Below are 57,671 nucleotides of genomic sequence, written 5' to 3' on the forward strand. Positions count from 1 at the left end.
TTTGAAACTTTTTTGTAACACGCTGATTGACAAGGATGTTGTAGAACATAAATTTTACTGCAGGGAGAACCCATGTAGAATGACTACACATTATTATATTCACACGCGAGAGGAAGGGAAGGGAATGAGACTGTAGAAAAGAAATAAGTACTGTAAGCAAATTTATTCGGTTTCTCAAAAAACAATGCTGATACATAAAGTTGATAATAACCGATTCTGGCATTCACCTACCACCTCCCCCTACGGGGACTCCTCCTTCCAGAAGGAGGAGAATAGAGGATACTATCGACTATAAACTAGCAAATCATTATTTTACAGATTCAACTTACAAACAAATTGGAAGAAAAACTGATTCATCAAATTCATTTCTCATATTCTCATACTTTCGGAATAACGCGTTTATTATCAGATAAATGATGTATGAGAAATAAAATAACAGACAGCCATTTCTCATAGTATTCGGGATTATTTCTCATAGAATTCGTTGTGTTCTCATATAGCTTCATAAATCAAATTTCAATATACGACACATTTGAACTAATATTAAATTGTAGAATATAGACTGTTAAATAAATGGTAAATACCTTATAGTTAGAGACTCTTCACCTATTTATAACAGATAATCGATAAGACATATAATTCGTTCCACTACAGTGAATAGTTCTGCGCACTCTAGTAGCAAGAACCGGCTACTAGAGTGAAAAAGCCTGTGCACTGAAGTGGAACAAAAGAGATGATAGTAGAAATTCACAAGGATAAAGGCATAATATAACAAGGGCATTAGGATAGAATATGGTATGTAAAGGGAAGACTTCAGAAAAAGAAGCATATATCAGGAGAACAATATGGAGTAGTGAGAAAAAGAACGGGGGGCTATGAGAAATAAAGAAGAAAGAGTATGAGAAATGACTGAATTATGAGGGAAAACAACAGAAAAACTATGAGAAATACCTCTGTGTTATTTTATTTCTCATACATCATTTATCTGATAATAAACAAGTTATCCCGAAAGTATGAGAATATGAGAAATGAATTTGATAAATTCGGTTCTTCTTCAAATTTGGTGGTAATTTAACCAGTCGTGGTATCTCTATTCCCCTCCTTCGGGGAGTGGCTGAAAGCCGGGGTGGTAAGTAGATACACAATGCTGATAATAACAGACTTACGCATTCACCTACCACCTCCCCCTACGGGGACTCCTCCTTCCCGAAGGAGGAGAATGGAGAATACTATCGTTTGCCACCAAATCTGAAAAAGAACCTTTACTACATGAATCAGACGAGAAACCAAAGAATTATTCTTTCTGTTAAAACCTCCACAAGCGATAAACAAAAATATCCCCCGGCTGTTACATAGGCAACTTAAACATATTAACCTAAACATAAAAATTATGGCTAGAGAAAGTGTAAAAATCCTACAAGGGAAATTGGATGTAGAAAGTTTGATTTCACAGTTGAACGCAGCATTAGCTGAGGAATGGTTAGCATACTACCAGTATTGGGTAGGTGCATTAGTAGTGGAAGGCGCTATGCGTGCCGATGTACAAAGTGAGTTCGAGGAACATGCCGAGGAGGAACGCCGCCATGCACAACTACTCGCCAACCGTATCATCGAGTTAGAAGGAGTTCCGGTACTGGACCCTCAAAAATGGTTCGAACTAGCCAGATGCAAATATGATGCTCCGCAAGAGTTTGATTCAGTAAGTTTATTGAAAGACAATGTGGCTTCCGAACGTTGTGCAATCATTCGTTACCAAGAAATCGCCGACTTTACTAACGGGAAAGATTTTACCACCTGTGACATCGCAAAACATATTCTTGCTGAAGAAGAAGAACATGAACAGGATTTGCAGGATTATCTGACGGATATTGTCAGAATGAAGAAATCATTTCTCGAAAAGTAAATTCTAATTTAATAATGATTAGGTAAGAGAGGGGCATCCATTTACAGGATATACCCTCTTTTATGTATATAGTACGATAAAAACAAAACTATTTTAGAGTAAATCAAGAAGAAATCTTTCTTTTTTCGTATTTTTGTCCCAATATGCACGTTTAATCCAAATAGGTAACGAACATTTGCGAAGAGAATGAAAGTAATTGATTTAATAAATAACAGCAAAAAAACAGCCTTTTCTTTCGAAATCCTCCCTCCACTGAAGGGTACGGGGATTGAAAAGTTATATCAAACAGTCGATACGCTCCGGGAATTTGACCCGAAATATATCAATATCACCACGCATCGCAGCGAATACGTATATAAAGACCTCGGCAACGGCCTGTTTCAACGGAACCGTTTGAGAAGACGTCCGGGAACTGTCGCTGTGGCTGCTGCCATTCAGAACAAATATAATATCACCGTAGTTCCGCATATTCTGTGCAGTGGTTTCACACGCGAAGAAACTGAATATGTACTGCTTGATCTCCAGTTTCTGAATATCACCGACTTGTTGGTGCTGCGCGGAGACAAGGCGAAGCATGAGTCTGTATTTACTCCGGAAGGCGACGGATACCACCACGCCATTGAATTGCAGGAGCAAATCAACAACTTCAATAAGGGAATCTTTGTAGACGGTTCGGAGATGAAAGTCACCGCCAGTCCGTTCTCTTATGGCGTAGCTTGTTATCCGGAGAAGCATGAAGAAGCTCCCAATATAGAATCCGACCTCTATTGGCTGAAAAAGAAAGTGGAAGCAGGTGCAGAATATGCCGTGACGCAACTATTTTATGATAATAAGAAATATTTCGAATTTGTGGAACAGGCAAAGGCGGCGGGTATCAACATCCCTATCATTCCGGGAATCAAACCTTTCAAAAAACTATCCCAATTAAGCATGATTCCTAAGACATTTAAAGTGGACTTGCCGGAAGATTTAGTAAAGGAGGCCTTAAAATGCAAAAACGATGCTGAAGCCGAACGGGTCGGTATCGAATGGTGCGTGACACAATGCAAGGAATTGATGTCCCACGGAGTCCCAAGTATTCATTTCTACTCTATCGGAGCAGTAGACAGTATCAAAGAAGTAGCCAAAATCATTTATTGATATGTTTTTTAGAGACGTAATCGGACAAGAAGAAATCAAGCGACGGCTCATTCAGGAAGTGAGAGAGGGACGGATTCCGCACGCCCAGCTCATCTGCGGCCCGGAAGGAGTCGGAAAAATGCCGTTAGCTATTGCTTACGCACGTTATATCAGCTGCACCAACCGGGGCGAGACTGATGCTTGCGGCGTCTGTCCGTCCTGCGTAAAATTCAATAAGCTGGTACATCCGGACGTACATTTTGTTTTCCCTATCGTCAAAAGTGCGAAGGGGAAAAAGGAGGTATGCGATGATTATATCGCCGACTGGCGGCCGTTTGTTATCAACAATCCCTATTTCAATCTCAATCACTGGCTGAACGAAATGGACGCCGAAAACTCGCAAGCATTGATTTATGCCAAAGAGAGTGACGAGATATTGAAGAAGCTCAGTCTGAAATCCAGTGAAGGCGGATTTAAGATTACGATTGTATGGCTACCGGAAAAAATGCACCCGGTATGTGCCAATAAATTGCTGAAATTACTGGAAGAACCACCCGAGAAGACGGTTTTCCTGCTTGTATCGGAAGCGCCGGATATGATTCTGCCGACTATTCTGAGCCGTACACAGCGTATGAATGTTCGGAAGATTGACGAAGCCAGTATCGACCGGATATTACAGTCAAAATATAGCATTCAGCCTGCCGACAGTCTTTCCATTGCCCACCTGGCAAACGGTAATTTTATAAAAGCGCTTGAAACAATTCATCTGAACGAGGAGAACCAACAGTTCTTTGATTTATTCGTCAGCCTGATGCGGTTGTCTTATCAACGGAAAATCAGGGAGATGAAGATGTGGAGCGAGCAAGTGGCAGGTATGGGACGCGAACGGCAGAAGAACTTTCTGGAATATTGCCAGCGCATGATCCGGGAGAACTTTATCTTCAACCTGCATCAACGCGACCTTACTTATATGACTATCAACGAACAGAATTTTGCAATCCGCTTTGCTCCTTTCGTCAACGAACGTAACGTCATGGGTATCATGGACGAGCTAAGCGAAGCACAACTGCATATTGAACAGAATGTAAATGCTAAAATGGTATTTTTCGACTTCTCATTGAAGATGATCGTACTGTTGAAGCAATAATAAATATATAAACTATGGAATATAAACTTCATAATGGGAGCGGCAGCCTTTGTTGCAAAGGATGCTCCCGCCAAGATAAAAAGCTGAACACCTACGATTGGCTGGCAGACATACCGGGCAATGCGGAAGAAAGTGATATGGTAGAGGTACAATTCAAAAATACCCGCAAAGGGTATTATCGCAACAGCAATAAAATCAAACTGGAAAAGGGAGACATTGTTGCCGTTGAAGCTGCCCCCGGACATGACATTGGCGTAGTAACCCTTACCGGCAGACTTGTCCCCCTGCAAATGAAGAAAGCCAACTTCAAAGCGGATGCGGAAATCAAACGAATCTACCGGAAAGCCAAACCGGTGGACATGGAGAAGTTCAACGAAGCAAAAGATAAAGAACACGCTACCATGATCCGTGCACGCCAGATTGCATTGAACTTGAATCTGAACATGAAAATCGGAGATGTGGAATATCAAGGAGACGGTAACAAGGCTATCTTCTATTACATCGCCGACGAACGGGTAGACTTCCGCCAACTGATTAAGGTATTAGCCGAAGCTTTCCGAGTACGTATCGAGATGAAGCAGATCGGTGCCCGTCAGGAAGCCGGACGTATCGGTGGAATCGGTCCTTGCGGACGTGAACTTTGTTGTGCTACCTGGATGACGAGTTTTGTTTCCGTATCTACCAGCGCCGCACGTTTCCAGGATATCTCACTCAACCCCCAGAAACTTGCCGGACAGTGTGCAAAACTGAAATGCTGCCTGAACTACGAAGTAGACTGTTACGTAGAAGCACAGAAACGTCTGCCTTCTAAAGAGATTGAGCTGGAAACCAAGGATGGTACTTTCTATTTCTTCAAGGCCGACATCCTCAGCAACCAAGTTTCTTATTCTACAGATAAGAACTTCCCTGCCAACTTAGTCACTATTAGCGGGAAACGTGCTTTTGAAGTGATCGGCATGAATAAGAAGGGTATGAAACCGGACAGCCTGCTTGAAGAAGAAAGGAAAGCGGAGCCGAAGAAACCGATAGACTTGTTGGAACAGGAAAGTGTAACCCGTTTCGACCGTAGCCGTAATAACAGTAAGGAAGGAAATAACGCCAACCGAAACAAGAAAAAGAAAAAAGGAACTCCCAACAACAACCGACCGCAACAACAAGTAGAAGGGACTAATCGTCCGCAGCAACCGCAACGGGAAAACGAGGGTCGTCCACAACCTGCGGAAAACGGAAACAGAGGAGATCGGGAAAACAGACCAAGAAATAATAATAACAACCGGAACAGAGGACAAAACCAGGGACGGAATAATGAGAACAGACGTCCGGAGAGAAGACAGGAACGGCCACAAAACCAGGAACGCCCGCAAGGTCAGGAACGTGAACGCCCTGCAAGACCAGAACCCAGACCGGAAAGATACCCAAATCAAGCGAAACCGCAAAATAATGAAAAGCCTTCTCAGGAATAGTTTATTCTGTCTGCTCGGTATTTGCCTAATGGCTGCCTGCAATGAGAATACCGTGTATCACTCCTATCAGTCCCTTCCCGACGAAGGGTGGGGAAAGAGTGATACACTCTCTTTTCTGATTCCTGTCACCGACAGTATTCCGCCTACACTCAGATTATTCGCGGAGGTTCGCAACAGAACAGATTACCCTTATCATAACCTGCATCTATTTATCAGTCAAAACCTGCAAGACTCTACGGTATGGCGGACGGATACTATTACTATAAACCTGGCTGATTCCACGGGAAGGTGGATCGGAAATGGTTGGGGAAGTATCTATCAATCAGCGGTCTTTATCAAATCCGTACGTCCTTTGTATCCTGCTAATTACACCTTCAAAATTATGAACGGGATGAAAGATGAGAAGTTGTCCGGAATCAATGACATTGGTATCCGAATTGAAAGACAGGAGAATTAGAAAATAAACGAACTAGAGTCTCCTGCCGCGCCCTGCATCTATCCGCAGGAAAATAAACAGCAATATCGTAAATCCCCATAAAGAAGAACCTCCGTAACTAAAGAAGGGTAATGGGATACCAATTACAGGAGTCAGCCCTAACACCATCCCTATATTGATAAATAGGTGAAAGAGGAAAATACTCACGACCGAATACCCATATACGCGACCGAAAGCAGACGGTTGCCTTTCGGAAAGGAATATCAATCTCAATATCAAAATAAGAAAAGCCAGCAAGACCGCGGCCGAACCTACAAACCCTTGTTCCTCTCCCACCGTACAGAAAATGAAGTCGGTATCCTGCTCAGGGACGTATTTCAATTTGGTTTGCGTTCCGTTCAAAAAGCCTTTCCCTGTCAATCCGCCGGAACCGATAGCAATCTTGGACTGGTTTACATTGTAGCCGGCACCGGTTAAATCTTCTTCCAAACCCAATACTACTTTAATACGGATTTGCTGATGCGACTCTAATATATTATCGAAGACATAGTTACTGGAATATAAGAATCCAATGGAGCCGATTGAGAATAAAGCAATCAGGAAATAAGAGCGCTGACGCTCGCTCAATGCCAAGTAAATCAAATAACCTACCACAACGACACAAAGCCCCCACTGCACCCAGACCAGACTGAAATGGATCCAATATTCGGATATCAGATAAGCGATAAGCAAGACAATCAAACTTCCTCCGATAATATTCCGGGCAGGTTCCCACCGCTTGCGGTATACCCACACCATACCACCGGCAAATAATAAGATCAGCAGCAACACAATAAACTCTCCCAACGGAGTCGGTGTATCGGCTATGAATACTTCATCGAAGCGGATGCCTACCACAAAATAGATGACCGCACATACCCCCGAAAAAAGTACCACACCCGGCATTCCCTCCCGGTAAAGCACCAAGAAGAAAGCAAGATAGACCAAGGCAGAACCTGTCTCCCGCTGACCGATAATCAACAACATCGGAAGGAGGATAATAAAACCCAGTACCAGAGCACATTTCTCTTTCTTTATGCTGAATGAATAGGAGTTTATATATTTGGCCAATGCCAATGCGGTAGCAAACTTGGCAAATTCGGCTGGCTGCAGGCTGACAGGCCCCATTACCAACCAAGAACGGGAGCCTTTGGTATCCGGCGCGATAAAAATAGTAACGATAAGCAAAATTATCATTCCTATATATATAATGTACGCGAACATATCATACATCCGGTCTTCCAACATCAACAACACGAAACCGAGACCGAAGGAACAGATAATCCAGACAAATTGCTTGCCTGCACGGGTAGAGAAGTCGAGGAAGTCACGATCACCATAGTCATAGCTGGCTCCACAGACACTGAACCACCCGCCGACAATCAGAAGCAGGTAAATGCAAATCGTTACCCAATCCAGTGATTTCCACAAACTATCGTTCCTCGTTACCATACAATATCACTCTGTTACTAAATTCTTCTGCTCTCAATTCATTCTCGGGAGATAGTTTGCCTTTCAAGTACTGCTCCATAAGCAATGCCCCGAAAGGTACTCCGTATGTAGCTCCCCAACCTCCATTCTCCACATACACGGCAATGGCTATCTTCGGCTTGTTCATCGGCGCAAAGCCCATAAATACAGAATGGTCATGTCCGCGGTTCTGCGCCGTACCTGTCTTTCCACAAGCTTCCAAGTCCGGAACCATTACCGACAACATACGGCAAGTTCCGCCTGTAGCAGCTCCGCGCATCCCTTCCACCACCGATTCATAATGCCGTTTCTCAATTGTAGTATAACGTGGCGTACGATAAATACTATCCAACTGATTATCTTGAATCTCCTTCACAATATGCGGTGTGATAAAATATCCGCGATTGGCAATCGTTGCACCCAGATTGGCTATCTGGAGAGGAGTAGCCAGAATTTCTCCCTGCCCGATCGAAATACTGATTACCGTCAGTCCATTCCAATGGCCGCGATAAGCCTTATCATAGAACTGTGCATTCGGAATCAAACCACGTTTCTCTCCGGGCAAATCAACACCTAACTTATAACCGAAGCCTTGGGAAACCATGTGATCTTTCCAGACTGTAATTGCGTTTTGCGGTGAACCGTATTTACGGTCGCCGAACATACGGAACAGTCCCCAACAAAAATAAGAGTTGCACGATGTAGCAATAGCAGGAATAAGTGGTATCGGTGCTCCGTGGGCATGACATCCCACCGTCAGCCTGCCGTAATGGAAACCGCGCGAACAAGGGAAAGAAGGAGCCTGCTCAGTCACAATGCCTTCCTGCAAAAAAGTTAATCCCTGTGCCGTCTTAAAAGTAGAACCCGGAGGATATACTCCCATCAATGCACGATTCAGAAGCGGTTTCATCTTATCACGCTGCAACATCAGATGGTTCTTTCCACGCTGACGGCCAATCATCAAATGCGGGTCGTAATTCGGCGAAGATACCAGACAAAGAATCTCTCCTGTCTCCGGCTCAATAGCAACAATACTTCCGATCTTATTTTTCAGTAACCGTTCACCCAACATCTGCAAGTCAATATCCAAACTGAGTGTCAAGTTCTTTCCGGGTACGGAAGGACGGTCATATTCTCCGTCCATATAATGCCCCTGAATACGTCCGTGCGCATCACGAAGCAGAATTTCAATGCCTTTCTCTCCACGCAGATACTTCTCATACGATTTCTCTACACCCAACTTGCCGACATAATCGCCACGAATGTAGTAGCCTTCTTCATCGGCTTCCATTTCTTTTGCCGAGACTTCTCCAATATCACCCAAGGCGTGCGCGGCAGCATCATAAGAGTATTGGCGAATCGTACGCCGCTGGATATAGAAGCCACGGAATTTAAACAACTTCTCCTGAAAGACGCCACATTCTTCCGCCGAAAGTTGCGACATAAACAATTGATTAGTGTATCTGGAATATCCCGGATTCCGGCGACGGTCTTTCATGTCGCTCATGATTTTCAGGAATTGAGCACGAGTAATATTCAACGACTGGCACAGGTCGAGTGTATCCAAGTTCTCTACTTCTTTCGGGACAATCGTTATATCATAAGCAGGCTGGTTAAAAACCAGCAACTTACCTGTACGGTCATAGATAGCTCCGCGCGAAGGATATTGAATTTTATTCAGGAACGCATTGCTATCGGCGTTCTTCTTATAATCATCGGTAGTAATCTGCAATACAAAAAGACGGATCAGATAAATCAGCACAATAGACAGTGCAATTCCCCCGATAACAAATTTCCGTTTCTCCAGTCTATAATCTTTTGCCATCGCTATCTCCTTATGCCTTCCACAGCTACAATACAAGTTACAGTCAGAACGGTACACAATGCCACCCGCAGCAGCAACAGCCAAATACCGGAAAACGAGAAGAACTCAATAGAGAGTAAAGCCAGACTATGTATAAAAACACTTGCAGTAGTATATTTCAGAAAAGGAGTGATTCCCATACTCTTGAAAGAAGGTACGAGATTGTCCTGATTATCGCGGGGAGTGAACAAACGCAATAAAGAAGGACGAAGAAAAGCAAGCAACACGGTTGCTGCTGCATTCATTCCCGGAGTATCGGAAAACACGTCAATGGTAAGCCCGAAAAAGAAGGCCCACAACATCAGTTCATTCCGGGAAGTGCCGGAATTGAACTTCAAAATAAAATAAATATAGAGAAAAGGCGTAGCATATCCGGCTATATGCACATTATTCAGAATTAGCACCTGAAGAAGCACCAACCCGATAAACCAACCGATTCTATGTATATAGGTAATAATCATTGTTTCGTTGTCTTGTTTTCGAGTTCTTTCTGCTCCTGCTGACCGTTCCGCGCTATCACCCGCACATCACTAAGCTTGCCGAAATCGGTAGCCAACTTGATCTTCAGCAGATAGGATAATCCATCATGAGAGTCGGACATATCATCCACCGTCCCCACCATAATTCCTTCGGGAAATACAGTCGAGAAACCGCTTGTCACTACGGTATCTCCCAGATTAAACTCGGCATGACGAGGCAAATCTTTCAGATAAGCGTATCGCGAATCTCCGTGTTCCCACTTCAGATAACCAAAATAATCGCTTCCTACAATCTTGCAACTGATGTTTGATTTGCTATTCAGTACAGAAATCACCACCGAATAGGAAGGAGATGTTTCGTAAACAATTCCCACAATCCCGTTTCCGTCTACCACGCCCATTTCGGAATGAATGCCGGAAGAAGAACCTTTATCAAGCGTTATATAATTATCGGCCAGGTTCAGGCTATTCTTAATCACACGTGCCTTAAACAGCTGATAATCTTTCTGAGGCATCTTCCGGATACTGTTCACCGCGATAGAATCGAGTTGACGTTCTTTCAACGCTTTTTCCAAATTATTGATCTGCTCTTCCAATAACATATTCCGGTCCAGCAGGTCTTCATTGACCGATTTCAGGTGGAAATAGGAAGATATACCTCCCGAAACTTCATAAACCGCCCCCACAACTGTATTGGCAGAAGTGAAATAAGCACTCTGCTGGTAATTGTTGAACCGAAATAACAAAACAAAACTGGCTACCTCCAATATGACAAAGAGGAACCAGTAATTGTATTTCAAAAGGAAGTTTATTAAATTCCGCATGAATCAGAGTCCGTGATTTTATCTCATTAGGAAAGAGAAACGATCTACATTCTTTAATGCTACCCCTGTCCCCTTGGCAACAGCGTGTAAAGGATCTTCCGCAATATGGAACGGGATATTTATCTTATCAGTCAGTCGCTTATCCAAACCACGGAGTAACGCACCACCACCGGCCAGATAGATACCATTATGAACGATATCCGCATAAAGTTCGGGAGGAGTATTCTCCAATGCACTCAAGATAGCCGTTTCAATCTTGGAAATCGATTTCTCCAGACAGTGAGCCACTTCCTGATAACATACCGGTACTTCCATAGGAAGGGCAGTAATACGGTTCGGACCGTGAACGATATAATCTTCCGGAGCGTCTTCACCCAGTTCGGTCAAAGCCGCACCTACATTAATTTTGATACGTTCCGCCATACGCTCGCTGACCTTCACATTATGCTGACGGCTCATATATTCTTGAATATCCGCAGTCAAGTCATCACCGGCAATACGGATAGAGTTGTTGGAAACGATACCTCCCAAAGAGATAACGGCAATCTCCGTAGAGCCACCACCTATATCAACAATCATGTTTCCTTCCGGAGCTTCCACGTCAATACCGATACCGATAGCTGCAGCCATCGGTTCGAAAATCAGATAGACATCACGTCCGCCGGCATGCTCGGCAGAGTCGCGAACAGCACGGAGTTCAACTTCCGTACTTCCCGACGGTACGCCGATCACCATACGGAGAGAGGGTGAGAAAAGATGATTGCGGGTGTTTACCTGCTTAATCAGACCACGCATCATCTGCTCGCAAGCATAGAAGTCAGCGATTACCCCGTCTCTCAACGGACGAATTGTACGTATATTTTCGTGGGTCTTTTCATGCATCAACTTCGCCTTTTCTCCTACGGCGATCATCTTATCCGTACGGCGGTCCAAGGCTACAACCGAAGGCTCATCCACCACGATTTTCCCGTTCGTGATGATAATGGTATTGGCTGTACCCAAGTCCATTGCTATTTCTTGTGTAAAAGAGAATAATCCCATTCTTGATTCTTGTTTTTAATGTTTAAAATGACGGATACCGGTAGTCACCATTGCCATGCCATGTTCATTGCAGTAAGCAAAAGACAAATCATCTTTCACTGAACCACCCGGCTGAATTACAGCTGTAATTCCTTCTTTATCGGCAATTTCCACACAGTCAGGGAACGGGAAGAAAGCATCCGAAGCCATTACTGCACCATTCAGGTCGAAACCGAATGATTTAGCTTTTTCAATCGCTTGCTTCAATGCATCCACACGTGAAGTCTGTCCCACACCGCTTGCCAACAGTTGTTTACCCTTCGCCAGTACAATAGCGTTTGATTTACTATTCTTGACAATCTTGTTAGCAAACAGCATATCCTCTACTTCTTCCGGAGTAGGAGCCTTGTCGGTCACTGTTTTCAAGTCGGCTACCGTTTCAATATTAGTATCTTTATCCTGCACCAATACGCCGTTCAACAAAGCACGGAACTGCTTCTTCGGCAGTTTGGCCTCCTTACGTACAAGAATGATGCGGTTCTTTTTCTGTCCCAGGATTTCGAGTGCATCCACATCATAATCCGGTGCGATAATCACTTCGAAGAAAATCTTGTTAATTTCTTCTGCTGCTACCTTGTCAATGACACCGTTAGTAATCAGTACACCACCGAAAGCAGATACAGGATCACCTGCCAATGCATCTTTCCAAGCCTCCAACACAGTAGGACGGGAAGCCAGGCCGCAAGCGTTATTATGTTTCAGGATAGCGAAAGTAAGATCCTCGAACTCGTCGATCAAGTCAACGGCAGCGTTGATATCAAGAAGATTGTTATAAGAAATTTCTTTTCCGTGAATCTGATCGAACATTGCCTCCAGGTTTCCGTAGAAATAACCTTTCTGATGTGGATTTTCACCGTAACGAAGTTGTTTCTGGCTGTTCACCGAACAACGGAAGGCAGAACCTTCGCCGGCATCGAAATAATTGAAGATAGCCGAATCATAGTGAGAAGAAACGGCAAACGCTTCTTTTGCCATCCAACGGCGTTCTTCGAGTGAAGAAGTGGCTCCGTGCTCCATTAACATATCCAGCAATGGCTTATACTGAGCCTGAGAAGCTACGATAATTACATCGTTGTAATTCTTGGCTGCGGCACGAATCAAAGAGATTCCGCCTATATCTATTTTTTCAATAATATCCGCTTCAGATGCACCGGAAGCAACAGTTGCTTCAAACGGATACAAATCAACAATTACCAGATCTATTTCAGGGATCTCATATTTCTCAATCTGCTGCATATCTTGTTCCAGACCGCGACGACAAAGGATACCTCCGAAGATCTTCGGATGCAATGTCTTCACTCTACCACCCAAAATAGAAGGATAAGTGGTCAAATCTTCCACCGCCTTACAGGGATATCCCAACGATTCAATAAACTGACGAGTTCCCCCCGTTGACAGAAACTCTACTCCCTCTTCATGAAGTTTGGTAATAATTTCGTCCAAACCTTCCTTGTGGTATACAGATACCAGTGCAGTTTTTATTCTTTTAGACTCTGACATTGAATTGCTTATTAAGTATTTGACGCGCAAAGTTACGAAATATTGTTTATCGTACGTAATAATAAGGTGTGAATTAATAAAAAAAAGCGTTGACTCTTCCGGAGGAAAAGCCAACGCTTCTTTGCGCATACAGTTTATATTCAGAATTTATTACCAGATAGATACTCGTTTTTCTTTTGGTACAAACATGGAATCTTGTTCGGTGATATTGAATGCTTCGTACCAGTTGGCAATATGAGGTAATGCACCGTCCACGCGCCATTTTCCTAATGAGTGAGGATCGAGTTTCGTCAAACGGAGAATTTCTTCCGGACGAATATTTCCCGCCCACACATTTGCATAAGCAAGGAAAAAGCGTTGTTCCGGTGTAAATCCGTCAACAACTTCCAACGGTGCGGTTTCCATTGCTTTCTTGAAAGCATGATAAGAAACTTGCAGTCCACCATGGTCTGCTATGTTTTCTCCCAGCGTTAGGCTACCGTTTGCATGTACTCCTGGAGCGACCTCAATACTGTCAAAGAAGTTCACCATTACCTGAGCACGTTCCTCGAATTTCTTGGCATCTTCTTCCGTCCACCAGTCTTTCAGATTTCCGTCTTTGTCATACTGACGTCCCTGGTCATCAAATCCATGTGTCATTTCATGACCGATAACAACTCCGATAGCACCGTAATTCATTGCATCATCAGCATTCATATCAAAGAATGGAGGTTGCAGGATAGCTGCCGGGAAGCAGATTTCATTGGTTGTCGGGTTGTAATAAGCATTAACGGTCTGAGGAGTCATCAACCATTCATCCTTATCTACCGGTTTGCCGGCTTTGGAAATCATCTCGGCATACCCCCATTCATTGGCACGTTCGATATTTGCCCAATAAGAATCGTTTTTAATATCCAAGGCTGAGTAATCTTTCCAGGTATCGGGATAACCGATCTTGACATGGAAGGTAGCCAGCTTCTCCTGTGCCTTTGCTTTGGTCGGTTCGCTCATCCATTCAAGAGCATTGATGCGTTCGCCCAAAGAAGTCTGTAAGTTCTTCACCAACGTTACCATACGTTCTTTGGCAGCAGCCGGGAAGTATTTCTCGACATACATCTGCCCTACTACTTCACCGAGAGCACCGTCTACCGTACTTACAGCACGTTTCCAACGAGGTTGCATCTCTTTTTTGCCGGACATTGTCTTGCCGTAGAAATCAAAATCCTGCGCTACGAAGTCATCACTCAAGTAAGAAGCTGCCGAGTTAATCAGATTCCATTGAAGATATAGCTTTTGCTCATCGAGGGATACTGTATTAATAACGTCCGCCACTTCTTTCATAGCTGCCGGCTGACCAACATTCACTTCTTTCAGATCATTTAAGCCTGATGTAGTGAAGTAAACATCCCAGGCAAATGTAGGGAAGTTCTTTTTCAGCGTCTCCATATCCATTTTATTGTAATTAGCATGAGGGTCGCGCAACTCTACCTGCGAACGGGCTGACTTGGCCAAACGAGTTTCGATATTCATCACCGCTTTTACAGCTTTTTGTGCAGCAGCCTCATCATAACCAGCCAACTGAAACATCTTGGCAATATGTTCCTGATATTTATCACGGATATTCTTTGTTTGCTCGTCATTCTCCAGATAATAATCGCGTTGTCCCATTCCAATACCTCCCTGATAAGTCTGAACCAGATTCATCGAACTGTTCATATCATCAGCACCGATATAGAGGCTAAAATAAGGATTAATTCCTTTCTTCTGAATTTCGGCGATGTACGTATAAATTTCACCTTTATCTTGGAGGGCGTCGATCGCTTCCAGTTCAGCTTTAATTGGAGCAACCCCTTCCTGATTCAGTTTCACGCTATCCATGGCGATATTGTAAAGATCACCCACTTTCTGAGCGGCACTGCCCGGTGCGTTGTCTTTCTTTGCAGCCAGTTCGGCGATTAATGTTTTCAACTGCTCACGGCTGTTTTCACGCAACATATCAAATGTTCCGAAACGTGAATACTCGTCAGTCAGCGGATGAGCTGCAACCCAACCGCCACAAGCGTATTGATAAAAACTTGTACCCGGCATAGCCATGGTATCCAGATTAGCAAGGTCGATACCGGATGTTAGCACGGCCTCTTTCTTACTGTTACATCCTGTTGTCATAAGGCATACGGCAAGAATTGGTAAATACTTAGTTACTTTCATATTGCATACATAATAATTTATCATTTTTTCGCGTCTTCCAGCTCCAACGAGACACGTTCCCATTCTTCTACGATAGCATCCAACTGCTGTTTCAATTTCTGATGCCGCTCATAGAGTTGCATATCAGAGGCTCCTTCGGGAGTTGCCATTTGTGCTTCAACAATAGATATTGCCGCTTCCGTCTCTTCTATCGAAGCCTCACAATCAGCCACTTGGCGTTCGAGTTTCTTCAGTTTTTTATTCAACTCCTTCTGTGCCTCATAAGAGAGTTTATTCTCCGAAGGTTGTACCGGCTCTTGCTCACTTCCCTTGGCAGAAGCCGTAGGCGAAGAAGATAAAGATGCTCCTTTCTGAAGTTCATTCAGGTTCTCTATCTTTTTCTTTTGAAGGAACTCATAGATACCGCTGAGATGTTCTTTTACATGCCCGCCACCAAACTCATATACTTTAGTCGCAAGTCCGTCCAGAAAATCACGGTCGTGACTGACAAGTATCACAGTACCGTCAAACTCACGGATCGCCTCTTTCAACACATCCTTCGAGCGCATATCCAAATGGTTGGTCGGTTCATCGAGAATCAGGAAGTTTACAGGCTCAAGCAAAAGCTTAATCATCGCCAGACGGGTACGTTCTCCACCGGAAAGTACTTTCACTTTCTTATCCGAGGCTTCACCGCCAAACATGAAGGCTCCCAATATATCCCGTATTTTCAAACGTATATCCCCCGTTGCCACACGGTCAATCGTATCAAATACCGTCAGATTTTCGTCCAACATTTGTGCCTGATTCTGGGCAAAATATCCGATTTGCACATTATGCCCGATTGTCAACTTACCGTCGAAGTCAATCTCACCCATGATACATTTTACCAAGGTAGACTTACCTTCACCGTTCTTGCCGACAAAAGCGATCTTCTCTCCCCGATTGATAGTCAGATTGACGTCGTGGAAAACGACATGGTCTCCATACGCTTTGCGTACATCCTCACAAATCACCGGATAATTACCGCTGCGGCTGGCAGGAGGAAATTTCAAACGTAATGCCGAATTATCTTCCTCATCCACTTCGATACGGTCAATCTTTTCCAATTGCTTGATACGGCTTTGTACTTGTACTGCCTTCGTTGCTTTATAACGGAAGCGTTCGATAAAGTCTTCCGTATCCTGTATTTGTTTTTGTTGATTTTCGTAAGCACGGAGTTGTTGTTCGCGACGTTCTTTGCGGAGAACGACAAACTCATCATACTTCACCTTATAGTCATAAATCTGCCCGCAAGTAATCTCAATCGTACGGGTAGTTACATTATTAAGAAAGGCACGGTCGTGACTGACCAGTACAACGGCATTGGCACGGGTCGCCAGAAAGTTCTCCAACCACTGAATACTTTCAATATCAAGATGATTGGTCGGCTCATCGAGCAGAAGTACGTCCGGACGGCGAAGCAGCAACTTCGCAAGTTCGATACGCATACGCCAACCACCGGAAAATTCCGAAGTAGGGCGTTCGAAGTCCTCACGGCTGAAGCCCAATCCTAGAAGCGTCCGTTCTATTTCCGCCTGATAGTTTGTACCGCCCATCATCAGGAAGCGATCATTCTCATGCGTAAAACGGTCTATTAACTGGTGATATTCTTCCGATTCATAGTCTGTCCGTTCTGCCAGTTCCCGGTTCATCCGCTCCAGTCTCGCCTGAAGTTCAAAAATATGTTCGAATGCCAGTTCCGCCTCTCCCATCACCGTCCGGTTATCGGCGAGAATCATCACCTGCGGCAAATATCCGATCGTGACATCTTTCGGAGTAGCCACTACTCCATGTGTCGGTGATTGCAAACCTGCCAATATTTTCAACATTGTTGATTTACCTGCACCATTCTTGCCGACCAGTGCAATACGGTCTTTTTTATTTATAACATAGCTGACGTCTTCAAAAAGCGGCGTCGCATTAAATTCTACTGATAATCCTTCTACTGAAATCACTTCTGTCTCTGATTTATACGATTTTGAACTGCAAAGATAATGAATATTTATTGGATACAGAGTAGTATGGCACGTTATGAAAAACAAAAAAAGCAGCCACTCATCAGAATGACTGCTTTCTATTTTAACCAATAGTACTTCTTTAGAACAACTTGGCAGGATATTCACCGGCATCAACCAATGCCTGAATCTTGTCTACTACACTTTGACGGTCTTCCGGATAAGTAACGCCGAACCATTTGCTGGCAGTATCCAGCACTTCAACAGTAGCCGTTCCGTCATTAATCAATTTATCTACCATCAATGGAATAAAGAATTCGCTCTTCAAGTTTTCCATGTTTTTCGGGTCGTTCAGGAAAGTCTTGAAGAATTCCTGACTGTAAGCGAAGTAATCAGGAGTGAAGCCCCAGAAGTTCATACTTACCGGAGTAGTATCGGGAGTTGCAGTCCATTCGCCGTTATCATCGATATATTTCACTTCACCATCCAGACGTTGGATCTTAGTACGTTCCACTACTGAAGTCAGCAGACCTTTATCATCTGTACTACAAATACCACGAGATACCGTACCGCTTTCACTCAGCGTATTTCCTACGCGGAAACCTACCATTGAATAAACATTGAAGTGCAGAAAGGAATTTACCCATTACTTGGAAGGAATCACGACCATAAAAGTCGTCACAGTTAATTACAGCGAACGGCTCTTTAATCACATCAGCACCCATCATTACTGCATGGTTGGTACCCCAAGGTTTTGTACGGTCTGCCGGACAAGTGAAGCCTTCAGGAAGTGCATCCAAAGCTTGGAAAACCAGTTCACAAGGAATGTGACCTTCGTATTTAGAAATAATCTTATCACGGAAATCCTGTTCAAAGTCTTTGCGGATTACAAATACAAGTTTACCAAATCCGGCATTGATAGCATCATAGATAGAATAGTCCATGATCGTTTCACCATTAGGACCCAGTCCGTCCAATTGTTTCAAGCCTCCATAGCGGCTGCCCATACCGGCTGCCAATAAGAATAAAGTTGGTTTCATAAATTGTGTAATATTAAAAGGTTAGTGAAACTTTCTTTCTTTTGTCTTATGTGATGTCCTTTCTTTTGTCTTGAGACAAAGAAAGAACGTTAGAACGGATACCCGATAGCGAAATGTATTCCCAGATTTTTGAAGAAGGCACCGGTAACATTATAATATCCGCTTCGTTCCGTATCATAGGGCAGATGCAAAGGAATACCGAAGTCAAGACGGAACACAAGAATATCCATGTCGTAACGGACGCCTACGCCTGTCCCCAAAGCTATTTGTTTCGGGAAAGTTTTCAGACGAAGTTGCGAATCAGGACGTGCCTCGTCCTTGCGCAGCAGCCAGACGTTACCCGCATCCAGGAAAGTAGCTCCCCAAATGCTCTTGAAGATACGGAAACGATATTCTACGTTCGCTTCGAAACGGAACGTACCTGTCTGGTCGAGATAAGAATACTTGCTGTCTTTCGGGTGATAGCCACCGGGACCAATACTACGCACCGTAAAAGCACGGATACTGTTGGCACCACCAACGTAGAATTGTTCACTATATGGGGCAATCGTAGCATTACCGTATGCAAAAAGAGCGCCTAACGCTACACGGGAAGCTATTTTATTATTTTTGTCTATGTTCCACAAATGGCGGAACTCGGTATTAAATTTCATAAACTGCGAGAACGGAGCCCCCAAAAGTTTTTTCCCTTCCTCATTATAAGGTTTGCCGAAAGCACGATAAATAGTGGCAGTCACATTTCCGGCAGAAGTCACGGTAGATTGCCACCAGATAGGATTCTTCACTCTCCGCACAGAGGCATTATCATATGTATAAGTGTACTCCATAGCCGGGATGAACTGGTTGTCTAAGCTGACATATAGTGCCGGATTGTCGGCTGCAATCTCCATAAACTCTTTCGACTGGTGTTGCAAGACGTTGAATGTCAGTTTGAAAGGTGTGATACTATGACGACTGGTACGCGTCGGCTGGAAATCGTAGGTTGCGTTTCCGCCGAAAGATAACAGTTTATAATATCTTGCCCGGTTCAACTGATCGATATACAAACGGAAAGTAGTCGTAGCGGGAAAGTCAAATTCCCTTTTCCCCCAACGCGGGAAAACCACTCTAGGGAAAGTCAGAGAAGTAGATATTCCCATTTCCCAACTGTTCATCAACGAACTTTTCTCTCCGCCACCGGTCTGCCATTCATAAGAGCCTTTCAGTTTCACGTTCCAACTTTCTCCACCACCAAATACATTATTCCGTGTAACTCCGAACGAAGCACCCGGACCGGTCTGGTCGTTACTTTTAGTTACTACGTTCAATTCCAGTTCAGCGTCCAACGGTTTGGCAAAAGTAGCCTGCATCGTGATGTCCAACGTATCACAAACAGCTGTTGTATCTTTGGGGGCATATTGGATATCCATATAACTAAATATTCCCAACTGGCTGAGTTTCTCCTGTATCTGTTCCTGCCGATACTGGCTGTAAAGCCGGGTACGGTTGGAAGCACGCATCTGTGCGTTCCGTACAAACTGTTGATAATTCAGCCAACGATAAAGCATATTGGGACGAACCTGCAATTTATTGTAATAGTGGATATTCAAGTTCTTATACATCATACTGTCATTCGGCGCTTCTCCGTTCTTTCCGAACAGATAGACAGACGCATCACCCACGTAATAAGGACGCTGTGCCGCAGCCGGCAATCCCGGCACAGGAATCAGGCGAAGGCTGATATGCCCTCCGGGTACCAAAGTCGTATCCGCCTGGTAAGTCATATAGTCGGGACGGAAATAAAAATATCCGAGGTTACGCAACAATGTACTGATACGGGAGCGTTCTTCGTCCAAATCAACCACGTTGAACTGCTCACCCGGACTTATATAAGACATCCGGCGTCCGCGCTCCATAATCCGCAGAGTCTGGGGAGTGAACCGTTGATAGTAAACCGTATCAATGAAATAAGGGTTCTTCATATCCACCGTATAGATAATGCCCGCCTTCAGACTGTCTTTCTTATCAACAACCGTTTCATAAGCTACCTTCCCATTGAAATAGCCATAATCACGAAGCAAATTAGTAGTTACCTTCACACGTACCTCCGGGTTGACCGTAGAAATAAATACGGGAGGATTGGCCGCAAAACGGTTGAACATCCATTTACCGAATCCCTTCTTATATTTCACGAAGTCATTGTACATCCACATTTTAAAAGGGATAGGAAGGATACCGCCAAACATCTTTGTACTAGGTGTCTTATCGAGTGCAGCATCAATTTCCGTCAGCGCCGTCTCTCCTACCGGTGTTGTCGATTTATTCAATATGACAGTCTTGCTTCCGGTGTAAAGCACCTCCCCTTCGGGAAGATGTTTCGTCACCGAACAAGCCGACAGTAACACTACACTTATCAGACAAACAGCCAATATATTTATATGTATCTCTTTCATACTTACTTCTTTTTCTTAAAGATGAACAGTTCACTAAGTTTGTCCAGCTTCTTGCGAAGCACAATACCGACTCCGGTTTCCGTAATCTCACCTTCGAGCACACTCTCGTAGTTCTTGTCATAGAACAGGCGGATATACCGGGTTCCGGTTCTATCCAGACGATATTCCAGAGAAATATTGTCGATGAAGGATTCGGCGTCATTCGTCGCATTCTCACCTTGAGAAACCTTGCCACCGATTACAATCTGGAAACGATTGTTAAACAAGCGTTGTGAATAACGGAAACTGTAATCCGTACGTTTACTTCCCGTCTCTGAATCGTCGTGGTCTTCGACACCGACAGAGAGACTCGCATTCTTCAAGTTACCCATCAAGGAGTTTATCTGACTACTCAATACAGAAGTCAGAGCAGATCCCATATTCAGCTTGCCGAGTCCGCCGCCACCCCCACCAATCGGTCCGGTGCCGAGATAAGTTTTCATCACCATGATATACAATGCCTGTTTACCTCGTTCTTCCGCCCCCATAGCGGTCAACTCGTTTTGTACGGTCGCATCTTCGGGAGCCGCAACATCGAATGCAAACGAAAGATTATCCAAGCGGTTCTTGACTACAACGGAAACATCGAAATTAACCATACGACTTCCACCATTCTCTCCTTCGGAAACTGACGCACGGATACGGTCAGTCGCCTTAAAGTTCAACATCGGGTCCATCGGATTTCCCGTCCATTCCACGTAACTACCGTTATCAATGGCAAATTCCTTTGCTGCAATCACCGGCAAAGCATATTTCATCAAGCCGCCACTCAACGTATAACGTCCGGTCAGAGTCAGGTCGCCTTGCGGAGTGTATTTCATGGAAAGGTCACCCCCGCCTTCCAGTTCGATACGGTTATCATTACTTGCATCCAGGTCAACTTTCACTCGGACGGACGGATCGATATGTACCATCATTACCATGTCCAATCCGCCTAAAGAGACAGTCGGCACTTCCTGCCGGACAACAGTTGTAGTATCGCTAAATGAAGTAAATGTTACCAAACTTCCCAAACGGTCCTGCACTGTCAATGGTGAATCGGTCAAGACATACGAAACATCGGTGTTCCCCAGCAGACTCACGTTCCCACGCATATTCAGCCCGTCCAAAGGCCCTTTCACCGTCGCCCGGAAATCAGCAAATACTTTGCCGTAAACCAGACTTTCACGGGTACGCTTAGCATCCAGTAACGTATAATTTTGTGCCAGCATATTCAGGTTCGCCATTGGACGGCTCATATCACGGAAATCAACATAGCCATCAATAGTAAACGGATTCTTCGATGTTGTGTAAATAGCAAATTTATCAAATTCCAACCGATTGTTCTTTATTTGCACAGGACGATTGTCAAACATGAAACGCGCACCATATTGACGGGAAAGGACAGCAACACTATCCAATACAAGTTCGCCGTTTATCAAAGGTTGTTCAGTACTGCCCGTTATATTCAGATTACCATCCATATCACCGGACAAAGTGACCATCTGGTCAGGAATAAACACATTCGCCACCCGCAGCGGAAAATGCTCCAATGTTGTATTCACTTCCAAACTATCTTTGCCTGTGCGGGTAGGAACCAGTTTCCCATCTGCCACCAGCACTTCTGCCTGATCGTGATTCAGATAAGCATTCAGATATTGTTTTCCCTGTTCGCCCGGCAACCACGTAGCCCCTAATGCAACGTCACCGATACGCTGACGTTCATAAGTCAGTTCATCAACAGACGCCTCAGCCGAGAGTTGCAAATCCTTTTCTGTCTGTATGTAATGAGCTTCCAACGAGAACAATCCGGTTATTTCGGGGAAGTAAGGCAACACACTCGTTATCTCTTGCAGACGGATTCTACGTATTTCAACATCTATATTCTGCAGAGACACCGTATCGCCCGGTACGGAATGTACCCTGAATCCCATTCCTTCTTCATCCCACATATCCACGTTCGCGTATACACGCATATTTTTATGCAGGTAAATCCAGTTATGATTCTCGTTGAAATGAAATCTTTGGAAGGCAACAATCGGATTCTCCGGAATCAGTGTGAAAGCGATTCCGTTCCCCTTACCATGTCCTTCGAACAGAGGGCGGGCATTTACCCCCAGCAATACGCCTGTTTCTCCTTTGCCGTTTTTGTAGTCTACCAGCAATTCCGCATCGCGGTCGCGAATCTCTCCGGTCAAAGTAGTAGCAAAAGAGAATTGCGGATTCTTCGGTCCGTTTATTACACCGGCACGTAGTTTCATTAAAGTAGTATCCTGTTTGACAGTGAAGAAGATTGTATCCAGTTGCAATGTGTCCATCTTCAATGCATGCACCGCAGCTTTTCCATTGATTCCCCAATCGGGAGCCGTACCGAACTTCATGGAAACATCATGGTAGGATATGTTTTTAGTAGCCAGAAAATAAGCTAACGGATTCTCTTTTCCTGCGGAGAAAGATAAAATAGCTGTCGGCAACGCTTCACGCAGTTCGGCGTGGTTCAAGGCTTTTTCATCAATCTGCTTCATCAGGACATCCATGAAGTGTGTAGACTGACTTATCAAAGGATTAACACCGGAACGTGCACTCAAGTTGAGTTTCATATCACCGGATGTTAGATGTGTGAACACCCTGTTTTGACGAGCTTCGGCAGAAAGATTAAAGGCGAGCGGGCGCTTCATCGGTTGAGGCATCAACCCCAGTTCGTGTAAGTCGAGCTGAGTGACGTCAACCGTCACTTTTCCATCTGGATAACGATGTGCCAGATTGTATTCTGCATCTGTTGTCATCTTCAACAGCGCATTGTCACTTGTCAGATTAGCCGTCACCAATGCACCTTTCAAAGCTCCAGTCAAATGAACATTGGAAAGCTGGTAACGTGCATAATGTAGTTGATCTAATGAAAGATTCAGTTTGGCTAAAGCACGATAAGACATGACGTCCAGCCCACGGCCTTTGGCATCTGCCGAAAGAGAAAGTTCGTAGATAGAGTCTTTCGGAAGGAAATTATGGAGTTGTAGATTGTCAATCTTCAAGTCGGCTGCATAAGCCTCGGTTGAGGTATTAAGTTCTGCATTCACCCCCATAGAGCCTTGCCCCTGTTTCAAGTGAAGATTAGCCTTATATTCAGGTCCTTTCAGCTCGACACGGGCCTTCAGATTCATGCTATCTGGGATTACGATAGTACCGTTGGGGGCTTCTCCCGTTAAAGCAGTCAGGAAGTTTAGATTCTGAGTAATCATATCCAGACCGATAGTCCCCGAACGCGTCAGGCTGTCAGCCAAGTTTTCAAGAATACCGCCTCCTTTCATGGAAAAAGCTCCCGGGAGATCGACTGTGAAACGAGAAATCTGCATTTGTTTCAGATTTCCGTCCGTACCGGCACGAACCACAAGCGGACGGAAGGGATACGCCTCTTTGAAACTATCCGGCAAACCGCCGGCAAATAACATAACATCCTCTTTACCGATATAAGCATTGAGACCGGCGGACAAACGTCCTGTAGTGGGAATATTGACAAGTTCCCAATATGTCTGGGCGGATAAATCTATTTCGGAATGAGGGGTTTGCAGTTTTATGCCGGGAATACGAATAATCGAGTCGTTAGAAAATGCCCTACCCGTCAATGAAGTGATACTCAATCCGGAACGTTCATTCATCGAAAGCTCACGGATTACAGCATTCATATCCCTACCTTTATATAATAAGGAATCCAAACCGATACGGATATCACGAACGGCAATATGAGACGCATCGAAACCTTCTCCGGGTTTGGCTGCTCCGGTATCATAATTGGCAGAACTTCCGGATAACAGGAATTGTTTCAGTTCATAAAACTGATTCTTCAGATCAGCTTGTGCATCATTGATAAATGCTTCTCCGATATGAGCAGCCATTCGCATCGAGTCAGCAGGAAGTTGCATACTGAACGACACATTCTTCAACTTCAGTTTATGAAGATCCACTTTCCAGTTTACAGGAGCAGAAGCTGTTGTGTCTTTAGGCGTAGTCGTAGTATCGTTCATCAACATTTGTACGTGAGTGTCCGATAATTCCGTCTGGTTGATAACGGCCAGCTCATTAGAAAGATCAACTCCATGACTTTGTAAAAAGAAACGTCCCAGTACCCCCTTTATCTTCATGCCTTCTATTAGATTAGCCGAATTGAACGCTACCTGACTTAATGTTACTTCATCTACCTCTACCTTTCCCTTGACGAGCGGCCATGCCTGTACACGCACGTTCAGACTTTCCAAAGACAACAGCGTATCCGGTTGCTGGATCACTTCCACGCCACGAACCAACAGATTGAGCGGAAAACGAAGGTCGATTCGTTCCACCTGAATCTGCATACCGGTTGCTTTGGAAGCGTATGCTGTCACCTCCCGACGCAAAAGATTCTGAACGGGAGGTATATAAAGTAATATCATTAGTATTACAAAAAGCAATACAGGAGTGAGCAATATCCAACTCACCCTTCTTATCCATTTTCGTTTCATGTAAAATGTGCCAGTGTATTAAAAGGTGACACAAAGTAAACAATTAATTCTGAAAAAAGGTTGACGTTAGGAGCAAAATGTTCAATCACAAAAGAAATACAAGCATTATGGTTTTCTTTCTTCACCTTCTTTACCGGAGCTCTTGTCACTACTTCAAGCTACTTATACCTTACGAGCTTCTTCCAGAACCTTCTGAATCTCCAGAAGTACACAAGCCGTTTTTTCACCTATCTCCTCTGAAAAACATTGCCCACGTTGTGTTTCCAGCCAGTTCAATAAAGGCACAGCTTCCATTGCCCCGATTAAAGTGAAAAGCGGAAGTAGTTTGTGAGCCATAGCCGCTATTCCGTCCACCTCCTTGCCTGCCAATGCTTGTTGCATCCGATCGGCATTCTTTCCGGTTTCTTCGATAAAGGTCTGAATAATGGAATGTGCGGCATCAGCATCGTCTTCAGAAAAGGCTGTTAATGCAGAAAAGTTCAAGGAACTTACAGTCTGCATATCCTCAGTAATGTGTGCTTCGTCAGCGGCAAGCTGTCCTTCGTTGACTGTGAGCAATAGTTCTTTCACCGTAAAAGGTTTGTGCAGGCAACCGGCAAAACCGTGTTCTTGTAAAGCATCTATATCCATTTCACTGCGGGCAGTTACGGCAATCACAGGAATTGTCTTTGCCTGCGGAATATTGGAAGCGCGCAAGAGTTTTACCAAATCAAAGCCATTAATAGCAGGCATTTGTATATCAGTCAGCAATACATCGAAAACAGAGGTACGGAGCTGTTCTATCAACTCCTCCAGTTGCTCACAACAAACGGCGTCAATTCCATGTTGCTTTAACATGGCTGCCGTCAAGCTTAATTGAATTTTATCATCATCAATCAACAGTACACGTATCACTTTCATCGGGGGAAGCGTGACAGGGTCTTCTGCCGAAATTGTTTTTTCTTCCAATGCCCTTTCGGACACAGATTTTCCCACCGGATAAAGAGGGAGAATGACTGTGAAGCAACTTCCCTCCCCCAGCTTACTTTGCACATCAATCGTACCTTCAAGCAAAACAACCAACTTCTTCACAATAGACAATCCCAAGCCGAAGCCTTCTTCTCCTTGTGCACCGGATAAACGGGTAAATTCCTGAAAAATCCGTTCGCGGTCTTCCGTAGCCATACCTTTTCCGGTATCCGAAATCGCTATCGTCAGCTTGGAAGAATCATATTTAGCCGTTAATGCAATCTCGCCTTTCGGAGTAAACTTCACTGCGTTGGACAAAAGATTATTCACTATCTGCCGGAGCCGTAAAGGGTCGCTGATGTATCTCCCATTTAATTCCTGAGCGACATGGCATTGCAAGGTTAATCCTTTGGCGGCTGTCAATGGTTCGAAGCTAACATGGATTTCTTCGAATAACTGCGAAGGATTGAAGGTGACGCGGTTCACTTCCGCTTTATTAAGGTCGAGCCGATGAAAGTCGAGCAAGTCGCTGACCAATTTCAAAAGATGTTCCGAAGAACTTTTCATATTGTCAAGATAGAAGCGCTGCCGTTCGTCCTCCGTCAGTCGGGAAAGTAATTCGGTATATCCCATAATAGAGCCTAACGGTGCTTTAAAGTCGTGAGTAATGGCGAGCATCAGCTTTTCACGGGCAATAAGCAGGTCTTCCGCCCGTTTATTAGCTTCTTCCAATTGCCGGCGGTAACGATTGCTGCGGGATATGTCACGCACTATCAAAATCAGGAAAAAGACAGAGAGCAGCACTGCTCCGATAGCTATTCCACCAATGGTGCGTGCTGAACGCATTCTTACCTCCTGTTGCATTTCTGCATCCTGGCGGGCACGCAAGGTCATTTCCTCCTCGTATTGTTTTATCAGGCTATCCATTCTTGCTGTCAACTGCGAATTCATACGCTGATATTTTGTACTAGTCCGCCGGATTGTTTTTCGCCGCTGCAACCGTTTTTCCTCTGTAGCCATACGAATCTTTTGCTGAAGGGAATCTTTAGAAGTGGTCGGTTCCAGAATAGTATCCGTAGCAACCTCCATGGAGGTATTAACAAGCACGGCACTGTCTTGTTTAGTTGGGACAAACACTTCTGCCAATCTCTTAAAGAAACCTTTCTTCTTAGGCGTAGTCAGTAAAGAATCCCGTTTAGTGATAACTCGGTGTTGTACCCGTTGCTGAGTAATGACAGAATCTTGTTCGGAAATTATTTCTTCAATCTCCGAAGCGGAAAGTAAGCTGTCATTCGCTTCGCTCAATACCCGGAGCATCTGTATCGTATTCCGGTCTTTCTCGTGCAGCAGAGTCAACAGGCTGTCTGTCCGCAGATTCTCCTGGTCATCGGCAGCCGACAATGTCTCCATTTCGCGATGTACAAATACCAGAGAAAAAAGAAGAATTGCAAGTAATAACGTATAACCGATTGTTACTTTCAACTTTGTGGAACGATAGGAAGCCATACGGTAAAGTTTTAAGTATCAAGTATTCACTTGGGGAGTGGGGAGTTTTGTCATGTAATGAAAACGCCACCAAAGCATTAATCCTGCACTTGTCAGACCGAAAGGGAACGCCATCCAGACACCTACCACCCCCCAGCCCATTACGAAGCCGCAGAAATAACCTACGGGAAGTGAGATGATAAAGTAAGCGATAAAGGCGATGAGCATCATCAGTTTTACATCCGAAATGCCACGCAAGGCATTAGCAAAAGTAATCTGTAACCCGTCCCCGAACTGATAAACGAGGAAAGGAAAAATGAGAGAAGTTACCATAGCCGCCACCTCAGGACTGTCGGTAAACCAACCTCCTAAATAGTTACGGCAAAGAAAGACAATAAAAGAAAGCACTACGCCCAATGTCATCATCAGATGAAAACCGGCATAGGCCGAACGACGAACGTTCAAAATATCGTTCTGACCTTTGAAGTTGCTGACACGAACAGCTACGGCAGCTCCCATGCCATAATACATCATAAACGTAAACTGTGAAATAGCCAACATAACCTGATGCGAAGCCAGTGCAATGGTCCCCAACCAACCTATCATTATGGCACTCAGACTAAAAGAAGCTGTTTCCATTCCCATTTGAAAAGCAACCGGCCAACCAAGTCCGTTCAACCGACCGAATATAGCCCGTGACCACCCCAAACGGAAGAAGCCGACTTTGTAACGGATAAAACGAGAACTACGCAAGAAGATAATGATAAACACGAGCACCATCATAATACGTGAAAACAATGTGCTGATACCGGCTCCCAACAATCCCAACTCGGGCAAACCTAACTTTCCGTAAATCAAAAGATAATTTCCTATGATATTCAATACATTTCCTCCCAAGAGTATCCACATGGCCGTCTTGGTATCCGTGATTCCATCCGTAAACTGCTTGAATCCATTGAAAAGCATAACAAACACCAATGAAGCCAGTAGCACCAAATAATAAGGCTTAATCAAAGGAATCAGTTCTTCCGGCTGGCCGAGATTCTCTATATTCAGATAAAGGACAGTCATACAAAGCGTCAATAATAACGCGACCATCAGATTCGCTAACAAACTGTTACGCAATGCCTGTCCGGCAGGTGCAAACTGATGTGTTCCATATAGACCTCCCACAACAGGAGTTAGCCCATATGAAAAACCGGTACTGAAAATGATAGCCAAATTGAACACGTTATTTACAAAAGAAGCTGCTCCCAATTCTACCGTACTATGATGTCCAATCATCAGGGTATCGGCAAACCCGAGCACGATCACTCCTATTTGTCCGATAACGATAGGTAAACCAAGAAAAAATAATGCTTTATAATGCTCTCTGTATGTTCTATATATATTTCTCATTTACTTTTATAATAGAGTACAACTCCGTTCTCTTTCCGAAAAGCCGATTGAGCGACTTCCCGCAACTGCATAGCAGTGACAGAGCGATAACGTTCTACTTCTTTCTCCAAATCTTCCGCTTTACCGAGCAATTCGAACCAGGCAAGATTGGTAGCCACATTCAAATAATTTATATTACCGAATATCTGGGTAGACTCAAACTTATTTTTCACCTTCTCCAATTCCTGTCCGTCAACCAATTCTTGTTGCAGGCGATCGAGTTCGTCGCGCACTGCCGCTTCCGCCAGTTCGAGGCTAACTCCCGCCGAAGGTTTTCCGGCAATGTGAAACAAGCCTGCATCCACACTACCTGAGATGTAAGCATCAATGCTCGAGAATAGCTGTTTTTCCTGTACCAGATGTTGGTTCAATCGACTGGAACGCCCGTTACTCAATACATCCGACAGTATATCGAACACATAATAATCCGGGTGACGATGATCGCACATGTGATAAGCCATGAACAGAGAATCAAGAGGTACATTTCTCTCTACCGTCAGCCTGCGTTCTTCCGTCTGTTCCGGCTCCTGTGGCAGATTCCGTACAGGAACTTCCCGATGGGGAACAGATCCGAACCATTTCTCCGTCAATTCCACTGCTTCCTCAAAAGAGATATTCCCGGTCACCGCCAGTATCGCATTGTTAGGAGCATAAAAACGGAAAAAGAATGCTTTCACCTCTTCTAATGTTGCATTAGCGACATGCGACAGGTCTTTTCCGATAGTCGGCCATTGATAAGGATGTTTCTGATAAGCCAACGGGCGCAAAAGATGCCCCACATCTCCATAAGGCTGGTTCAGACAGCGTTGCTTGAATTCTTCCATTACTACCCCTCGCTGTACTTCCAGACTCCGTTCGCTGAAATCAAGGCTCAACATACGGTCGGACTCCAACCAGAAGCCGGTTTCCACATTCTGCCGGGGCACAGTGAGGTAGTAATTGGTGATATCATTGTTCGTCCAGGCATTATTCTCTCCACCCGCTAGCTGAAGCGGCATATCATAATCGGGGATATTTACCGATCCACCGAACATCAAGTGTTCAAACAGATGTGCGAAGCCGGTATGTTCGGGATGTTCGTCACGAGCTCCCACATTATATAATATATTTAGAGCCACCATCTGTGTACTTTCGTCCCGCGAATGTACCAGCCGCAACCCGTTGTCAAGAATGTGCCTATTGATTTTCATATCATTTAGTCAAGTATAGTCGCTTTTATTATCTTCACATCTTCTTCGGGACGGTCGCTACGGTCCGTCTTCACCTTCTGGATTTTATCTACGACGTCCATACCCTCCACTACTTCGCCGAATACTGTATATTCGCCATCCAGATGTGGAGTACCACCCACAGTAGTATATGCTTCTATCTGCTCCGGCGTAAAATGGAATTCCGGTTCTTTTGCCGACAATTCCTGTGCTTCCGCAAACAATTTCTCCTGCAAGTCATAAAGCCCGTTTTCGTCATTCGCCTTACGCATCTTATAGATTTCTTTCATGTGTTTCTGCGCCAAGTTATTGAAAATGACATTGATCTTATTTTCATTCATCTGGCTTTCCATACCCAACAGTGTAGAATCATTGTAAACCTTACCCGTTACGATATAGAACTGACAACCGGAAGATTCTTTTTTCGGATTCACATTGTCTCCCTGACGGGCTGCAGACAACGCTCCTTTCTTATGGAAATACTTCGGATATACAAATTCTGCCGGTACGGTGTAGCCGACATCACCGGCACCCAACATCTTCCCTTTCGGCGCATTCTTTGAATCCGGGTCACCAGCTTGAATCATAAAATCTTTGATGACACGATGAAATAATGTTCCTTCATATAATCCGTCTTTCACCAGTTTGATAAAATTATCACGATGCTTGGGTGTCTCATTATACAACTTCACTTTGATATCTCCGGCTGTTGTTTCAATCTTTACCAATGTCTCTTTATCCATGTCTCCTCCTTTTTTTGTTCCGGTTTTGCAGGCAGTAAGTCCGCAAAACGATATAGTTAATAATATCAATGTAATCTTTTTCATAACGCTTTTATTTAATTTAAGTTTGCAAATATACCACTTTCGCCTAAATCATCTTACCTTTGTGACTTAAAAGAATCAAAACCTGACACAATGAAAGCCATATTAATAGTCGAAGATGATATAACTTTTGGAATGATGCTCAAAACCTGGTTAGGCAAAAAAGGATTTGAAGTATCATCAGTGAGTAATATAGCACGTGCCCGAAAGCATATCGAAAGCCAGACTGTTGACTTGGTATTATCCGATTTACGATTACCCGATTACGAAGGCATTGATTTGCTGAAATGGATGAATGACCAGGGACTGGATATTCCCCTGATTATTATGACCGGTTATGCGGATATTCAATCAGCGGTACTGGCCATGAAACTTGGTGCACGGGATTATATCGCAAAACCTGTCAACCCGGAAGAATTATTAAAGAAAATATCAGAAGCTCTACAAACAGAGAGAACGCCAACAGCTCATTCCGCAGCCAAGATGTCTTCGAAAAAAGTCTCTCCCGCCTCATCCAAAGAGACAACAGAAACTCGTCGTGCCTATCTGGAAGGAGAAAGTGATGCTGCCAAGCAACTCTACAATTATGTAGGCCTGGTAGCTCCTACTAATATGTCCGTACTCATCAACGGTTCTAGCGGAACAGGTAAAGAATATGTGGCACACCGTATTCATCAACTTAGCAAGCGTAGCGACAAACCGTTCATTGCCGTAGACTGCGGTTCGATACCTAAGGAATTGGCAGCCTCCGAATTCTTTGGTCATGTAAAAGGCTCGTTTACGGGAGCATTGACGGATAAAACGGGAGCTTTCGTTGCAGCCAACGGTGGCACTATCTTTCTGGATGAAATCGGAAATCTCAGCTACGAGGTGCAGATACAACTACTCCGCGCCCTGCAAGAGAGAAAAATACGTCCGGTCGGTTCTACACAAGAAATATCCGTGGATATCCGTCTGGTATCGGCCACCAACGAAAATCTGGAACAAGGAATCGAAAAGGGAACATTTCGCGAAGACCTTTATCATCGCATCAATGAATTTACCCTGCGAATGCCTGACTTGAAAGAACGGAAAGAAGATATCCTGCTATTCGCCAACTTCTTCCTTGATCAGGCAAACAAGGAATTGGACAAGCATCTGATTGGTTTCGACGCAAAAGCGTCACAAGCTTTATTGAGTTATCATTGGCCGGGAAACCTGCGTCAAATGAAGAATATCGTGAAAAGGGCAACCTTACTGGCGCAAGGCAGTTTTATTACATTGCTCGAATTAGGTACTGACTTACTGGATACTACTACAACTTGTACCACAAGCATGTCATTACGCAATGAGGAGACGGAAAAAGAACATATATTGGAAGCATTACGCCAAACCGGGAATAATAAAAGTAAAGCAGCACAACTGTTGAATATTGACCGGAAGACGTTATATAATAAACTGAAACTATACAACATTGATTTATAGCATTCAAGTCAGCCCCAGACAACACACAAAACAACGATTGAATGAAACACATACGTAAATTGAAAGAAATGACATATTGCAAAAGCACACATTTGTGTACTTTTGCAATATAAAAGCCTTACGAATATTATCGCGCCATTGCATAAACATTAACACCATACAAATCAATATTATGAAGAAGTTTAATTTTATATGCCTTTCTATCCTCTATTCAATTTGTAGTTTTGCGCAACAGCAGAGTATTCCTGTCCCCAAGCCTCATCAACTGAAATGGCATGAAGCCGAAATGGGAGCAGTCTTTCATTACGACTTGCATGTATTCGATGGTATCCGCTACGGACAAGGCAATAACCGCATCAACCCCATTGAAGATTATAACATTTTTAATCCAACCGAACTCAATACTGATCAATGGGTACAAGCAGCCAAAGCTGCCGGATGCAAATTTGCCGTACTCACAGCCACCCACGAAACCGGATTCGGACTTTGGCAAAGTGATGTCAATCCGTATTGCCTGAAAGCTGTCAAGTGGAAAGACGGCAAAGGAGATATAGTCCGCGATTTTGTAAATTCCTGCCATAAATACGGCCTTCAACCGGGCATTTATATAGGTATCCGTTGGAATTCTCTGTTGGGTATCCATAACTTCAAAGCTGAAGGCGAAGGAGAATTTGCCCGTAACCGCCAGGCGTGGTATAAACGCCTGTGCGAGAACATGGTAACAGAGCTATGTACACGTTATGGTGATCTCTATATGATATGGTTTGACAGCGGAGCTGATGATCCACGCGGTGACGGTCCTAACGTAGAACCTATTGTGAATAAATATCAGCCCGACTGTCTTTTTTATCACAACGTTGACCGCGCAGACTTTCGTTGGGGTGGTTCGGAAACAGGTACAGTAGAGTACCCTTGTTGGTCTACCTTCCCCTACCCATACAGCCACAGTAATGCTACCGAACCCGCACGTAACCACAACATACTATTAAAACACGGCGATAAAGACGGCAAATATTGGGTACCGGCTATGGCAGATACTCCATTACGTGGAGCAAACGGGCGTCACGAATGGTTTTGGGAACCGGATGATGAAAATAACATCTACCCATTGGATGCACTAATGGACAAATACGAGAAATCAGTAGGAAGAAATGCAACTCTCATCCTCGGATTAACACCTGATCCGACCGGATTGATTCCCATAGGAGATACGCAACGACTGAAAGAAATGGGAGATGAAATAAACCGTCGTTTTTCTTCCCCCATAGCGAAAACTTTAGGGCAAAAAAAGAGCCTGACTTTGAATCTCGGGAAGAAGCAAACTGTAAATTACTGCATTATTCAGGAAAATATAAAAAACGGAGAACGTATCCGTCAATATAAGATAGAAGCAAAAGTTAATGGGAAATGGCAGTCTGTCTGTTCCGGAGAATCCGTAGGGCATAAACGTATTGAGAAGTTTGATCCGATAGAAGCAACCGCATTAAGACTAACCATTCCCGAGTCTGTTGCATTGCCTGACATTATCAATTTTAGCACATACTACATTAAATAAAAAGTACAAAAAGAAATCTGCAAATAACACCTAATAACTACCCCATGAATAAAAAGAAACTATTCCCACTCGCACTTGTGCCACTCGCAGCCACCAGCCTGCAAGCACAAAGCAACATTCAGACAGGGCGTACAGACAAACGCCCGAATATCATCCTCTTTATGGTAGATGATATGGGTTGGCAGGATACTTCCCTTCCTTTCTGGACACAAAAAACGCATTACAACGAACTATACGAAACGCCGAACATGGAACGACTGGCCCGTCAGGGAATGATGTTCACTCAAGCGTATGCCAGTAGCATCAGTTCTCCCACCCGATGCAGCCTCATCACCGGAACGAATGCGGCACGCCACAGGGTAACCAACTGGACGCTACAAAAAAACACCATGACAGACCGTAAAGACAAACAGCTTGCCGTCCCTGATTGGAATTATAACGGAGTAAGTCAGGTACCCGGTACTAACAACACCTTTGTAGGAACTTCTTTTGTACAAATCCTAAAAGACAACGGCTATCATACTATCCATTGCGGAAAAGCCCATTTCGGTTCCATCGACACTCCGGGAGAAGACCCGCACCATTGGGGATTTGAGGTAAACATCGCCGGACACGCTGCCGGAGGACTTGCCAGTTACCTCGGGGAAGAGAATTACGGACATACCAAAGACGGAAAACCAGTTTCACTAATGGCTGTCCCCGGACTTGAAAAATACTGGGGTACGGAAACATTTGTTACCGAAGCATTAACGCAGGAAGCTATCAAGGCACTAAACAAAGCCAAAAAATACAATCAGCCTTTTTATCTGTATATGGCTCAATATGCTATCCATGTTCCTCTGAATAAAGATATGCGCTTCTACGATAAATACAAGAAGAAAGGTATGACCGACCATGAAGCTGCTTATGCTACCCTTATCGAAGGAATGGATAAAAGCCTCGGCGACCTCATGAACTGGCTGGAGAAAAATGATGAAGCAGACAATACAATTATTATTTTTATGAGTGACAACGGAGGACTTGCAGCCGAATCCTACTGGCGTGACGGAAAGTTACATACACAGAATCATCCTTTGAATAGCGGCAAAGGTTCTACCTACGAAGGAGGTATTCGTGAACCTATGATTGTCAGTTGGCCGGGAGTGGTGAAGCCGGGTAGCAAATGTGACAATTACTTATTGATAGAAGACTTCTACCCTAGCATCCTCGAAATGGCAGGAATCAAGAAGTATAAAACAGTCCAGCCGATAGACGGGATCAGTTTTATTCCCCTATTGAAGCAAACGGGAAATCCTTCTAAAGGACGCAGTCTTTTCTGGAATATGCCCAATAACTGGGGGAATGACGGTCCCGGAATCAATTTTAACTGTGCAGTTCGCAATGGCGACTGGAAGTTGATTTATTATTACGGAACCGGTAAGAAAGAGTTATTCAATATCCCTAATGATATAGGTGAAAGCAACGACTTAAGTGCACAGCATCCTGACATCGTGAAAAGGCTTTCTAAAGAATTGGGAAACTATCTGCGAAAAGTAGATGCACAGCGACCAACTTTCAAGGCTACCGGACAACCTTGTCCCTGGCCGGATGAAAAGAAATAGCCGTTGAAAAGAAAAAGAACTGTGGCGGGGGGGGGGGGGGAGATATAAAACACCCCCCCCCCCACCCCCCCCCCCCCCCTTATTATTCGCAACCATTTATTTTTCAACCACTTATCACATCCTTTGCATTTCTGGCACACGCTTTGAACTTTAATTAGACGTTAATGCAAAAGTAACAACCGATTCCTTAACACAAAAGAGAATTGAAAACATATGTCTAATAATCATTAAAGCAAACGATTATGAAAAAATTAGTATTAGTAGTAGCAATGTTTATGTTTGTTTGTGGTGGTTCATTCCTTGTAAAGGCTCAGAACGGCTCAGAACTCTGAAAAAGCTGCGACAGCCCAGTCAGAAGTTAATGCCGCACTTATCGTTAATGATACAGTAGTCAAAGACACTGTAACTAAAAAAGACGAACCTGTGAAAACAGAACTGAGTGCACCAACCGCTTTTGTCAATGATACAGTAGTCAAAGACACTGCATCCAAAGACAAACCGGCTGAGCCTGTCAAGGAATAACCTTACCAAAAACTCTCAGAACAAAGTCTGCTGAATAATAGTAAGCACACTACAAAAAAGTCACCCCTACTTCGTCTATTCCGGGGGTGACTTTTTTTGTACCTACATACTTACTTGTTTGGATAAAATATTGTACTTTTGGAAGTCAATAAATTATCCACCCAAACTAACTGAATAAACATGAAGCTAAGAAACCTTTTACTCATTGCCCTCGTTGCGGTCGTATTTTGTGGTTGCCACAGTTATCAACCGACCTCTATCACCGTTGCCTCCTATAATCTCAGAAACGCCAACGGCTCCGATTCTGCCAAAGGAAACGGTTGGGGACAACGCTATCCGGTCATTGCCAAAATGGTGCAATACCACGATTTCGATATTTTCGGAACGCAGGAGTGTTTCATTCACCAGCTGAAGGACATGAAAGAAGCATTACCCGGTTATGACTATATAGGTGTAGGCCGCGATGATGGCAAAGAGAAGGGGGAACACTCCGCTATCTTCTACCGCACCGACAAATTTGATGTGATAGAGAAAGGCGATTTCTGGTTGTCGGAGACTCCGGACGTGCCGAGTAAAGGCTGGGATGCAGTCCTGCCCCGCATTTGCAGTTGGGGACACTTCAAATGCAAAGATACGGGCTTTGAATTTCTATTCTTCAACCTGCACATGGACCATATCGGCAAGAAGGCCCGCGTGGAAAGTGCTTATCTCGTGCAAGACAAGATGAAGGAACTCGGTAAGGGTAAAGAGCTTCCGGCTATCCTGACCGGCGACTTCAACGTTGACCAGACTCATCAGTCTTATGACGCTTTTGTCAGCAAAGGTGTGCTTTGCGACTCTTATGAGAAGTGTGACTTCCGCTATGCAACCAACGGAACATTCAATGATTTCGATCCGGACAGTTTTACGGAAAGCCGCATCGACCATGTATTCGTCTCTCCTGTTTTCAAAGTAAAAAGATATGGTGTGCTGACAGACACGTATCGCAGTATCAGAGGAAACGGAGGCAAGAAGGACGCAACGGACTGTCCGGAAGAAATCGACATCAAAGCTTATCAAGTCCGCACGCCCTCGGACCATTTCCCTGTAAAAGTAGAACTGGTGTTTGAGGGAGAAGAACAAAAATAACTCGGAAAGCTTTACCTGTACTAGGTCTACCCGACAAAACACACTGTTGGGAGAGTTAATTCTGAGACTTATCAATGAAGGAAAGGTTGACTTATTGAACAGCATCCAATCGTTTCCACTCCCGCTCTTACCCATGAAATAACTGTTTCATACGGCAAAACCAATAGTTTCATGCATTGGAACCTTTGGTTTCGCCGTACAGAAACCATAGTTTCACCGGTGGGAAACTTTAGTTTCATCATGGAGAAACTTTAGTTTCAGACGCTTGAAACTTTTGTTCCCAAGGCTTGAAACTTCCAGTTTCATACAGCGAAACTACTCTTTTCTCTATGAACAGTGAAAGCAACAGTTACCGTCACACTATTGTCACGCCTTGCTATCACAGCAGAACTCACATATTATCAACTATTTATATCTTACCATGTGACAGATGACAGTATTTTTTTTAATTCATTTGTAGAGAGATAAATCCGATGTTGGCATCAGACACCGAACGCTCCGCCCCGACTATACAGCCTCCACCGAGAGGATACATTTCCAACGCAAAAAAAAGGATTTGTACTGATTAAAACAGTTCAAATCCTTTCCATAAATTTCCCTCGGGAAGGGGAGCTTTCAGTTCTATCAGCTCCTTCGAGACAGGGTGTACGAACCGTACCCTCCTGGCGTGCAGACAAATGCTTCCATCCGGATTGGAACGCGGAGAACCGTATTTCAAATCTCCTTTGATAGGACATCCCATTTTTGCCAGTTGGCAACGAATCTGATGATGCCGTCCGGTTTTTAAGTCAACTTCGAGTAAATAATAGTTCTCCGAACGACCGATCAAACGGTAGTCCAAAACCGCTTTCTTACTATTCGGCACTTCCTTGTCGTATGCATAGCTCTTGTTCTGCTTTTCATTGCGCACAAGAAAATGCACCAATTCGCCTTCTGATTCTTTCGGAGCATTCTTCACAACTGCCCAATAAGTCTTTTTCACCTCACCGGCGCGGAACATCTCATTGAGCCGCGTAAGCGCCTTACTCGTTTTGGCAAAAATAACAAGACCGCTTACGGGGCGGTCCAGCCGGTGTGTCACACCGAGGAAAACATTGCCGGGTTTCTGATATTTCTCTTTCAGGTACTGCTTCACAGTCTCCGAAAGAGGCGTATCACCCGTCTTGTCTGCCTGGACAATCTCGGAAGCGGTCTTGTTGACTACAATGATATGGTTGTCTTCGTATACAACAGTCATTCTGTTCGATTACATGTTCATACCACCATCTACCTGAATCACCTGTCCTGATACGTAAGAAGACATATCGGAAGCCAGGAAGGTAGCGATGTTTGCCACATCTTCAGGAGTACCACCACGACGCAAAGGAATTTTCTTTGCCCATTCTGCTCTTACTTCGTCAGAAAGAGCGGCAGTCATGTCTGTCAGGATGAATCCCGGAGCGATAGCATTGGCACGGATGCCACGAGAACCGAGTTCTTGTGCGATAGACTTGGCCAATGCAATCATACCTGCCTTGGAAGCAGCATAGTTAGCCTGTCCTGCATTACCGTGAACACCTACGACAGATGCCATGTTGATAATGCTACCGGCTTTCTGACGCATCATGACAGGTGTACAAGCGTGGATGAAGTTAAATGCAGATTTCAGGTTCACGTTGATTACCATATCCCACTGCTGTTCGCTCATACGCATCATCAAACCGTCGCGAGTGATACCGGCATTGTTTACCAATATATCGATACGTCCGAAGTCTTTGTGGATTTCTTCTACGACCTTTGCAGTATCTTCAAAGTTAGCTGCGTTAGAAGCATAACCTTTGGCTTTTACACCCATTGCTTCAAGTTCTTTTGCTGTATTTTCTGCATTTTCGTCAATGACAAGGTCAGTAAATGCGATGTTTGCACCTTCGGCAGCAAACTTCAGAGCGATAGCCTTACCAATACCGCGGGCAGCACCGGTTACAATGGCTGTTTTTCCGTCTAATAATCCCATACTAAAAGTTATTTAATTAAATTTCTGTTCTATGCAGTGCGCCAAACACAATGTTGGCTACGTACTTATTTCTCGTATCTTCATCCAGATGTGCACCTATATGACCACGGATGTAAGGAACTTCAATCCCTTTCACACAATAATGAATCAAGTCAGCCGTCATCTCCACATCGTCAATGTGAAAAACTCCCTTTGCCTGTCCTTCCAAAAGAACGGCCTTAAAGAGTTGTACCTCCTTCGCATCAAATTTCTTACGGACTTTCTCCACCCGCCAGATATCACGGAAGAAATAAGCACGTAAGGTTCCGTTTCGATAGACTACTTCTTTTACTGCATCCAACCGGGTATATATCATCTCCAACAGTTTTTCGTCCGGCGAGATATTCTTCTCAGCTACCCGCTTCATCATATCCGACAGGATATCTAATTCCGATTCTACAACAGCCAGATAGATTTCATCCTTACTTTTAAAATAGGTATAAAGCGTTCGTCTACCTTTTTTAGAAGCAAGAGCGATATCATTCATCGTAGTGTTCTCTACCCCCATCTTTGCGAAAAGCTGACGGGCAACATCTACTAACTTGGCTTTTGTTTTGGATACGGTCATAGGTTACAAATTGCACATTGCTGAATATTTTGAGCAAAAGTAACTCTTTTCTTTAGACCATACAAGAAAACAGACAGAATATTAACATTTGTATATTAATAGGTACTAAAAAAACTATCATCATTATCCTGCTCATTTTCAGTAAAATAAGAAAGAAATGATGATTTATTCGAAAAATATTCAGCAATTTATTTGTTTGTCTCAAAAAAAGCCGTACCTTTGCACCCGTTAAACATCGCGGAGTGGAGCAGTTGGTAGCTCGTTGGGCTCATAACCCAAAGGTCATTCGTTCGAGTCGGATTTATGTAGGCACTTTCAATAGTAGTTCAATTCACAAGTTCCTTTCAGTTACCAACAAGAATATCAACAAAGTTATTAACAGGTTAATTATCTAAAAATAAGCTAATTGCTCCTAAACGAGGACCGTTTATAAACAAGGCTAGATTCACTTATTCACAACTATATATTTCGTTGATATATTATAAATTCACTCTTCTCTCCCAAACGAACGATACTCCAACGGAGTAAGCCCTGTACGCTTCTTAAAAAAAAGAAGTATTCGGTAGACTGGAAACCAAGAAAAAAAGAATCTCCTTGACGGATTGGGAAGTACCGACCAGTAGTTGTTTGGCTTTACGAAGTTTCAGTTCTTGAAAGTATTTGGCGGGAGCATATCCTGTATATTCTTTGAAAACACGGCGGAACCATGAATAGCTAATATTCAACCTCATCGCCAATTCCTCCGGATCCACATTGCCGGCTACATTTTCATTCATTATAATCTTGGCCTGTTCAATCTTCTGATCGACATCACTCATTTCAAAAATCTTGTTTTTTTGGAGACAGAATGTTCTTTCAACGGATAGGGAGAGTCGGGAGGAATAGACTGATAACCGACCGTATTAACCCACAAACCGAATTTCCGGTCCATGTCATTTACAATCAAGTATTTAAATTCCACTCCTAAGCCATTGTCCTCAGCCATATCAATGTGTTTTCATACAATTTGGGTTGGACAAAAATAAGAATTATCTTCAGAAATCGTATGCTAAGAAACAAAAAACACCCGGAGTGTCTTTTTGGATACATCCGGATGTTTCTCACAAACAAATCTTATTTAAACATTAAAATGCTTTGCGATATAATACTTCAATGTCTTCAACTGATGTAGGACGAGGGTTACCACCCGTACAAACATCATTAAAGGCAGCTACCGCCAATGCAGGGATATCTTCTTCTTTCACATTGATCTCATGCAATTTTTGCGGGATACCGATACTGAGAGAAAGAGATTTTACCGCTTCAATAGCCGCTTTTACACCTTCCGCCTCACTCATACCGGCAGTTTCAACTCCCATAGCTTTCGCTATATTGATATATTTCGGAGCAGCCGGAGATTCAGCATTATATTCCATTACATAAGGCAACAATAGAGCATTTGCCACCCCATGAGGAGTATCATAGAAAGCACCCAACGGGTGAGCCATTGAGTGAACGATTCCCAAACCTACATTTGAGAATCCCATACCAGCAATATATTGTGCTTGAGACATCGCTTCACGGGCAACTACATCTTTGCCATTATCCACAGCCGCTTTCAGATTCTGCGCAATCATTTCAATGGCTTTCAGTTCAAACATATCACTCATCGCCCAAGCTCCCGGAGTGATGTAACTTTCGATAGCATGCGTCAAAGCGTCCATACCCGTAGCAGCAGTCAGCCCTTTCGGCATAGAATACATCAATTCCGGGTCCACAATAGCCACTGCCGGAATGTCATTCGGGTCTACGCAAACCATTTTCTTACGGGCATCTTCGTCGATAATCACGTAATTGATAGTCACTTCGGCAGCAGTTCCTGCGGTAGTAGGCAATGCGAAGGTCGGCACAGCCTTATGTTTGGTATCGGCCACCCCTTCCAAAGATTTCACATCTGCGAAATCCGGATTGTTCACTACAATACCAATACCTTTTGCCGTATCAATAGAAGAACCACCACCCAATGCCACGATAAAATCAGCACCGGAAGCTTTATATGCAGCCACACCATTCTGTACATTGGCAATAGTAGGATTGGCTTTTACATCACTGTAAAGTTCATAAGGAATCTTATTGTCGTCGAATACTTTGATGATTTCGGCAGCTACACCGAACTTGATAAGGTCTTTATCTGTAACAAAAAAGGCTTTCTTAAAGCCACGTCTAGCTGCTTCCACAGCAATTACACTCCGGCAACCTGCGCCGAAATAAGAAGTCTCATTTAAAATAATGCGATTCATGGTTGTGTTATTTTGTTTAAAGGGTTAACCGCAACACCTCCTATTGTAGGAAATATTGCGGTTGCTAAAGTAGATAAATTCAATGATTAATACAAATATTATTTAGGAAGATTAAAGGCAACAGTCATTTCCTTCATCTGTTCCTGGCTCATGCCATCCGGTTCGAAGCCCACATTCTTGGCTGCAATATAAATTAATACGGATTTATTTAATACGTCAATTTGGTCGAAAGCCTGCATCGCATCGCAGTCAACAGCAAATACTCCATGCTTTTCCCACATCGTCACATCATAGTCCTACAATTCCTTAGTACCCAAGATAGTACGGTCGCTCGTTGCGCCCAAGTCGACTGCAAAAAAGTTTTGTTTCATGGTATTCTGTCTATATATTTAAAGTATTCATTTATCTACATGGCAAAGATAGACGATTCCTTCTTCATGTTCCTTACACATTTTGATTGAAAGGATATACATTTTGATACAAATACATAAACCAAACTTCCACTGTTTAGCATATTTTTCACTTTTATGCAAAAAAAGTATTGTTTTATGCATATTTTCTCCAGAATAATGCATACTTTTGCGCCATTCTTAGAATAATTATACAATGAAGAAGAAAGCAAATCGGTTAGACGCCATCAAAATGATTATCTCAAGCAAAGAGGTCGGTTCGCAGGAAGAACTGCTGCAAGAGTTGAACCGCGAAGGCTTCGAACTGACACAGGCCACCCTCTCCCGCGACTTGAAACAACTGAAAGTAGCCAAAGCTGCCAGTATGAACGGGAAGTACGTATACGTGCTGCCGAACAACATTATGTATAAACGCTCCACCGATCAGAGTGCCGGCGAAATGTTGCGAAGTAACGGATTCATTTCCTTGCAATTTTCAGGCAACATCGCCGTTATCCGCACCCGCCCGGGTTACGCCAGCAGTATGGCTTACGATATCGACAACAATGAATTCAGCGAAATACTGGGAACCATTGCCGGCGATGATACTATCATGTTGGTGTTGCGTGAAGGAGTTGCGACAAGCAAGATTCGCCAGCTTTTGTCACTCATCATTCCGAACATTGAATAACTATACATATTTATATATATAAAGAAATGGACACTCAACAAATAGATGTTATGGTAGCCGACGCCTCACATGAGGTATACGTTGACACTATTTTGGAAACTATCAGAAATGCTGCCGCCGTGCGAGGAACGGGAATCGCAGAACGCACACACGAATACGTAGCGACAAAGATGAAAGAAGGTAAAGCAATCATTGCTCTCTGTGGTGACACATTCGCCGGATTCACCTATATCGAATCATGGGGAAACAAGCAATACGTGGCTACCTCCGGTCTGATCGTACATCCCGATTTCCGTGGTTTGGGGCTGGCAAAACGCATCAAACAGGCTTCTTTCCAACTGGCACGCCTCCGTTGGCCGAAAGCTAAGATTTTCAGCTTGACCTCCGGAGCAGCTGTTATGAAAATGAACACCGAACTGGGATACGTCCCTGTCACCTTCAACGAACTGACAGACGATGAATCTTTCTGGAAAGGATGCGAAGGATGTATCAACCATGACATCCTGAAAGCTAAAAACCGTAAGTTCTGCATCTGCACAGCTATGCTGTACGACCCGACAGATCCACGGAACATTAAAAAAGAACAAGAAAGAAATAACATTTAAAAGATACAGCACTATGGAAGAAAAGAAGAAAAAAGTAGTGGTGGCATTCAGCGGCGGACTGGACACATCGTTCACCGTCATGTACCTCGCCAAAGAAAAAGGTTATGAAGTATATGCAGCTTGTGCCAATACGGGTGGTTTCAGCGAAGAACAACTGAAAACAAACGAAGAAAATGCCTATAAACTGGGAGCGGTAAAATACGTAACGCTGGACGTTACTCAGGAATACTACGAAAAGAGTCTGAAATACATGGTTTTCGGAAATGTGCTGCGTAACGGTACTTATCCTATTTCGGTCAGCTCCGAACGTATCTTCCAGGCATTGGCTATCGCACGTTATGCCAACGAAATCGGTGCGGATGCCATTGCCCACGGTTCTACCGGAGCAGGTAATGACCAGATTCGTTTCGACATGACTTTCCTCGTACTGGCGCCGAACGTAGAAATCATCACACTGACCCGTGATATGGCATTGAGTCGTCAGGAAGAAATTGACTACTTGAACAAACATGGTTTCAACGCGGACTTCACCAAACTGAAATATTCATATAACGTAGGTCTGTGGGGTACCTCTATTTGTGGTGGTGAAATCCTCGACTCCGCACAAGGGCTGCCCGAAACAGCTTACCTGAAACACGTAGAAAAGGAAGGCAGCGAACAACTCCGCCTGACTTTCGAAAAAGGAGAACTGAAAGCTGTCAACGATGAGAAATTCGATGACCCGATCAAAGCGATCCAGAAGGTAGAAGAAATCGGCGCCGCTTACGGTATCGGCCGTGACATGCATGTGGGCGACACAATTATCGGTATCAAAGGCCGCGTAGGTTTCGAAGCCGCCGCCCCGATGCTGATTATCGGTGCTCACCGTTTCCTTGAGAAATACACATTGAGCAAATGGCAGCAGTACTGGAAAGACCAGGTAGCCAACTGGTACGGTATGTTCCTCCACGAAAGCCAATATCTGGAACCGGTTATGCGTGATATCGAAGCGATGTTGCAGGAAAGCCAGCGCAACGTAAACGGTACAGCGATTCTCGAACTCCGCCCGCTTTCTTTCTCTACCGTAGGTGTAGAATCGGAAGACGACCTCGTGAAAACGAAATTCGGAGAATATGGTGAAATGCAAAAAGGTTGGACTGCCGAGGATGCAAAAGGCTTTATCAAGGTAACTTCCACTCCGTTACGTGTTTACTATAACAACCATAAAGACGAAGAGATATGATTAAAGCAGGAATCATTGGTGGCGCAGGATATACGGCAGGCGAACTAATCCGCCTGTTACTCAACCATCCGGAAACTGAAATCGTATTTATCAACAGCAGCAGTAATGCCGGAAACAGAATTACTGACGTACACGAAGGCTTGTATGGAGAAACAGATCTAAGATTCACCGACCAGTTACCTCTGGACGAAATTGATGTTCTTTTCTTCTGCACAGCTCACGGTGACACGAAGAAATTCATGGAAAGCCATAACATACCGGAAGACCTGAAAATCATTGACCTTTCCATGGACTACCGTATCAAGAGTGACGACCATGACTTTATCTACGGTCTGCCGGAACTGAACCGACGAGCTACCTGTACGGCAAAGCACGTGGCCAATCCCGGTTGTTTCGCCACCTGTATCCAACTCGGCCTGCTCCCGCTAGCCAAAAACCTGATGTTGACAGACGATATTTCGGTAAACGCCATTACCGGAAGTACGGGTGCCGGCGTGAAACCGGGCGCTACCAGTCATTTCAGTTGGAGAAACAATAACATCAGTGTGTACAAGGCATTCGAGCATCAACACGTTCCGGAAATCAAGCAGTCACTGCAACAATTACAGAACAGCTTCGACTCCGACATTGACTTTATCCCGTATCGTGGCGATTTCCCTCGCGGCATTTTCGCTACCCTTGTGGTAAAGACCAAAGTAGCCCTCGAAGAAATCGTCCGTATGTACGAAGAATATTACGCCAAAGACTCATTTGTACATATTGTAGATAAGAATATAGACCTCAAACAGGTAGTCAACACCAACAAATGCCTGATACATCTTGAGAAACATGGCGACAAGCTATTGATTATCTCCTGTATCGACAACTTGCTGAAAGGTGCCAGTGGACAAGCGGTTCATAACATGAACCTGATGTTTAACCTGGAAGAAACCGTAGGACTACGTTTGAAGCCTTCAGCTTTTTAAAAACAAAAGAATTATGAAATTATTCGACGTATACCCATTATACAACATCAACATAGTCAAAGGGAAAGGCTGTAAAGTCTGGGATGAAAACGGAACCGAATACTTAGACCTTTACGGAGGTCATGCCGTAATCTCTATCGGACACGCACATCCTCACTATGTGGAGATGATTAGCAATCAGGTAGCTAACCTCGGTTTCTATTCAAACTCAGTAATCAACAAACTCCAGCAACAGGTGGCCGAACGACTGGGAAAGATTTCCGGTTACGAGGATTACAGCCTGTTCCTGATAAACAGCGGAGCCGAGGCGAATGAGAACGCTCTGAAACTGGCTTCTTTCCACAACGGACGTACCAAAGTGGTATCTTTCAGCAAAGCCTTCCACGGACGTACTTCACTGGCAGTAGAAGCGACCAACAATCCGTCTATCATTGCACCTATCAACAACAACGGTCATGTTGTTTATCTTCCTCTGAACGACGTCGAAGCCATGAAGCAGGAACTGTCTCGGGGAGATATATGTGCCGTTATCATTGAAGGAATACAAGGTGTAGGAGGGATCAAGATACCGACTACCGAATTTATGCAGGAACTCCGCAAAGCTTGCACAGAAACCGGCACTATCCTGATTCTGGACGAAATTCAGAGCGGATACGGACGTAGCGGTAAATTCTTCGCCCACCAGTATGCTGATATCAAGCCGGACATCATCACCGTAGCCAAAGGAATCGGTAACGGCTTCCCAATGGCAGGCGTATTGATTAGCCCGATGTTTAAACCGGTATACGGACAATTAGGAACGACTTTTGGAGGAAACCACCTGGCATGTTCGGCAGCCCTTGCCGTTATGGACGTGATTGAACAGGAAAATCTGGTAGAGAATGCAGCCAAGGTAGGTAACTACTTGCTGGAAGAACTGAAGAAATTCCCGCAAATCAAGGAAGTACGCGGACGCGGACTCATGATAGGACTCGAATTTGAAGAACCGATCAAAGAATTGCGCAGCCGCCTCATCTATGACGAACATGTGTTTACCGGAGCAAGCGGTACGAATGTACTCCGCCTGTTACCCCCTCTCTGTCTCAGCATGGAGGAAGCCGACGAATTCCTTGCCCGGTTCAAGAAAGTACTCTAATTGCTCATTCTGATTAATAAACAGCCAACAATAAAAGCAGCCTTTACAAGAAAACGATTTCTTATTCAGGCTGCTTTTTGTTTTTTCGTAATTAACCGTTACCTTTGCCTGTGACAACTCATTAAAAACAAGCGTATATGAAAATAGCCATTATCGGTGCAGGAAATATGGGCGGTTCAATCGCCCGTGGCCTGGCAAAAGGAAGTCTGATAGCAGATTCGGACATCATCGTATCCAATCCCAGTGCCGGGAAACTAGAGAGACTGAAAAAGGAATTTCCGAGTATCTCTACCACAAACAATAACGCAGAAGCCGCCACAGGAGCAGACATTGTCATTCTAGCCGTCAAACCGTGGCTGATGCAACCGGTCATGCGCGAGTTGAAACTAAAAAGCAAACAGATACTTATCTCGGTAGCCGCCGGTATCAGCTTTGAAGAACTGGCTCATTACGTCATCGCACCGGAAATGGCAATGTTCCGTCTGATTCCGAACACGGCCATCAGCGAACTGGAAAGCATGACACTGGTCGCCGCACGTAATACGAATGACGAACAGGACCAATTTATCCTCCGCCTATTCAGCGAAATGGGAACAGTCATGCTGATTCCCGAAGATAAAATAACAGCAGCCACCGCATTGGCTTCCTGCGGCATTGCCTACGTATTGAAATATATCCAGGCAGCTATGCAAGCCGGCATCGAAATGGGACTCCGCCCCAAAGACGCCATGCAAATGATAGCGCAATCCCTGAAAGGAGCTGCTGCATTGATTCAAAACAACGACACTCACCCCAGCGTAGAAATCGACAAAGTGACTACACCGGGCGGAATCACAATCAAAGGGATCAACGAACTGGAGCACAACGGCTTTACTTCCGCCATTATCAAAGCGATGAAAGCCTCCAAATAACGCCACAAAATTATTAATCATAAAATACCAACCACTTGTATGAATGACCAAATTAAACAAATAGCAGAACGCCTCCGCGGACTACGCGACGTACTCGAACTTACTTCTGAGGATATCGCCCGCGACAGTGACATTTCTGCTGAAGAGTACCGACTCGCAGAAACTGGAGAATACGATATTTCTGTCAGTATGTTGCAGAAAATAGCCCGTACCTACAATGTCGCCCTCGATGCCCTGATGTTCGGCGAAGAACCCAAAATGAGCAGCTACTTTGTAACCCGCGCCGGCAAGGGGACCAGTATCGAACGTACGAAAGCCTACAAATACCAGTCTCTGGCAGCCGGATTCATGAACCGTACCGCCGACCCGTTCATCGTCACCGTTGAACCGAAAGGAGATGACGAGCCGATCCATTACAACAAGCATAACGGTCAGGAGTTCAACCTCGTACTCGAAGGACGTATGCTTATCAACATCGAAGGCAAGGAAATCATCCTCAACCAAGGCGACAGCATTTATTTTAACTCCAAACTTCCACATGGCATGAAAGCGCTCGACGGCAAAACGGTACGTTTTCTGGCAGTAATTATGTAATAACATCATGGTAGAAAGATTTTTATCACAGACCTCCTTTACCTCACAAGAGGATTTCATCAAGAACCTGAAAATAAACGTCCCGGAAAACTTCAACTTCGGTTATGACGTAGTAGATGCCTGGGCTGCCGAACAGCCCGACAAGAACGCTTTACTGTGGACAAATGACAAAGGTGAAAGCCGTCAGTTCTCATTTGCCGACATGAAACGTTACACAGACATGACGGCTTCCTATTTCCAAAGTCTGGGCATCGGCCGTGGCGACATGGTTATGCTGATCCTGAAACGCCGCTACGAGTTCTGGTATAGCACAATCGCCCTTCACAAACTGGGAGCAACCGTCATTCCGGCCACTCATCTGCTGACTAAAAAAGATATCATCTACCGTTGCAACGCTGCTGACATCAAGATGATCGTAGCTGCCGGCGAAGGAATCATCCTGCAACATATCAAGGACGCCCTGCCCGAGTGCCCTACCGTAGAAAAGCTGGTCAGCGTCGGTCCCGAGATTCCGGAAGGATTCGAAGACTTCCACGCAGGGATTGAGAGCGCCGCCCCGTTTGTACGGCCCCGCCATGCAAACACCAACGATGATATCTCATTAATGTATTTCACTTCCGGCACCACCGGCGAACCTAAAATGGTGGCACATGACTTTACCTATCCACTGGGCCATATCGTTACCGGCAGCTTCTGGCATAATCTGGACGAAAACAGCCTTCACCTTACTATCGCCGATACAGGCTGGGGCAAGGCCGTGTGGGGAAAGCTCTACGGACAATGGATTGCCGGAGCAAACATCTTTGTCTATGACCACGAGAAGTTCACTCCGGGAGACATTCTGGAAAAGATACAGAATTATCATGTAACTTCCCTCTGTGCACCTCCCACTATCTTCCGCTTCCTGATTCACGAAGACCTGACGAAGTTCGATCTGTCTTCACTCAAATACTGCACCATTGCCGGAGAAGCATTGAATCCCGCTGTATTCGATACATTCAAGAAGTTGACAGGCATCAAACTCATGGAAGGTTTCGGTCAGACCGAAACCACTCTTACCATTGCCACTATGCCTTGGATGCAACCCAAACCGGGTAGCATGGGATTGCCCAATCCCCAATATGATGTGGACTTGATTGACCATGAAGGCCGTTCCGTAGAAGCCGGAGAGCAGGGACAAATCGTAATCCGTACCAGCAAAGGTAAGCCGCTCGGTCTTTTCAAAGAGTATTACCGGGATGCGGAACGTACCCATGAAGCTTGGCACGATGGAATTTACTATACCGGAGACGTTGCCTGGAAAGATGAAGACGGTTATCTCTGGTTTGTAGGTCGTGCCGACGACGTTATCAAGAGTTCCGGCTACCGCATCGGCCCGTTCGAAGTGGAAAGTGCCTTGATGACACATCCCGCAGTTGTAGAATGTGCCATTACCGGAGTGCCCGACGAGATTCGCGGACAAGTGGTGAAAGCAACGATTGTATTGTCTAAAGAATATAAGAACCGCGCGGGAGAAGAATTAATCAAAGAATTGCAGAATCACGTGAAGAAAGTGACTGCGCCCTATAAATATCCGCGTGTAATCGAGTTCGTAGAAGAACTTCCGAAAACAATCAGCGGTAAGATTCGTCGTGTAGAAATCCGCGAGAACGATCAGAAGTAAATAAAAAACGACCATTTCATCGATAAAATCCTCCTTTAGCTGCTTCCCAACAGCCTAAAGGAGGATTTCTTTTCATGCACAATGCTACAAATTGGTCAACTTATGCAAATTCTGGTTCAATGAATCATTTGTATACTATATCTGAATCAAAATTACACGTCTAAGTCGTTTTTGTCTCTTATCTTTGCCACAGTAAAAATAAAAACACACTATAAAGATTATGATTACAAGTAGAAAGATTTCTCAAGTCAATGTTTTTGCTGGTAGTCCTTGGGAAGTAGCCAGCGTAAAGAATCTGCTGAAAGCAGCATATATTGAGGTTTCAATGAAAGAGAATGGGCGGAACGGTTTCCTCTTATCTGTCCCTTGCGAATATTATACGGCAGCAATGCGTGTGATTGGCAATAGAAAGATTTCATAGGTTTTAGGTTAATATATTCAGGATTGAGTGCCGATTGTAATGGGGGTTGCAATCGGCTTGTTTTATTATCAGCCTACTGCTTTACCACCCACTCTCCCCTATGTCTTTTCCGTTCAGCTATACTTGCCTTTCGGCTTAGGCCCCCATTAAACATCCGTCATACAGTAGGTATTCATCTGTTATCCGGTAATGATTGTTCGCAAAAGCCGCCGTTATAATTAACTCGCCACAGCCGTGGAGAGTATTCGCCACGGCCGTGGAAGGATCTCTCCACAGCTGTGAGAAGAACTCGTCACAGCCGTGGCGAATTAGTAATACCGGTATCCTGACAGAATAATACCGGTATCTCACACACAACTATACCGGCTTCCCTTTTTATAAAGTCTTACTTAGCCTGCCCGTAAACAAGCAACTTCAGTCTTTATTGTGTTCAAGCTATGTAACAACTTACACCACAAACAATCCATGCATGCCCTGCTACCCGTAGCGAACACTTATAATCGCAAGAAATCAAGATAAGAAACAATGACGATTACACAAATCAGGAAGAAGGAAGATACGGTACTGTATCTGAACCGAGCAGTGTACTTCTGTCCCATTTTAGAAATAAATAAGGCACGAGGCAAAAAATACCAATAAACCGATAAAGAAAAAAATAATTGTGACCGGCCATATTACAAGATTTCCATATCTTTGCCCACTATAATTTATTACAACGTATTAAATCAATAATAACATGAAATTCAATTACCACATTATCATCCTTTTGCTTTTAATTGTCCGATTGTTCACACCAAGTACGGCAAAGGCTAGCCAAAACTACATCAACAACCTATATCCCTCCGACAATGATGAATTTGAAACTTTAATGGAGAAAATAAGGAAAGACTTTGCACAGAATCCGCTTATTGACGAGTTTCTACACAAATACGATACCGCCAAAGGCTGTTTCACCGACGTGGACTACAGCCGCCGCGACCGTACAAACTGGGAACCTCTCACTCACATAGACCGACTGTATGATTTTGCATTTGCCTACACCAACCCTCAGAATACTTACTATCAGAACGAAGATATCTATAATAAGATAGTGAAAGGGCTGGAATATTGGTATGAACGCAATCCGAACTGCAACAACTGGTGGTACAACCAGATTGCCGAACCGCAGAAAATCGGTATACTGCTTATACAGATGCGTGTCGGGAAAAAACAGATACCGGCAGAATTGGAAACTAAAACCTTGCAACGTATCCGCAAAGAAGGAGGAGACCCCGCCAAATGGACCGGTGCTAACAGAACCGACATCGCACTTCACTGGATTTACCGGTCATGTCTGGAAAAAAACGAGGCCGACCTGGAAACGGCTCTCGCAAATGCTTACAGTCCGATAGAATATACTGTAAAAGAAGGTTTCCAGCACGACAACTCTTATTTCCAACATGGCGTACAACTTTATATCGGTGGATATGGCGATGAGATCCTGAAAGGAACAACTCAGGTGGCTATGTATACCCAAGGAACAAAATATGCCTTGAGCACCGAGAAGATACAGCTGTTAAGCAAGTTCATGCGCCAAACTTATTATCAAGCCATACGCGGAAAATATATGCTTTTCGATGTACTGGGCAGAGGCATAAGCCGGAAAGATATTACCGACAAAAGCGCCACCGCCCTATTTGCCGAACGTATGGCGGTTCTCGATCCGGAACATATTGAAGAGTACAAAGCTATCATCGCACGTCTAAAAGATGAACAAGCTGCCGACTACAAACTAAAGCCTCTGCATACACATTATTTCCGAGGAGACTATACCCTGCACGTACGCCCCGGCTATACGTTCGACGTCCGTACTGTATCCACCCGCACCATGCGTTGTGAATACGGCAACGGAGAAAACCTCAAAACTTATTTCATGTCGGACGGATGTACCAATATCGTAACTCAAGGAAATGAATATACCAATATCTTCCCTGCATGGAACTGGCGCAGAATCCCCGGAACAACGGCTCCGCAACTGGACACGATCCCAATGGCCGCAAGCGACTGGCAGACTCGGGGAACTTCCACTTTTGCCGGAGGGGTGTCCGACAGTATCTACGGAGTGTCCGCCTATGCTTACATGGACAATTATGCCGGTGTGAATACCGGAGCCAAAAAAGCCTGGTTCTTTTTCGACAATGAAGTGGTGTGTTTAGGATCAGGAATCAATTCTACTTCATACGCACCTGTATACACCACAATCAACCAGTGTTTGCTTGATGACAAGAACATATTATTATCGCAGAACAAGCAGCAAACGACAATAAAGAAAGGAGAATTTTCCTACGATTCTCCCGATTGGGTATTACATAACGGAATCGGATATATCTTCCCTCAAGGCGGCAGGATATTCTTATGCAATCAGCAACAAACGGGCTCATGGTATGACATCAACCATACAGAATCGAAAGAAATGCAACAACGGGAGGTTTTCACACTCGGATTCAATCATGGAACTAACCCTCGTAACACTACTTATGCATACATCATAGCACCGGGAATAACTTCTGCCCGACAGATGAATGCATACAATAAAAAGAATGGGATTGAAATCTTGGCAAATACGGATGCCATGCAGATCGTAAGAAACAAGAAGCTGAATATCTGGCAAATGGTATTTTACCGGGAAGGAACTTTCACTCACAAAGATATTACTGTAAAAGTAGATAAGGCATGCGCATTAATGCTCAAAGATATCTATCAAAGTAGTGCAGAACTGCACATTGCTGATCCTGCACAGAGTCAGTCGTGCATCAAAGTGGATGTATACATCCCCAAAGTTTCCAAAAACACCCGTAGTATCTTATGTGATTTTGAAAAGACAGGCATCTACGCCGGTGCATCCAAGAAATACTCTCTTTAATATAATACGAGTTGAGTGCTAAAACCGGAAGATATTCAGGCCCGTCAGACAATACATTAACCGTGGCTTTCATATACACTTCCGGTTTACCTCCCGGTTTACATAAAGCTCATAAATCAAACTCAAATCCGGTTTTAGTCAGTATCAAAGACAAAATAACACCATAACTGATACATAAACAAAAAGCTCCGTAAATCAAAGATTTACAGAGCTTTTAATCAGGAATACTCGTACTCGAAGCGGGACTTGAACCCGCACAGCCGCAATGGCCAAAGGATTTTAAGTCCTTCGTGTCTACCATTCCACCATTCGAGCATCCTTTCAAGCAAGGTTATGCTCTACCAACTGAGCTATTTCCGCGTATTTTCAACGGGTGCAAAGATAAACAGTTTACTTGTTTCTGCCAAATCTTTTCGAAGGAAAGTTTAAAAAACTATCCTTCGAAATGCTGTTTATCGCCCAAGAAGTGCCTTTTCTGCTTCTTCCATCCCACAGAAATTGAAACCTTCAACGGTCTGCTGCATCAATGCGGAGATTTCGGCATTACATAAATTACCAATACTGCCTTCGTGCGTATGATGTACTTCTTTACCATGAGAGAATTTTCCGGCTTCAATATCCAGTCCCACCTTTTTATAAGCATCACGGAAAGGCATACCTTCACGAGCCAAACGATTCACTTCTTCTACACTGAAGATAAGCAGATACTTATCATCGTCAAGAATATGTTCGTTCACTTTTATCTCGTTCATTATATAGGTCGTCATCTGCAAGCAATCTTTCAATTCCTGGAAAGCAGGAATAAAGACTTCTTTTATAATCTGCAAGTCACGGAAATAGCCGGATGGCAGATTATTCGCAATCATCATGATCTGTTGAGGAAGCGATTGCAATTTATTACATTTGGCACGTGTCAATTCAAAGACATCCGGGTTCTTCTTGTGTGGCATAATACTGGACCCCGTAGTACAATCATCCGGCAACTTTACAAAACCGAAGTTCTGACTGTTGAACATACAAGCATCAAAAGCTAGTTTGGATATTGTTCCGGCAATGGTTGCCAAAGCAAAAGCCACATTACGCTCCATTTTTCCACGTCCCATTTGAGCATATACTACATTGTAGTTCAGCGAATCAAAACCGAGCAAACGAGTTGTCATCGTCCGATCCAATGGAAAAGAAGAACCATATCCGGCAGCAGAGCCCAGCGGATTACGATTGCACATCTTAAAGGCAGCCTGCAAGAATAACATATCATCTACCAAGCTCTCGGCATATGCACCGAACCACAGTCCGAAAGAGGACGGCATAGCAATCTGTAAATGTGTATATCCCGGCATCAGTATATCCTTATATCGCTCACTCTGGTTAACCAGCACATGGAAAAGTTGCTCTACCGCCTCAGCGATTTCTTTAATTTGGGTACGGGTAAAGAGTTTCAAATCCAGCAACACTTGGTCATTGCGTGAACGCCCGCTATGTATCTTCTTTCCTATGTCACCCAAACGCCGGGTCAACATCAGTTCCACCTGTGAATGTACGTCTTCCACTCCTTCTTCTATCACAAATTCACCTTTTTCGGCCGAAGCATATATATTCCTCAACTCTGCCAACAATTGCACGAGTTCCTCCTTTGTCAACAAACCGATACTTTCGAGCATTGTGATATGAGCCATAGAACCGATCACATCATGTTTAGCCAGATAAAGGTCCATTTCGCGGTCACGACCTACAGTGAAACGTTCGATATCTTTATTCACCTGTACGGATTTCTCCCAAAGTTTCTGTGCCATAAAAACAAGTATTAGTAATTAATAACAGCCAGCATTTCAACCATTTTCTCCAACCCCTCCTGAAGCGGTTTCTGTACCATCGCTTTCATAAACGGATTAATATCTATTTCGATAGTCACTTTCACATTACATTCCTCCTCAGCAGTTTCAACCAGTTGAATCCACATATTAAAAGGAAGCGGTGAATTGGTAGTTGCCAGTTTAATGGATTTACAAGGATCACGTTCTACAATTTGCAGCGTCAACTGCCCTACGGGAGAGACTGTAAAACTCAACGTATCCGAATCAAAACTTAAATCTTCCACTTTATCCTGTGGCAAACGGTCTTTGATAGCTTCCAGATTGCTTAAATCCGAAAGCTTATTATATACACGTTCCTGACTATAAGGTATTACCTTGACACTACTCTCAAAATTTGCCATAAATATCTGTTAGTATAAAATAAAAAAAGAACGACCCGAACAGTTACTGTCCGAATGGTTCTTTCTTTTAAATATTTGAATTAACAATAAAATCTTACTTTCCAGCATCCCAATGCGCGGGGTCCTTACGCCATTCATTCAATGTTTGTATGTCTTCTTTTTCGATATAACCTGTACGAAGTGCCACATCAAGCACCGCTTCATAATTGGTTAATGTCACCAAAGACACTTTCGCATTTTTGAATGCCTCTTCGGCAACCGGGAATCCATAAGTAAAGGCTGCAACCATACCGATTACTTCGCAACCATCGCGACGGATTGCCTCTACTGCCTTCAAACTACTACCACCTGTAGAAATTAAATCTTCAACCACTACAACTTTCATACCCGGACGAAGTTCACCTTCAATCAAGTTTTCCAATCCGTGGTCTTTCGGGGTAGAACGAACATACACGAACGGCAGATTTAATGCATCAGCTACTAAAGCTCCCTGCGGAATAGCACCTGTAGCTACACCGGCAATCGCATCCACCTGTCCGAATCGTTCCAATATCAGACGTGTAATTTCAATCTTCACAAAATTACGAAGAGAAGGATAGGACAGAGTTTTACGGTTATCACAGTAAAAGGGGGATTTCCATCCAGAAGCCCATGTGAAAGGGTTAGCGGGCTGAAGTTTAATAGCTTTAATCTTCAACAGTTTCTCCGCAAATAGTCTCTCTAAGTTTTTCATAACTAAACTAACTATTAATTATTTGCCGCAAAAGTACAGAAATTGAACGAGAATAAAAAGAAGAATCCGTTATATTTTTTTAGTCGACCAATTCCTCTTCTTCAGGAACATCGATACAACGCTTGATATCTTTTAGTTCAAATCCACGACTCATCGCAAACCTCATTAACTTTCCATTCAATTCATAGTCATCACTGGCATGAATACTTTTCCGCTTTGAAGCTAACAAGTCGCGCAGAACGGAGAGGTATTCTTCTTCATCAATCTCATTCAGATAACGCCATGCCACGTCAGAAGGAATCTTTTTCATATAAAGTCCTTGGGCGATTTTCATCTTTCCCCACTTGGAAAAACGGAACTTATCATTCACAAAAGCACGACAGAAGCGTTCATCATCAATAAACTTTTCCGTCTCCAGTTGGTCTAGAATGCGCGCAATGGTTTCATAGGCAATTCCCCAACGTTGTAATTTCTCATTTATCTCTGCCCGACAATGCTCGGCAGTAGAGCAATAAGAGGCTACGCGATTCAAAGCCTCTTCATCAGTTAATTGTGCACTCATCGGTTAGCTGTAACTATTCTATCTTTTCCAAATATGTCTTTAATAACACGAACATCACGATATTGGTTCATTTCAAGTATGTGTGCTGTTTCCCGGCCATAAGCCTGGTTGATTTCAAAATAAAGCTTGCCACCCGGCA

General features: G+C 44.0%; 42 protein-coding genes, 2 tRNA genes and 4 pseudogenes (1 of these 48 running past the window's edge). 21 read left to right on the top strand and 27 right to left on the bottom strand.

All coding sequences use genetic code 11. The annotated features are described in order from the left end of the window. The first annotated feature begins 1,390 nt into the window (after positions 1 to 1,390). From BHV72_RS14645 to gldH, 5 genes are all read left to right on the top strand, one after another. Entirely contained in the window at positions 1,391 to 1,903 is a 513-nt protein-coding gene (locus BHV72_RS14645; RefSeq protein WP_005679101.1) for a ferritin-like domain-containing protein, read from the top strand. 186 nt (positions 1,904 to 2,089) lie between these two features. After that, positions 2,090 to 3,043: a methylenetetrahydrofolate reductase [NAD(P)H] gene (gene metF, locus BHV72_RS14650; RefSeq protein WP_055170173.1), complete on the top strand. Its 954-nt coding sequence runs from the start codon at positions 2,090 to 2,092 to the stop codon at positions 3,041 to 3,043. 1 nt (position 3,044) lies between these two features. Continuing rightward, positions 3,045 to 4,169 (top strand): DNA polymerase III subunit, encoded by a 1,125-nt coding sequence (locus BHV72_RS14655; RefSeq protein ID WP_005679099.1) that lies wholly within the window; start codon positions 3,045 to 3,047, stop codon positions 4,167 to 4,169. A 14-nt stretch (positions 4,170 to 4,183) separates the two neighbouring features. Further along, positions 4,184 to 5,632: a PSP1 domain-containing protein gene (locus tag BHV72_RS14660; RefSeq protein WP_022042668.1), complete on the top strand. Its 1,449-nt coding sequence runs from the start codon at positions 4,184 to 4,186 to the stop codon at positions 5,630 to 5,632. Then, on the top strand, positions 5,610 to 6,089 hold the full coding sequence (gene gldH / locus BHV72_RS14665; protein WP_005682166.1) for a gliding motility lipoprotein GldH: 480 nt from the start codon (positions 5,610 to 5,612) through the stop codon (positions 6,087 to 6,089). Before BHV72_RS14660 ends, gldH begins: the two co-directional genes overlap by 23 nt. Before the next feature lie 12 nt (positions 6,090 to 6,101). Here gldH and rodA read toward each other — a convergent pair whose 3' ends face one another. From rodA to BHV72_RS14740, 15 genes and pseudogenes are all read right to left on the bottom strand, one after another. Continuing rightward, a complete protein-coding gene (rodA, locus tag BHV72_RS14670) occupies positions 6,102 to 7,559 on the bottom strand; it encodes a rod shape-determining protein RodA (protein ID WP_005682167.1) in 1,458 nt (485 codons plus the stop codon). Next, positions 7,540 to 9,402 carry a penicillin-binding protein 2 gene (gene mrdA / locus BHV72_RS14675; RefSeq protein ID WP_005679094.1) on the bottom strand — a complete coding sequence of 621 codons (1,863 nt, stop codon included), beginning with the start codon at positions 9,400 to 9,402 and terminating at the stop codon, positions 7,540 to 7,542. The genes rodA and mrdA overlap by 20 nt, the downstream gene beginning before the upstream one ends. Positions 9,403 to 9,404: 2 nt before the next feature. After that, positions 9,405 to 9,902, bottom strand: a complete 498-nt coding sequence (gene mreD, locus BHV72_RS14680) for a rod shape-determining protein MreD (protein WP_005679092.1) — start codon at positions 9,900 to 9,902, stop codon at positions 9,405 to 9,407. Beyond that, the gene (mreC, locus tag BHV72_RS14685) at positions 9,899 to 10,744 is read right to left on the bottom strand and encodes a rod shape-determining protein MreC (RefSeq protein WP_005679090.1); all 846 of its coding nucleotides are present in this window, start codon (positions 10,742 to 10,744) and stop codon (positions 9,899 to 9,901) included. The genes mreD and mreC overlap by 4 nt, the downstream gene beginning before the upstream one ends. Positions 10,745 to 10,762: 18 nt before the next feature. Continuing rightward, positions 10,763 to 11,785 (bottom strand): rod shape-determining protein, encoded by a 1,023-nt coding sequence (locus tag BHV72_RS14690; RefSeq protein ID WP_005679089.1) that lies wholly within the window; start codon positions 11,783 to 11,785, stop codon positions 10,763 to 10,765. 15 nt (positions 11,786 to 11,800) lie between these two features. Next, positions 11,801 to 13,324: a bifunctional phosphoribosylaminoimidazolecarboxamide formyltransferase/IMP cyclohydrolase gene (purH, locus tag BHV72_RS14695; protein ID WP_055170241.1), complete on the bottom strand. Its 1,524-nt coding sequence runs from the start codon at positions 13,322 to 13,324 to the stop codon at positions 11,801 to 11,803. Positions 13,325 to 13,474: 150 nt separating this feature from the next. Then, positions 13,475 to 15,511: a M13 family metallopeptidase gene (locus BHV72_RS14700; RefSeq protein WP_032838438.1), complete on the bottom strand. Its 2,037-nt coding sequence runs from the start codon at positions 15,509 to 15,511 to the stop codon at positions 13,475 to 13,477. A 20-nt stretch (positions 15,512 to 15,531) separates the two neighbouring features. Then, on the bottom strand, positions 15,532 to 17,487 hold the full coding sequence (locus tag BHV72_RS14705; RefSeq protein ID WP_286856383.1) for an ABC-F family ATP-binding cassette domain-containing protein: 1,956 nt from the start codon (positions 17,485 to 17,487) through the stop codon (positions 15,532 to 15,534). 142 nt (positions 17,488 to 17,629) lie between these two features. Beyond that, positions 17,630 to 18,527: pseudogene (locus tag BHV72_RS14710) on the bottom strand (nucleotidyltransferase family protein). Positions 18,528 to 18,616: 89 nt separating this feature from the next. Beyond that, positions 18,617 to 20,959 carry a translocation and assembly module lipoprotein TamL gene (gene tamL, locus BHV72_RS14715; protein ID WP_055170172.1) on the bottom strand — a complete coding sequence of 781 codons (2,343 nt, stop codon included), beginning with the start codon at positions 20,957 to 20,959 and terminating at the stop codon, positions 18,617 to 18,619. Positions 20,960 to 20,961: 2 nt separating this feature from the next. Continuing rightward, positions 20,962 to 25,473 carry a translocation/assembly module TamB domain-containing protein gene (locus BHV72_RS14720; RefSeq protein ID WP_182316932.1) on the bottom strand — a complete coding sequence of 1,504 codons (4,512 nt, stop codon included), beginning with the start codon at positions 25,471 to 25,473 and terminating at the stop codon, positions 20,962 to 20,964. A 162-nt stretch (positions 25,474 to 25,635) separates the two neighbouring features. Next, a complete protein-coding gene (locus BHV72_RS14725; protein ID WP_005679080.1) occupies positions 25,636 to 27,927 on the bottom strand; it encodes an ATP-binding response regulator in 2,292 nt (763 codons plus the stop codon). A gap of 18 nt (positions 27,928 to 27,945) precedes the next feature. After that, positions 27,946 to 29,304, bottom strand: coding sequence for an MATE family efflux transporter (locus BHV72_RS14730; protein ID WP_005679079.1), 1,359 nt, complete (start codon positions 29,302 to 29,304; stop codon positions 27,946 to 27,948). Beyond that, positions 29,301 to 30,533, bottom strand: a complete 1,233-nt coding sequence (locus BHV72_RS14735; protein ID WP_286856384.1) for a M16 family metallopeptidase — start codon at positions 30,531 to 30,533, stop codon at positions 29,301 to 29,303. The genes BHV72_RS14730 and BHV72_RS14735 overlap by 4 nt, the downstream gene beginning before the upstream one ends. 5 nt (positions 30,534 to 30,538) lie before the next feature. After that, positions 30,539 to 31,378: a peptidylprolyl isomerase gene (locus BHV72_RS14740; protein ID WP_286856385.1), complete on the bottom strand. Its 840-nt coding sequence runs from the start codon at positions 31,376 to 31,378 to the stop codon at positions 30,539 to 30,541. Between the two features lie 90 nt (positions 31,379 to 31,468). Here BHV72_RS14740 and BHV72_RS14745 point away from each other — a divergent pair, with 90 nt between their 5' ends. The 5 genes and pseudogenes from BHV72_RS14745 (at position 31,469) to BHV72_RS14760 (ending at position 37,645) form a co-directional block, all read left to right on the top strand. Then, complete coding sequence (locus BHV72_RS14745; RefSeq protein ID WP_055170168.1) at positions 31,469 to 32,839, top strand: sigma-54-dependent transcriptional regulator; 1,371 nt, start codon at positions 31,469 to 31,471, stop codon at positions 32,837 to 32,839. Between the two features lie 172 nt (positions 32,840 to 33,011). After that, positions 33,012 to 34,394, top strand: a complete 1,383-nt coding sequence (locus tag BHV72_RS14750) for an alpha-L-fucosidase (RefSeq protein ID WP_286856386.1) — start codon at positions 33,012 to 33,014, stop codon at positions 34,392 to 34,394. A gap of 44 nt (positions 34,395 to 34,438) precedes the next feature. Next, positions 34,439 to 35,995 (top strand): sulfatase, encoded by a 1,557-nt coding sequence (locus BHV72_RS14755; protein WP_055256572.1) that lies wholly within the window; start codon positions 34,439 to 34,441, stop codon positions 35,993 to 35,995. A 242-nt stretch (positions 35,996 to 36,237) separates the two neighbouring features. After that, positions 36,238 to 36,517 (top strand): annotated as a pseudogene (locus BHV72_RS19580) (hypothetical protein). 180 nt (positions 36,518 to 36,697) lie between these two features. Beyond that, positions 36,698 to 37,645, top strand: coding sequence for an endonuclease/exonuclease/phosphatase family protein (locus tag BHV72_RS14760; protein ID WP_286856387.1), 948 nt, complete (start codon positions 36,698 to 36,700; stop codon positions 37,643 to 37,645). A gap of 565 nt (positions 37,646 to 38,210) precedes the next feature. Here BHV72_RS14760 and BHV72_RS14765 read toward each other — a convergent pair. Genes BHV72_RS14765 through BHV72_RS14775 form a run of 3 tightly spaced genes read right to left on the bottom strand, consistent with a single transcriptional unit; the run spans position 38,211 to position 40,245 of the window. Beyond that, entirely contained in the window at positions 38,211 to 38,882 is a 672-nt protein-coding gene (locus BHV72_RS14765; protein WP_005679070.1) for an RluA family pseudouridine synthase, read from the bottom strand. Positions 38,883 to 38,891: 9 nt separating this feature from the next. Continuing rightward, positions 38,892 to 39,638, bottom strand: coding sequence for a 3-oxoacyl-[acyl-carrier-protein] reductase (fabG, locus tag BHV72_RS14770; protein ID WP_010536417.1), 747 nt, complete (start codon positions 39,636 to 39,638; stop codon positions 38,892 to 38,894). A 16-nt stretch (positions 39,639 to 39,654) separates the two neighbouring features. Next, positions 39,655 to 40,245, bottom strand: coding sequence for a TetR/AcrR family transcriptional regulator (locus tag BHV72_RS14775; RefSeq protein ID WP_005679068.1), 591 nt, complete (start codon positions 40,243 to 40,245; stop codon positions 39,655 to 39,657). A gap of 241 nt (positions 40,246 to 40,486) precedes the next feature. Here BHV72_RS14775 and BHV72_RS14780 point away from each other — a divergent pair. Then, positions 40,487 to 40,554, top strand: a tRNA-Met gene (locus BHV72_RS14780). Positions 40,555 to 40,732: 178 nt separating this feature from the next. Here BHV72_RS14780 and BHV72_RS14785 read toward each other — a convergent pair. From BHV72_RS14785 to BHV72_RS14795, 3 genes and pseudogenes are all read right to left on the bottom strand, one after another. Further along, positions 40,733 to 41,230: pseudogene (locus BHV72_RS14785) on the bottom strand (helix-turn-helix domain-containing protein). Between the two features lie 139 nt (positions 41,231 to 41,369). Beyond that, positions 41,370 to 42,524, bottom strand: coding sequence for a lactaldehyde reductase (gene fucO, locus BHV72_RS14790; RefSeq protein WP_055170160.1), 1,155 nt, complete (start codon positions 42,522 to 42,524; stop codon positions 41,370 to 41,372). Positions 42,525 to 42,622: 98 nt separating this feature from the next. Then, positions 42,623 to 42,820, bottom strand: a pseudogene (locus BHV72_RS14795) (rhamnulose-1-phosphate aldolase); the annotation flags it as partial. Positions 42,821 to 43,130: 310 nt separating this feature from the next. Here BHV72_RS14795 and BHV72_RS14800 point away from each other — a divergent pair. The 10 genes from BHV72_RS14800 to BHV72_RS14845 all read left to right on the top strand — a co-directional run bounded on the left by BHV72_RS14800 (position 43,131) and on the right by BHV72_RS14845 (position 54,022). Continuing rightward, positions 43,131 to 43,604, top strand: a complete 474-nt coding sequence (locus tag BHV72_RS14800) for an arginine repressor (protein ID WP_005679057.1) — start codon at positions 43,131 to 43,133, stop codon at positions 43,602 to 43,604. Positions 43,605 to 43,630: 26 nt separating this feature from the next. Next, complete coding sequence (locus BHV72_RS14805) at positions 43,631 to 44,209, top strand: GNAT family N-acetyltransferase (protein WP_005679056.1); 579 nt, start codon at positions 43,631 to 43,633, stop codon at positions 44,207 to 44,209. Between the two features lie 13 nt (positions 44,210 to 44,222). Continuing rightward, positions 44,223 to 45,431, top strand: coding sequence for an argininosuccinate synthase (locus BHV72_RS14810; protein ID WP_055170156.1), 1,209 nt, complete (start codon positions 44,223 to 44,225; stop codon positions 45,429 to 45,431). Then, positions 45,428 to 46,396, top strand: a complete 969-nt coding sequence (gene argC / locus BHV72_RS14815; protein WP_005679051.1) for an N-acetyl-gamma-glutamyl-phosphate reductase — start codon at positions 45,428 to 45,430, stop codon at positions 46,394 to 46,396. Before BHV72_RS14810 ends, argC begins: the two co-directional genes overlap by 4 nt. Positions 46,397 to 46,409: 13 nt before the next feature. After that, complete coding sequence (locus BHV72_RS14820) at positions 46,410 to 47,531, top strand: aspartate aminotransferase family protein (protein WP_022041650.1); 1,122 nt, start codon at positions 46,410 to 46,412, stop codon at positions 47,529 to 47,531. Positions 47,532 to 47,668: 137 nt separating this feature from the next. Then, positions 47,669 to 48,442, top strand: coding sequence for a pyrroline-5-carboxylate reductase (proC, locus tag BHV72_RS14825; protein ID WP_005679049.1), 774 nt, complete (start codon positions 47,669 to 47,671; stop codon positions 48,440 to 48,442). 39 nt (positions 48,443 to 48,481) lie between these two features. Then, on the top strand, positions 48,482 to 49,036 hold the full coding sequence (locus BHV72_RS14830; RefSeq protein ID WP_005679048.1) for a helix-turn-helix domain-containing protein: 555 nt from the start codon (positions 48,482 to 48,484) through the stop codon (positions 49,034 to 49,036). 7 nt (positions 49,037 to 49,043) lie between these two features. Beyond that, positions 49,044 to 50,699 (top strand): AMP-binding protein, encoded by a 1,656-nt coding sequence (locus BHV72_RS14835; protein ID WP_005682190.1) that lies wholly within the window; start codon positions 49,044 to 49,046, stop codon positions 50,697 to 50,699. Positions 50,700 to 50,919: 220 nt separating this feature from the next. Further along, positions 50,920 to 51,120 carry a DUF2007-related protein gene (locus BHV72_RS14840; protein WP_005679046.1) on the top strand — a complete coding sequence of 67 codons (201 nt, stop codon included), beginning with the start codon at positions 50,920 to 50,922 and terminating at the stop codon, positions 51,118 to 51,120. 736 nt (positions 51,121 to 51,856) lie between these two features. After that, the gene (locus BHV72_RS14845) at positions 51,857 to 54,022 is read left to right on the top strand and encodes a polysaccharide lyase 8 family protein (RefSeq protein WP_149921936.1); all 2,166 of its coding nucleotides are present in this window, start codon (positions 51,857 to 51,859) and stop codon (positions 54,020 to 54,022) included. A 231-nt stretch (positions 54,023 to 54,253) separates the two neighbouring features. Here the strand turns inward: BHV72_RS14845 and BHV72_RS14850 are convergent. The 6 genes from BHV72_RS14850 to prmC all read right to left on the bottom strand — a co-directional run. After that, positions 54,254 to 54,337: transfer RNA gene (locus tag BHV72_RS14850), tRNA-Leu, on the bottom strand. 137 nt (positions 54,338 to 54,474) lie between these two features. Then, entirely contained in the window at positions 54,475 to 55,815 is a 1,341-nt protein-coding gene (gene argH / locus BHV72_RS14855) for an argininosuccinate lyase (protein ID WP_022041685.1), read from the bottom strand. 11 nt (positions 55,816 to 55,826) lie between these two features. Then, positions 55,827 to 56,237: an SRPBCC family protein gene (locus BHV72_RS14860; protein ID WP_005679016.1), complete on the bottom strand. Its 411-nt coding sequence runs from the start codon at positions 56,235 to 56,237 to the stop codon at positions 55,827 to 55,829. Between the two features lie 94 nt (positions 56,238 to 56,331). Continuing rightward, positions 56,332 to 56,970 (bottom strand): orotate phosphoribosyltransferase, encoded by a 639-nt coding sequence (pyrE, locus tag BHV72_RS14865; protein WP_005679014.1) that lies wholly within the window; start codon positions 56,968 to 56,970, stop codon positions 56,332 to 56,334. Positions 56,971 to 57,049: 79 nt separating this feature from the next. Continuing rightward, entirely contained in the window at positions 57,050 to 57,532 is a 483-nt protein-coding gene (locus BHV72_RS14870; protein ID WP_022041686.1) for a regulatory protein RecX, read from the bottom strand. After that, positions 57,529 to 57,671 carry the final stretch of a peptide chain release factor N(5)-glutamine methyltransferase gene (gene prmC / locus BHV72_RS14875; protein WP_005679010.1) on the bottom strand. 694 nt of this gene lie beyond the right edge of the window, so the window shows 143 of its 837 coding nt (coding positions 695-837); its start codon lies off the right edge, out of view; the stop codon is at positions 57,529 to 57,531. Before prmC ends, BHV72_RS14870 begins: the two co-directional genes overlap by 4 nt.

The organism is Bacteroides sp. 43_46, assembly GCF_001915455.1.
GTDB classification, from domain to species: domain Bacteria; phylum Bacteroidota; class Bacteroidia; order Bacteroidales; family Bacteroidaceae; genus Bacteroides; species Bacteroides caccae.

Excerpts from the sequence above, each read along its gene's own strand:
- BHV72_RS14645 (WP_005679101.1), top strand. The coding sequence starts at position 1,391 with ATGGCTAGAGAAAGTGTAAAAATCCTACAAGGGAAATTGGATGTAGAA.
- metF (WP_055170173.1), top strand. The coding sequence starts at position 2,090 with ATGAAAGTAATTGATTTAATAAATAACAGCAAAAAAACAGCCTTTTCT.
- BHV72_RS14655 (WP_005679099.1), top strand. The coding sequence starts at position 3,045 with ATGTTTTTTAGAGACGTAATCGGACAAGAAGAAATCAAGCGACGGCTC.
- BHV72_RS14660 (WP_022042668.1), top strand. The coding sequence starts at position 4,184 with ATGGAATATAAACTTCATAATGGGAGCGGCAGCCTTTGTTGCAAAGGA.
- gldH (WP_005682166.1), top strand. The coding sequence starts at position 5,610 with ATGAAAAGCCTTCTCAGGAATAGTTTATTCTGTCTGCTCGGTATTTGC.
- rodA (WP_005682167.1), bottom strand. The coding sequence starts at position 7,559 with ATGGTAACGAGGAACGATAGTTTGTGGAAATCACTGGATTGGGTAACG.
- mrdA (WP_005679094.1), bottom strand. The coding sequence starts at position 9,402 with ATGGCAAAAGATTATAGACTGGAGAAACGGAAATTTGTTATCGGGGGA.
- mreD (WP_005679092.1), bottom strand. The coding sequence starts at position 9,902 with ATGATTATTACCTATATACATAGAATCGGTTGGTTTATCGGGTTGGTG.
- mreC (WP_005679090.1), bottom strand. The coding sequence starts at position 10,744 with ATGCGGAATTTAATAAACTTCCTTTTGAAATACAATTACTGGTTCCTC.
- BHV72_RS14690 (WP_005679089.1), bottom strand. The coding sequence starts at position 11,785 with ATGGGATTATTCTCTTTTACACAAGAAATAGCAATGGACTTGGGTACA.
- purH (WP_055170241.1), bottom strand. The coding sequence starts at position 13,324 with ATGTCAGAGTCTAAAAGAATAAAAACTGCACTGGTATCTGTATACCAC.
- BHV72_RS14700 (WP_032838438.1), bottom strand. The coding sequence starts at position 15,511 with ATGAAAGTAACTAAGTATTTACCAATTCTTGCCGTATGCCTTATGACA.
- tamL (WP_055170172.1), bottom strand. The coding sequence starts at position 20,959 with ATGAAAGAGATACATATAAATATATTGGCTGTTTGTCTGATAAGTGTA.
- BHV72_RS14720 (WP_182316932.1), bottom strand. The coding sequence starts at position 25,473 with ATGAAACGAAAATGGATAAGAAGGGTGAGTTGGATATTGCTCACTCCT.
- BHV72_RS14725 (WP_005679080.1), bottom strand. The coding sequence starts at position 27,927 with ATGGCTTCCTATCGTTCCACAAAGTTGAAAGTAACAATCGGTTATACG.
- BHV72_RS14730 (WP_005679079.1), bottom strand. The coding sequence starts at position 29,304 with ATGAGAAATATATATAGAACATACAGAGAGCATTATAAAGCATTATTT.
- BHV72_RS14735 (WP_286856384.1), bottom strand. The coding sequence starts at position 30,533 with ATGAAAATCAATAGGCACATTCTTGACAACGGGTTGCGGCTGGTACAT.
- BHV72_RS14740 (WP_286856385.1), bottom strand. The coding sequence starts at position 31,378 with ATGAAAAAGATTACATTGATATTATTAACTATATCGTTTTGCGGACTT.
- BHV72_RS14745 (WP_055170168.1), top strand. The coding sequence starts at position 31,469 with ATGAAAGCCATATTAATAGTCGAAGATGATATAACTTTTGGAATGATG.
- BHV72_RS14750 (WP_286856386.1), top strand. The coding sequence starts at position 33,012 with ATGAAGAAGTTTAATTTTATATGCCTTTCTATCCTCTATTCAATTTGT.
- BHV72_RS14755 (WP_055256572.1), top strand. The coding sequence starts at position 34,439 with ATGAATAAAAAGAAACTATTCCCACTCGCACTTGTGCCACTCGCAGCC.
- BHV72_RS14760 (WP_286856387.1), top strand. The coding sequence starts at position 36,698 with ATGAAGCTAAGAAACCTTTTACTCATTGCCCTCGTTGCGGTCGTATTT.
- BHV72_RS14765 (WP_005679070.1), bottom strand. The coding sequence starts at position 38,882 with ATGACTGTTGTATACGAAGACAACCATATCATTGTAGTCAACAAGACC.
- fabG (WP_010536417.1), bottom strand. The coding sequence starts at position 39,638 with ATGGGATTATTAGACGGAAAAACAGCCATTGTAACCGGTGCTGCCCGC.
- BHV72_RS14775 (WP_005679068.1), bottom strand. The coding sequence starts at position 40,245 with ATGACCGTATCCAAAACAAAAGCCAAGTTAGTAGATGTTGCCCGTCAG.
- fucO (WP_055170160.1), bottom strand. The coding sequence starts at position 42,524 with ATGAATCGCATTATTTTAAATGAGACTTCTTATTTCGGCGCAGGTTGC.
- BHV72_RS14800 (WP_005679057.1), top strand. The coding sequence starts at position 43,131 with ATGAAGAAGAAAGCAAATCGGTTAGACGCCATCAAAATGATTATCTCA.
- BHV72_RS14805 (WP_005679056.1), top strand. The coding sequence starts at position 43,631 with ATGGACACTCAACAAATAGATGTTATGGTAGCCGACGCCTCACATGAG.
- BHV72_RS14810 (WP_055170156.1), top strand. The coding sequence starts at position 44,223 with ATGGAAGAAAAGAAGAAAAAAGTAGTGGTGGCATTCAGCGGCGGACTG.
- argC (WP_005679051.1), top strand. The coding sequence starts at position 45,428 with ATGATTAAAGCAGGAATCATTGGTGGCGCAGGATATACGGCAGGCGAA.
- BHV72_RS14820 (WP_022041650.1), top strand. The coding sequence starts at position 46,410 with ATGAAATTATTCGACGTATACCCATTATACAACATCAACATAGTCAAA.
- proC (WP_005679049.1), top strand. The coding sequence starts at position 47,669 with ATGAAAATAGCCATTATCGGTGCAGGAAATATGGGCGGTTCAATCGCC.
- BHV72_RS14830 (WP_005679048.1), top strand. The coding sequence starts at position 48,482 with ATGAATGACCAAATTAAACAAATAGCAGAACGCCTCCGCGGACTACGC.
- BHV72_RS14835 (WP_005682190.1), top strand. The coding sequence starts at position 49,044 with ATGGTAGAAAGATTTTTATCACAGACCTCCTTTACCTCACAAGAGGAT.
- BHV72_RS14840 (WP_005679046.1), top strand. The coding sequence starts at position 50,920 with ATGATTACAAGTAGAAAGATTTCTCAAGTCAATGTTTTTGCTGGTAGT.
- BHV72_RS14845 (WP_149921936.1), top strand. The coding sequence starts at position 51,857 with ATGAAATTCAATTACCACATTATCATCCTTTTGCTTTTAATTGTCCGA.
- argH (WP_022041685.1), bottom strand. The coding sequence starts at position 55,815 with ATGGCACAGAAACTTTGGGAGAAATCCGTACAGGTGAATAAAGATATC.
- BHV72_RS14860 (WP_005679016.1), bottom strand. The coding sequence starts at position 56,237 with ATGGCAAATTTTGAGAGTAGTGTCAAGGTAATACCTTATAGTCAGGAA.
- pyrE (WP_005679014.1), bottom strand. The coding sequence starts at position 56,970 with ATGAAAAACTTAGAGAGACTATTTGCGGAGAAACTGTTGAAGATTAAA.
- BHV72_RS14870 (WP_022041686.1), bottom strand. The coding sequence starts at position 57,532 with ATGAGTGCACAATTAACTGATGAAGAGGCTTTGAATCGCGTAGCCTCT.